Below are 54,521 nucleotides of genomic sequence, written 5' to 3'. Positions count from 1 at the left end.
TTCCTTGTACGGACCCCAGCCGCGCTCGGCGAACATCTCTTCGGTCTTGTTGATGATCGCCTGGCTGACCCGCTCGGCCTTGGCCACCGCGTCGATGCCGGCCAGCAGGCAGCTGGCGGTGCAGCGGAAGCCGTCCGGGTGGGTGGCACTGACCTTGTACTGGGTGGTCGGAGCGAGGCCGCGAGCGCCTTTGAGTTCGACGCGGTTGGTGCCAACCTGGCTGAGTTCGACGCCGGTGAAGTCGCAGACCACATCGGGCAGGTAATAGGCGCGTGGGTCGCCGATCTCGTAGAGCATCTGCTCGCCGACCGACAGGGTGGAGATCAGGCCACCAGTGCCTTCCGCCTTGCTGACCACGAAGCTGGCGTCGGCGGCGACTTCCACCACAGGGAAGCCGATATGTTCGTAGTCCGGTACGTCGCGCCAGTCGGTGAAGTTGCCGCCGGTGCACTGCGCGCCGCATTCGATGATGTGGCCGGCCAGGGCAGCCTGGGCCAGCTTGTCGTAGTCGTTCCAGGCCCAGCCGAATTCGTGCACCAGTGCGGCGCTGACCACGGCGCTGTCGACCACGCGGCCGGTGATGACGATATCGGCGCCAGATTCCAGCGCAGCGACTATGCCCGGCGCGCCGAGGTAGGCGTTGACCGATACGCACATGGGCGGCAGTGGGGCGCCGCTGAACATTTCCACGGTGCCGGCCTTGGCCAGTTCACCGAGCTTGGGTTGCAGGTTGTCGCCATGTAGTACGGCGATCTTCAGCTGCACGCCGGCCTTGTTGCAGGCAGCGGCCAGGGCCGCGGCGCAGGCGCTGGGGTTGACCCCGCCGGCGTTGCTGATGACGCGGATGTTCTTCTGCGCGATCTCGCCGAGCAGTGGCGCCATGACCTCGACGAAGTCGGTGGCGTAGCCCTCGTCCGGCTTCTTCATGCGCGCCCCGGCCATGATCGACATGGTCACTTCGGCCAGGTAGTCGAACACCAGGTAATCCAGCTCGGTGCCACGCACCAGCTGGGCGGCGGCAGTGGAGGTGTCGCCCCAGAAGGCGGAGGCGCAGCCAATGCGTACGGTTTTGCTCATTGTTGTGGTTCCGCACAGTCGCTCAGGTAGATGAACGTTACCAAGCAAGCGCTTGGTTGAAAAGTCTTTTGGCAAATTTAACCCGAGCGCTTGCTTGGTTGCCTGCAAGGCCCTAAATTCGCCAGCTTGCGTACAATGCGCGGCGCAAGCGGCATTCCATGTGGGGGAACGATGAGCCTGGACGAACAGAAAGCCAGAAAAGTGATGCAGAAGCTGGTTGCCAGTGGCGAACTGACCGATCCGGAAAGCGCCCGCGGCAAGCTGCTGCAGACCGCCGCTCACCTGTTCCGCAGCAAGGGCTACGAGCGCACCACGGTGCGCGATCTGGCCGGTGCCGTGGGCATCCAGTCCGGCAGCATCTTTCACCACTTCAAGAGCAAGGACGAAATCCTCAAGGCGGTAATGGAGGAGACCATCCTCTACAACACCGCGCTGATGCGTTCGGCCCTGGCGCAGAGCAGCAGCCCGCGCGAGCGCCTGCTGGCGCTGATCCGCTGCGAGTTGCAATCGATCGTGGGCGGCACCGGTGAGGCCATGGGCGTGCTGGTCTACGAGTGGCGCTCGCTGTCCGAGGAGAGCCAGGCGCATATCCTCAGCCTGCGCGACACCTACGAGCAACTATGGCTCGACGTGCTCAGCGAGGCGCGCGCCGCCGGCCAGTTCAAGGCCGATCCCTTCGTGCTGCGCCGTTTCCTTACCGGCGCGCTGAGCTGGACCACCACCTGGTTCCGCCCGGGCGGCAAGATGACCCTCGACGAGCTGGCCGAAGAGGCGCTGGCCCTGGTGTTCAAGGAAACCTGACCGATAAGCTAAGCTGCTTATCAGCACTGGTCCGGGACCAGGCGCGGCTACAGGGACGAGCCGGTCAACTTGGCTTGCCCTATACGAGGTAACCGCGATTTGCGCCTGCTTCGCCTGTTGCCAATCGCTCTGCTGTTCTGCACCTGTGTAGCTACTGCCGCGCAGGTCGTGCACGTTGGCGCCTACCACTACCCGCCCTACGTGATGAAGCCAGAGAGCGCCGCTCCCGAAGGCCTGGTACCTGATCTGCTGGCGGCGCTGAATGCTGCCCAGGGCGAGTATCGGTTCGAGCTGGTGCCGACTTCGGTGACGCGCCGCTACCGCGACTTCAACCAGGCGCGCTACGACCTGATCCTGTTCGAGTCGCCGGACTGGGGCTGGCAGGACATTCCCGTAGACAAGCTCGACCTGGGCATCATCGATGCCGAGGTCTATGTCGCACGCCAGCAGCGCGGCCGCGACCAGCGCTTCTTCGATCGTCTCGGCAACAAGCGCATGGCGCTGTATAGCGGCTATCACTACGCCTTTGCCGGCTTCAACGCCGACCAGGATTACCTCACCCACAACTTCAACGCGGTGCTCACCTACTCCCACGACAGCAACCTGCTGATGCTGCTGCACGACCGCGTCGACATCAGCGTGGTGACGCGCTCCTACCTGCGCATCTACCAGCGCGACAATCCGGAGGAGGCACGTCAGCTGCTGATCTCCGAACGCGCCGATCAGGTCTATCACCACCATGCGTTGCTGAGACCCGGCGGGCCGCTCGACTCCCGGCAGCTGGCCGGCCTGTTGCAGGGGTTGCAGCGCAGCGGGAGGTTGGCTGAGCTGACCCAGCGCTATCAGCTGCTGGCGGCCGGAGTAGGTGGTTTGGAGAGAGCTAGTCCGATGCCGCGCTGACTAGTGGCGTTATGCATTTACGCGATCATGGCACTGGGCTAGTCTTCGCTCAGCTCAGTTGTCCATGAGGTCAATAATGTATCGGCGTCGACAAGGATTGCTTGGCGCTCCACTGCTGATGCTGGCCATGCTGTTTGGCTCGGGGGCGCATGCGGCCGATGAGGTTCTGATCGCCGCGGTGCATTTTCCACCCTATGTGATCAAGCCGGAGGAGGATCCGCGTCGCGGCCTGCTCGGCGAACTGGTGGACGCGCTGAACAAGGTGCAGAGCGAGCACCGTTTCGGCCTGCGTGCCACTTCACTGACCCGCCGCTTCAACGATTTCCGCCAGGGCCGCGTGCATGTCGCGATCTTCGAGAACCCGGACTGGAACTGGCAGGGGGTTGCTGGCGCGCGCATCGACCTGGGCCTGGAAGACGCCGAGGTACTGGTGGCCCGTGCAGAGGCGGGGCGCGACCAGCACTACTTCGACAACCTGATGGACAAGCGCCTGGCGCTGTTCAACGGCTACCACTACGGTTTCGCCGGGTTCAACAACGACCCACAGTGGCTGGAAGAGAACTTCAAGGCGGTGCTCACCTACTCCCACGAGAGCAACCTCAAGCTGGTGCTGCGCGGGCGTGCCGATGTGGCGCCGATCACCCGTTCCTGGCTGGGCGCACGCATGCGCGAGCAACCGCAGCTACAGCAGCAACTGCTGATCTCGAACTGGGAAGACCAGCGCTACCGCCACTACGCAATCCTCAGCCCGCAGGCGCCGATCAGCGCCGAGCAGTTCCGCAAGGCCATGCAGCAGCTGCGCGACAACGGCGAGTTGCAGCGCATCTTCTCGCCCTATGGCATCGACGTCAGGCCGAACGTAGCGGGTAACTCAGTAGCAGCACATGTAGGGCATTGACCGCGCCGTGCAGCAGCAGCGCCGGCCATAGCCGGCCGCTGAGATGGAACACCAGGCCATAGCCCAGACCGGCTACGGCAGCCACCACGGCAAACAGCGGACTGAAGGGGATATGCGCGGCGCCGAACAGCAGGGCGCTCAGCACTATCCCGCCCGCGTTGCCCCATCGCTCCACCAGCGCCGCCTGCAACCAGGCGCGGAACAGCAACTCCTCGGCCAGCACGGCCACACCCAGATTCACCGCCAGCCACAGCCAGAGCTGCTGCGGCCATTTCGGCTGCCAGCCGACCAGACCCAAACCCAGCGCCAGCAGTGGTACCGCCAGCAGGGTGGCGATGCCGACGAGCACTGCAGCGCCCGGACGACGAGCCGGCAACGGCTGGCGGCCCAGCCACCAGGCCAGCAGTACCAGGCCCAGCAGCAACTTGTCCCAGGACAGGCGCAGCGCATAAGGCGGCGCGTCGATGCTGATCTGTCGCGCGGGCCACAATAGCGTCGGCTCGAAGCCGGGGAGCAGGTGAGCGGCCAGGGCGATGCCGCCGAGCAGGCCGCCACTCCACCACAGCCAGCGCGGAAGAAAGTCTTCGGCGAACAGCACCCAGGCCAGGTAGAGCGAGATCAGCGTCAGACCGAGGCCATCGACATAGCCGAAGGCCAAGCCCATGCCGAGAACCGGCATGGGCAGGAGCAAACGCAGGTGCAGCGGCGGCATGCAACATCCTTGTAGCGGTGGCCGCGCAGGGGCGCCGGCGTGGGGTTTAGCGGTCTTCGGCGTCCTTGGCATCCGCTTCGGCGTTGCGCTCGTGGATGCGTTTGAGTTGCTCCTCGGTCAGCGGCAACTTGCGCGCGCTGTCGCGCAGCAGCATCAGGCTGCCGACGATGGACCCGAGGGCCAGGGCGATGATCAGCCAGGCATACCAGGGCATGGCGTTCTCCATTGTTGTTGTTTGCCTTTAAACATAACGACCACTTCGAGTGCTGTCAGGCGAAAAGGTGCGAAATGTTGCAGTTCCTGTGGCGGCCGCTCTAGGGCGGGTGATCGCTGTCACACGCCAGCAACCTGGGGCTGTTTGAATGCCGCCATTCGCTCGTTCGGCCGCCTGCGCGAGCGGGCCAGTACCTGATTGGGTGAAGGGCATAACCGGATGGCAGTTGCATAGAAGTAATCGGACTTTGTCATGGCACCCGGGAGGCCTACGCTCGCCGGACGGTTTCACTTTCTGAAGGAGGGAAACGCATGGATATCATCGTGACTGAAAGCAGCAACAAGGGCTGGTTGGTCAAGCTGGGGGGCTGTGACATTCCCTTTCGCTCCCTGAGCGATGCCGAGCAGTTCGTCGAGCGCCTGCAGCGCCGGCTCGAAGCGCCCCATCAATTGCCAGAATCGAGTCACACGCCTGTCACACAAGAAGTAGAACATTGCCTCTAGATTCAGGTGCTGCTTTTCACACAACCTCTCCTGCCGCGATTTCGCGGCTTTTTTTTGCCTGCGTGGTGGGATGGTGTTCGTAGAGTATTTGCTCTAAATTCGCCGCAACACCTCCAGGAGAAAGCGCCATGGTCGATGCCGTGCAGTTCGCCGATGGCAAGTTTCACTGCCCCGTCACCTTCTACAGCGCCGCCCCCGGCGCTACTCATACCCTGATCGTGCTGCCGGCGCTGGGCGTCACCGCGCGTAAGTATGAGGGCCTGGCCCAGCGCCTGGTGACGGCCGGGCACAACGTGCTGGTGGCCGACTGGCCGGGCCAGGGCGAGAGCCTGCCGCGCCCCGGCTGGCGCTTCAATTACGGCTATCGGCAACTGGTGGAGGAGTTCCTGCCCAAGCTGCTGGTGCTGGCTCGCCGGCATTTCCCCCAGGCCTCTCCGGTGCTGCTCGGGCACAGCCTGGGCGGGCATATCGCCACCCTGTATGCGGCGGCCAATCCGGACAGCCCGGTGCCCGTGGTAGGTGTGGCCTGCGGCAATATCCATTACCGCAACTGGCAGGGCATGGGTCGCCTGCTCACGCCCAGCGTGGCGCTGTTGTTCGGTGTGATCGCTTCATTGCTTGGCTACCTGCCGGGGCGCCGTCTGGGCTTCGGCGGGCACGAGGCGCGCTCGTTGATGCGGGATTGGGGGCGGGTGGCCTTCAGCGGTCGCTACGGGCACCTGGGGCTGGCCCTGGCGCCGGTCGCGCGCAATCGGGTGGCCTCTCTGTTTGTGCAGATGGAAGGCGATCACTTCGCCCCGCCAGCCTCCACCCGTGGTCTGGCTGCGCTGATCCAGGCCGAGCCGCAGCTGCAGGAGCTGGCGTCGCCGCGGCCGCCGCAGGAAAATCCGCACAGCGCCTGGCTACGGGCGCCGCAGAGCGTGGTCGATTGCATCGACGGCTGGCTGCGGCGCGATAGTGGCCTCAGTGCGGAATCAGCAGGAGCAGCGTGACCGCCAGCAGCACCAGCATGGTCAGCGCGTGGCTGGCCTGGCGCAGCAGCAGGATGCGGGCGAACAGGCCAGTGCAGTAGAGCAGGCGCAGCATGATGAAGGCGAAGCCGAGGGCGGCGGTCAGCGGCCCGCCGATCTGCCCGGTGGCCTCGCCGAGATACAGCAGCACGATGAACAGTACCGACTGCTCCAGGCTGTTGCCATGGGCGCGTATGGCCTTGGTCAGGTCCGGCTTGCCGCCGTCGCCGAAGGCCACCTGGTGGCGCATGCGCAGGCGCGAGATGTTGAGCGACAGGGCGATCAGCAGCAGAGCCAGGATGGCGGCGATATAGACGCTGTAGAGCATGGTGGTTCCTCTTGTTGTCGTTGTGCCCCCAGCCTAGGGCCTGGCGCGTGCGTGGAGAAGGGGTGGAAACGACAAAGCCCGGCATGTAGCCGGGCTTTGTCGAACCGCCTGCCTCAGGCCGCGGGGCGTTGCTGGCGCTGGTAGAGGAATTCCAGCACTGCCGTGCGGTACTCGTGGTAGCGGCTGTCGTTGGCCAGGGCCAGACGGTCGCGCGGGCGCTCCAGCTCCACCCGTACGATGTCGCCGATGGTTGCCGCCGGGCCGTTGGTCATCATCACGATGCGATCCGACAGCAGCACCGCCTCGTCGACGTCGTGGGTGACCATCACCACCGTGCTGTGGGTCTGGCCGACGATGCGCAGCAGCTCGTCCTGCAGGTGCGCGCGGGTCAGCGCGTCCAGGGCGCCGAACGGCTCGTCCATCAGCAGCACCTTGGGCTCCATGGCCAGGGCGCGGGCGATGCCGACGCGCTGCTTCATGCCGCCGGAGATCTCGTTGGGGTGTTTGTGCGTGGCATGGCTCAGGCCGACCATGTTCAGAGCCGCGCTGGTACGCTCCTTGAGCTGGGCCTTGCTCTCCTTGGCGCCGAACACCCGCTCCACCGCCAGGTGGACGTTGCCGAAGCAGGTCATCCAGGGCAGCAGGCTGTGGTTCTGGAACACCACGGCGCGCTCCGGGCCGGGCCCGTCGATCTCGCGGCCGTTGCAGATCAGCCCGCCTGCGCTGGCTTCCAGCAGGCCGGCGATCAGGTTGAGCACGGTGGATTTACCGCAGCCGGAGTGGCCGATCAGCGAGACGAACTCGCCCTTGGCGATGCTCAGGTTGACTTCACTGAGCGCCTGGAAGCGGCCTTTCTTGGTATCGAAGTGCTTGCTGACGTTGGTCAGCTCGACGAACTTGTCCATGGCGGTCTCCTTAGCTCGCGTAGTCGAAGCGCTTGGCCAGCAGGAGCAGGGCCTGCTCCAGGGCCAGGCCGACCAGGCCGACGATGATAATGGCGATGAGGATGTGTTCGACGTTGAGGTTGTTCCACTCGTCCCACACCCAGAAGCCCAGGCCGGTGCCGCCGGTAAGCATCTCCGCAGCGACTATCACCAGCCAGGCCACGCCGATGGCCAGGCGGATGCCGGTCATCAGGTGCGGCAGCACGGCGGGGAACAGGATGCGGGTGAGCACCTTGAACTCCGACAGCTTGAGCACGCGCGCTACATTCAGATAATCCTGCGGCACGCTGGCCACGCCAGCGGCGGTGTTGAGGATGATCGGCCAGATCGAGCTGATGAAGATCACCCAGATCGACGCAGGGCCGGCGGCCTCGAACACCAGCAGGCCGATCGGCAGCCAGGCCAGTGGCGACACCGGGCGCAGCAGGCTGATGATCGGCGAGAGCATGCCGGCGAGGAAGGCGAAACGGCCGATGGCGAAGCCCAGCGGGATGCCGATCAGCGCCGCCAGGCCGAAGCCGACGCCGACCCGGCCGAGCGAGTGGAGGATGTTCCAGCCGATGCCCATGTCATTAGGGCCGTTGTCGTAGAACGGGTCGGCGAACAGCACGACGGCCGAGTGCCAGGTCGACAGCGGCCCCGGCAGGCCCTCGCTGCGCGCGGCGATCAGCGCCCAGACGCCGATGAACAGGGCAATACCGAGCAGCGGCGGGGTGACCGCCTTGACCAGGTTGGTGAGCGTCTGCGCCGTTATCAGGCGGTGTGACGAGGCGACGGGGGCGACTGGCAGCGGTGTTTTCAGGGGCGCGTTCATGGTGGCCTCCGACTCAGGCTTTGATCGCGAACGAGGCGGCGTAGGCGGCCGGGTTGGCACCGTCCCAGACCTTGCCGTCGATCAGCGTGCTGGCGCGCAGCGGGCTGCTCGGTACCGCGATACCCAGGGCACCGGCGGCTTCGGCGTAGAGCTTGGTCTGGTTCACCGCGGCGGCCACGGCGGCGTAGTCCGGGTCTTCCTTGAGCATGCCCCAGCGCTTGAACTGGGTGAGGAACCACATGCCGTCGGAGTGGTAGGGGAAGTTGACGCTGCCGTCCTTGCAGAAGGCCATGGCGTGCTGGTCTTCCCAACTGTTGCCGAGGCCGTCTTCGTAGTGGCCGAGGAAGCGCTGCTCGATCACGTCGACTGGGGCGTTGACGTAGGCCTTGCCGGAAATCAGCTTGGCCGTGGCCTTCTTGTTCTCGGCGCTGGCCTCGATGAAGCGGCTGGCGTCGAGGATGGCCATGACCAGGGCGCGGGCGGTGTTGGGGTTCTGCTCGACGAACTCGCGGGTGCAGCCCAGCACCTTCTCCGGGTGGTCGGCCCAGATCTGCTGGGTGGTGGTGGCGGTGAAGCCGATCTTGTCGAAGATCGCCCGTGCGCCCCAGGGCTCGCCGACGCAGAAGCCGTCCATGTTGCCGACGCGCATGTTGGCCACCATCTGTGGTGGCGGCACGGTGATGGTTTTGACGTCGGTGAAGGGGTTGATGCCGTGGTGCGCCAGCCAGTAGTACAGCCACATGGCGTGGGTGCCGGTGGGGAAGGTCTGGGCGAAGGTCAGCGGGTTGCCGCCCTTCTTGATGTGCGCGGCGAGCTGCTCGCCAGTGGTCACCCCGGCTTCCTTGAGCTGCTTGGAGAGGGTGATGGCCTGGCCGTTCTGGTTCAGGCCCATGAGCACGGCCATGTTCTTCTGCGGGCCGGCCACGCCGAGTTGCGAGCCATACATCATGCCGTACAGCACGTGGGAGGCATCCAGCTCGCCGGTGCCAAGCTTGTCGCGCACGCCGGCCCAGGAGGCTTCCTTGCTCGGGGTGATGGTCAGGCCGTACTTGCTGGCGAAGCCCTGGGTGGCGGCGACCACCACCGAGGCGCAGTCGGTCAACGGGATGAAGCCGATCTTCAGCGCGGCCTTCTCCGGGGCATCGGAGCCGGCGGCATAGGCGGCGCTGCGCAGGAAGGTGGGGGCGGACAGGCCGAGGGCGGCGATGCCGCCAACGGTGCCGGCGACGGCGATGGACTGCTTGAGGAAGTTGCGGCGGCTGCTGTCGACCGGTTTTTTCGAATCACGCTCACTCATGGAATGCACCTTTTCATGGGCAATAAAAAACGGCGTACGTCGAAGCTCCCGATGGGGGAGGGAGCTCCGACGGACGCCGTTGTCCGTGATCCGCGGCTCACCGCCGTTGGTGTGCTGCGCTGGAATCTACGGGGTTATCTGCAAGGGGCTTGCCAGTTTTCTGAGTGGATCTCGAATGGCGGCGGTAACAGGCCCTGTCGGCGGCTCTTGGCGGGACAGTATGGCTTGCAAATCAGGTGATTAGATCTGCTGCGAGATCGCCGTTGGCGATCTCTGGAGAGCGGTGGGCGGGTAGCGTCGTGCACCGTGCGGTAGCCGATCTGGCATGCCAGTGAGCGCTTTTGGTTCGGCGCAGGGCCGATCACACGCGCTGGCGTTGCGCCTCCTCGGCGTATTCCTTGAGCCAACGCAGCACCTCCACGGCCTCCCAGCGGCTGGGGTCGAACAGCGCATAGACCTGGCCCTGGTAGCCGACCACATCGACCGGACGGTGGTAGCCGGCGCGCTGCAGTAGCGCCTCGATCTCGGCGAAGCAGGTGTTGAAGTGCACGCGCTTGAACGGCGTCCGATTGCCGGTGACCAGGCCCTCCAGGCGCAGCTCCTCGACCGTGGCGCGGATATGCTCCAGTGGCATCTGGTTCACTTTGTTCTTCAGCTGCAGTACGTCCAGCATGATCGAGCTCCTCGGGTTTCTGTGGCCGCAAAAGAGTAAGCGAAAAGCACTGTACAAATAAACACTACTGGATAATAGTACAGCTCAAGCGCCGTCGAGATCACTGAGACCGAAGCCGGAACAGGAGCTGCCTATATGCACCACAAGCTGATGACAATTCTGCTGTTGGCCATGTTGGCGGGCTGTGCCCAGCCACAGGTGGAGCAACCCCGGGCGAAGGGCGCCTACCTGGTGATCGAGGGGGCCAAGGCCTGGGCCGTGCTGGTGCGCGACGGCAAGCGGGTAGAGGAAGAGGTCGGCCGTGTGCTCGATGTGGTCAAGCTGCCGGGGCAGAACTCCAGCATCTCCGCCAGCTACGTGATCGATACGCCCAACTGTGGGCGCCTGCAGTGGCTGACCGAGCGTGGCGGCGAGGGCGAGGTCACCCGCCTGGCGCACGCCGACGACGAGGCGGGTGAGCGGCCAGGCTGCACCATTGCCAGCGACCTGTCGCAGGCCTGGACGGCGCTGGATTACTCTGGTTGATAGGAACGGCTTGATAGCAACCGGCTGATACGAAAAGGCCCCGACTGGTGTCGGGGCCTTTTGCGTTTTAGGCCGATTCGGGCTTGGCCTTGCCGGTGGCTCGTTTCGGCTTGGCGGCGGGCGCCTCGATCAGGCCGTCGGCGCGGAACATCGCCTTGATGCCGCGGATGGCCTGGCGGGTACGGTCCTGGTTCTCGATCAGGGCGAAGCGCACGTGATCGTCGCCGTAATCACCGAAGCCCAGGCCTGGCGAGACGCAGACCTTGGCCTCCAGCAGCAGCTTCTTGGCGAACTCCAGCGAACCCAGGTGGGCGTAGGGCTCGGGAATCTTGGCCCAGATATACATGGAGGCCTTGGGCTTCTCTACCATCCATCCCGCCTCGTGCAGGCCCTTGACCAGCATGTTGCGGCGTTCGCGGTACTGCTCGGCGATATCGCGCACGCACTGCTGGTCGCCTTCCAGGGCGGCGATGGCCGCTACCTGCAGCGGAGTGAAGGTGCCGTAGTCGTGGTAGCTCTTGATCCGCGCCAGGGCAGCGACCAGCTCCGGGTTGCCGACCATGAAGCCGATACGCCAGCCGGCCATGTTGTAGCTCTTGGACAGGGTGAAGAACTCCACGGCGATGTCCTTGGCGCCTTCCACCTGCATGATCGACGGCGCTTTCCAGCCGTCGTAGACGATGTCGGCGTAAGCCAGGTCGTGCACCACCAGTACGTCGTACTGCTTGGCCAGGGCCACCACGCGCTCGAAGAAGTCCAGCTCCACGCACTGTGCGGTGGGGTTGGAAGGGAAGCCGAGGATCATCATCTTCGGCTTGGGAATGGCCTCGCGGATGGCCCGTTCCAGTTCGGCGAAGAAGTCCACGCCGGGCACCAGCGGTACCGAACGCACCTGGGCGCCGGCGATCACCGCACCGTAGATGTGAATCGGGTAGCTGGGGTTGGGCACCAGTACGGTGTCGCCATGGTCCAGGGTGGCCAGCATCAGGTGCGCCAGGCCTTCCTTGGAGCCGATGGTGACGATGGCTTCGCTTTCCGGGTCGATCTCCACGTCATAGCGGTCCTTGTACCAGCGCGAGATGGCGCGGCGCAGGCGGGGGATACCGCGGGAGGTGGAATAGCCGTGGGTGTCTTCGCGCTGGGCGACCTGCACCAGCTTCTCGACGATGTGCGGCGGGGTGGCGCCGTCCGGATTGCCCATGCTGAAGTCGATGATGTCCTCGCCACGGCGACGGGCAGCCATCTTCAGTTCGGCGGTGATGTTGAAAACGTAGGGGGGGAGACGATCGATGCGCGCAAAGCGGCGCTTGGCGTTGTCAGCCATGCTTTCCTCGAAGTACGTAAGCGCCCGGAACCGTCCGAGCGACGCAGGCCACATGTGTGTGGCCTGGGGCGAAGATAAGGGGCGGTGCCCGCCGCTGTCCAGAGCAGTTCGCGGGTAAATGAGCGGTGCAGTCAGCTCAGCTGGCGTTTCAGGCGCAGCAGCAGATCGGCCAGCAGACGCACCTCGGCATCGCCAGTGCGCCAGGACGACAGGCTGAGGCGGAAGGCCGGGCGACCCTGCCAGACGGTCGGGCCGAACCAGACCTCGCCGGAGGCCTGCGCCGCTTCGCGGATGGTGGTGGTCTGCGCATCCGAATCGCCGCGTACCAGTACCTGGTTGAGCACCACGCGGTTGAGCACCTGGTAGCCCCCTTCACGTAGCGTCTCGGCCAGCTCGAAGGCCTGGCGGATATGCCGATCGATCAGCTCGCGCAGGCCTTCGCGGCCGAGGCTGGCCAGCGCCGCCCAGATCGCCACGCCACGAGCCCGGCGGGAGAATTCCAGGGTCAGGTTCTTCTGTGCATCGCGGCTCGCCGTGGCATAGGCGGCGTCGCTGTTCATCGCCGCGGCGAGGGCATCGGAGTCGCGGCAGATGGCCATGGCGCTGTCATAGGGAGTGTTCAGCCACTTGTGGCCGTCGGTGGTCCAGCTATCGGCCTGTTCCACGCCCTCGGCCAGATGGGCTGAAGAAGACGCACGAGCCCATAGGCCGAAGGCGCCGTCGACATGCACCCAGGCGCCGGCCTCTCGGGCCTTGGGGATCAGCTCGGCGAAGCGGTCGAACTCGCCGGTGTTGACCTCGCCGGCCTGCAGGATCAGCAGGGTGCGTTCGTCGAGTTCCGGCAGGCGCGCCGGGTCGATGCGCCCGTGCTCGTCCACTGGCGCGTAGTGCAGGCGGTTCATGCCGAAGCCGAGCACGCGCAGGGCTTTCTTCACCGTGATGTGCGCGGTTTCGGAGAGCACCACACGGATCTCCGGGGCGCCCATCAAACCGTCGGCATCGAAGTCCCAGCCCTGGCGCGCCAGCAGCTTGCGCCGGGCGGCGGAGAGACAGGCCAGGGTGCAGGCGGTAGCGCTGGTGCCGAAGCCCACGGCGCTCTCTCTTGGCAGGCCCAGCGTCTCGCAGACCCAGCGGCCGGCGACCTTCTCCAGGCGGTCGGCGGTCGGTGAGTTGTCGAAGGATGAGGCGCACTGATCCCAGGCCAGTACCAGGCGTTCGGCGGCCGCCGCGGCCGGCAGGGTGGCGCCGATGACGAAGCCGAAGTAGCGCGGGCCGTTGCTCGCCACCGTGGCGGGCGAGCCGATTTCGTCGAGCTGCTGCAGCACCTGCTCGGCGGCCTGGGCGTGCTCTGGCAGTGGCTGATCGAACGCGGCCAGGGCGGCGATGGCCGAGGCGTCCGGGTACACCCGACGCTCGGGTGTGCCGTCGAAATAGGCGAGGGCGCGGCGGTCGGCCTCGGCCAGCAGATTGCGTTCGTTCATGACCGGTACTCGGCAGGGAAGATGCCTTCTACCCTAGCCGAGAGGTGCGAGAGGCCGGCAGATACAGGCGCCAGCCGAGTTGAGCGGAACAGCGGTGGTTCAGTGTGTGAGGTGACCGATACAGTTGTGCTGGCGGGCGGTACAGTCGCGCCGCCCGAGCTTCAGTTACCCAGCATGTCGTGCATCGCGATGATCTGCTCAGCCACCTGAATCAGCTTCTGCTGGCGGCTCATGGCCTGGCGGCGCATCAGGGTGTAGGCGTCTTCCTCGTTGCAGCTCTTCATCTTCATCAGCAGGCCCTTGGCCAGTTCGATGCGCTTGCGTTCGGCCAGTTGCTCATCGCGGGCCTGCAGTTGTGCACGCAGGGCCTGGTCGCTCTCGAAGCGGGCCATGGCCACGTCGAGGATCGGCTGCAGGCGCTCGGTCTGGATGCCCTCGACGATATAGGCGCTGACCCCGGACTGGATGGCCTGGCGCATCACCTGCGGGTCATGCTCGTCGGTGAACATGACGATCGGCCGCGGCTGGTCGCGGGTCACCAGGACCACCTGTTCCATCACGTCGCGACCGGGAGACTCGGTGTCGATCAGCACCACGTCCGGGCGCACGGCCTCGACCCGCTCGGGCAGGTCGATGGTCAGGCCGGATTCGTCGACCACCTCGAAGCCGGCCTCGACCAGCGCGCTCTTCAGGCGGCCAACCTTCTTCGGCGTATCGTTGATCAGGAGTATGCGTAGCATCGTGCTGGTGTCTCGGTCCGTTACAGGGCGATGGCGGCAGGGCCGTCGGTGCGGGCGTGGATGGCGAAGGAGCGGGCGTAGCCGGCCGGATCGCTGCCGTCCCAGGTGGTGCCATCGAGCAGGGTGGAGCTGCGCATTTCTGCCGTCGGCACATGGATGCCCAGGGCCTCGGCAGCGCTGCGGTAGATATCCAGTTGGTGGATGCGGCGAGCGATGCCGAGGTAGTCCGGATCGTCCTTGAGCAGGCCCCAGCGGCGGAACTGGGTGAGGAACCAGATGCCATCGGACAGCCAGGGCATGTTCACCTCGCCGTCGGCGAAGAAGCGCAGCGGGTGGGCGTCCAGCCAGGCGTGGCCGAGGCCGTCCTCGTAGTGGCCGAGGAAGCGCGGCTCGATGGCGGAAAGCGGGGCATCGACATACTCGCTGCTGCTGATCAGCTGGGCGGTGCCGCGGCGGTTCTCTTCACTCTCGTCGATGAAGCGGCTGGCTTCGAGCACGGCCATGGCCAGGGCGCGCGCGGTGTTGGGGTACTGCTCGACGAATTCACGGGTCACGCCGAGCACTTTTTCCGGGTGATCGGCCCAGATGTTCTGGCTGGTGGCCAGGGTGAAGCCCTGCTGCTCCTCGACTGCCAGGGCGCCCCAGGGGCCGCCGGCGCAGAAGCCGTCGATGCGGGCGGCACGCAGGTGGGCGACCATCTGCGAGGGCGGCACCACCACGGTGTTGACGTCTTCCAGCGGATGGATGCCCTGGGCGGCCAGCCAGTAGTACAGCCACATGGCATGGGTGCCGGTGGGGAAGGTCTGGGCGAAGGTCAGCTTTGCACCACTCTGGCGCGCGCGCGCGGCGAGTGCCTCGGCGCTGGTCACGCCGGCCTGCTTGAGCGGTTGCGACAGGTTGATGGCCTGGCCGTTCTGGTTGAGGCCCATGAGGATGGCCATCTCGGTGGCGGAGCTGCCGAGGCCCAGGTGCACGCCGTAGACCTGGCCATAGAGCATCTGCGCGGTATCCAGTTCGCCACACAGCAAGCGGTCACGCAGGCCGGCCCAGGAGGCCTGGCGCTGCAGGTTGAGGGTCAGGCCGTAGGGTTGGGCGAAGCCCTGGGTGGCGGCCACGATCAGCGAGGCGGAGTCGGTGAGGGCCATGAAGCCCAGATTCAGTGCGCTCTTTTCCGGGGCATCGCTGCCCGCGACCCAGGCCAGGGCGTCGCTACGGGTAATGCTGCTGTCGGTCATGTGTGGTTCCGCCGTTGAACAAAAAGGCGCCGCTCCGCGCCACCGCAGGGCGGTAGGCGGAAACGACGCCATTGTCTATGAACTGACTCCGCCGTTGGAGCGAGTTCTGCTGCACAGGCTCAAGCAAGCCATGTGCCAGTGCGGCGGGCGGAATCTGGCGGGGCCTTCAGCGTTCGATGATCTGCTTGATCTGGGTCTGCGGGATCTGCTGCTTGCGGCCTTCGCTGTCCTCGAATTCGAGCATGCCGGTGTCCTCGTCCAGCTCGGGTTCATCTTCGCTGGTGAGCAGTTGGCCGTCGGTGGTGAGGATCAGATGTTCGCTGGCGCAGCCGGAGAGGGCGGCCAGGCAGAGCAGGAGGGGAATCCAGTACTTCATGAGGCGCTCCTTGTGTGGGGTCACCTCAAGTATCCGCACGCCGCCGCGCTTGGCAAGGCGGCGTGGGATCGCAGCCGCTTCAGCGTTCGATGATCTGCTTCACCGAGCTCTGCGGGATCTGCTGCTCGTTGCCTTCGGCATCCTCGTAGGTGATCAGGCCGGTCTCATCGTCGATCTCCGGCTTGTCCTCGGCGCTGAGCATCTGCCCATCGGTGGTGGCGATGATGTAGTCGGTGGCGCAGCCGGTGAGGCCGAACACGCAGAGCAGGGCAAGAATCCAGGGTTTCATGGTGAACTCCTTATGAAAGGGCTGCCCGCGAGGGGCTTCAGAAGTTCGGACCACGGCTTGTCCGGTTTCGCTCCATAAAAAAAGCCCCGCACTGGGCGGGGCTCCTTTCAGCCTTACGGCTTAGGCCTGAACGACCGGGATCTTCGCGTTGGCCGCGGCGTCGCGGTACTCGGCGATCTGGTCGAAGGACAGGTAGCGGTAGATGTCGGCAGCCATGCTGTCGATGTCTTTCGCGTAGGCCATGTACTCCTCGACGGTCGGCAGCTTGCCGATGATCGAGGAAACGGCGGCCAGCTCGGCCGAGGCCAGGAAGACGTCAGTGGCGTCGCCCAGGCGGTTCGGGAAGTTACGGGTGGAGGTGGAGACCACGGTAGCACCGGTCTGCACGCGCGCCTGGTTACCCATGCACAGCGAGCAACCCGGCATTTCCATACGGGCGCCGGCCTTGCCGTAGATGCCGTAGTAGCCTTCCTCGGTCAGCTGGTGCTGGTCCATCTTGGTCGGCGGAGCCAGCCACAGACGGGTCGGAATACCGCCCTTGACCTTGTCCAGCAGCTTACCGGCAGCGCGGAAGTGACCGATGTTGGTCATGCAGGAACCGATGAACACTTCGTCGATCTTGCGGCCTTGCACGCTGGACAGCAGGCGGGCGTCGTCCGGATCGTTCGGAGCGCACAGAACCGGCTCTTTGACGTCGGCCAGATCGATCTCGATCACGGCGGCGTACTCGGCGTCCTTGTCGGCTTCCAGCAGTTGCGGGTTGGCCAGCCAGGCTTCCATCGCTTGGGCGCGACGCTCCATGGTGCGGGCATCGCCGTAGCCTTCGCCGATCATCCAGCGCAGCATGGTGATGTTCGACTTCAGGTACTCGGCAATGGCGCTTTCCGGCAGCTTGATGGTGCAACCAGCAGCGGAACGCTCGGCGGAGGCGTCGGACAGCTCGAAGGCTTGCTCGACGGTCAGCTCGTTCAGGCCTTCGATCTCGAGGATGCGGCCGGAGAAGATGTTCTTCTTGCCTTTCTTCTCGACGGTCAGCAGGCCGGCCTGGATGGCGTAGTAGGGGATGGCATGGACCAGGTCACGCAGGGTGATGCCCGGTTGCAGCTTGCCCTTGAAGCGCACCAGTACGGATTCCGGCATGTCCAGCGGCATTACGCCGGTGGCGGCGGCGAAGGCCACCAGGCCGGAACCGGCCGGGAAGGAGATGCCCAGCGGGAAGCGGGTGTGCGAGTCACCACCGGTACCGACGGTGTCCGGCAGCAGCATGCGGTTCAGCCAGCTGTGGATGATGCCGTCGCCCGGGCGCAGGGACACACCGCCGCGGGTCATGATGAAGTCCGGCAGGGTGTGGTGGGTGGTGACGTCGATCGGCTTCGGATAGGCAGCGGTGTGGCAGAAGGACTGCATCACCAGGTCGGCGGAGAAGCCCAGGCAAGCCAGGTCTTTCAGCTCGTCGCGGGTCATCGGGCCGGTGGTGTCCTGGGAGCCGACGGTGGTCATCTTCGGCTCGCAGTAGGTGCCCGGGCGTACGCCTTGGCCTTCCTGCAGGCCGCAGGCGCGACCGACCATCTTCTGGGCCAGGGTGAAGCCCTTGCCGCTGTCAGCCGGAGCGACCGGCTTCTTGAACAGGGTGGACGGAGCCAGACCCAGCTCGGCGCGGGCCTTCTCGGTCAGGCCACGGCCGACGATCAGCGGGATACGGCCGCCGGCGCGGACTTCGTCCAGCAGCACGTCGGTCTTCAGGCTGAAGCTGGTGACCAGATCGTCGCTGCCGTTACGGCGCACTTCGCCTTTGTACGGGTACACGTCGATGACGTCGCCCATGGCCAGGTCGGTGCAGTCGAACTCGATCGGCAGGGCGCCGGCGTCTTCCATGGTGTTGTAGAAGATCGGGGCGATCTTGGTGCCGAAGCAGAAACCACCGGCGCGCTTGTTCGGCACGTTCGGGATGTCGTCGCCGAAGAACCACAGCACCGAGTTGGTGGCGGACTTACGGGAGGAGCCGGTACCGACCACGTCACCGACGTAGGCAACCGGGAAGCCTTTGGCTTTCAGCTCTTCCATCTGCTTGATGGGGCCGACGGAGCCCGGCTGGTCCGGGTTGATGCCGTCGCGGGCCATTTTCAGCATGGCCAGGGCGTGCAGCGGGATGTCCGGGCGGGACCAGGCATCCGGCGCCGGCGACAGGTCGTCGGTGTTGGTTTCGCCGGTGACCTTGAACACGGTCAGGGAAACTTTTTCCGGTACGGCCGGGCGCTTGGTGAACCACTCGCCATCGGCCCAGGACTGCAGCACGGCCTTGGCGGCAGCGTTGCCTTTCTTGGCGCGCTCGGCGACGTCGTGGAAGGCGTCGAACATCAGCAGGGTGTGCTTGAGTTGCTCGGCGGCAACTTCGGCCAGCTCGGCGCTGTCCAGCAGTTCGACCATGGTGGCGATGTTGTAGCCGCCCTGCATGGTGCCCAGCAGCTCAACGGCACGCTTCTTGTCGATCAGCGGGGAGTTGGCTTCGCCCTTGGCAACTGCGGAGAGGAAGCCGGCCTTGACGTAGGCAGCTTCGTCCACGCCCGGCGGAATGCGATTGGTGATCAGGTCAACGAGGAAGGCTTCTTCGCCAGCCGGCGGGTTCTTCAGCAGCTCGACCAGGCCTGCGGTTTGCTCGGCGTTCAGCGGCTGGGGCACGATCCCCAGGGCGGCACGCTCTTCTACGTGTTTGCGATAGGCTTCAAGCACAGTTATTACCCTCATCAGTGGTCGCGGTGGCCCGCAACGCTCATCCATAAAACCGTCGCACGTCGCGCCGCTGCGCTTTGTGGGCGCACTGGCCGGCGGGTCGACAGCCTCATACTAGAAGCTGCTTTCAAAGTTTTACGCCGCAGGGAGCGAGAGGTGATGAGGGCTGGCGCTGGGCTCTTGAGGGCCCGGCGCCAACGACGCTCCTGGCGGATCGACTGTGCTCGTGACGCTTTGAAAACAGCTTCTGACGGACATCGGAGCCTAAAAAGGCGGTCCGATTCTACTGGATCAGGACGGCAAAGTTAAGCGCAAACCCCGATCCGGACGGGCTCCTAGGCTACTGCCCGTCGCTTGTCCGGCAAGTCGACAAAGGTCTGATTGGTCATGGTGACCCTGCTCGGGGGAGCCGCTATCATGGCTCGCCTGTTTCACAGCGCCTGTTTCTGCCCTCCTTATGTCCAATCAGCGCATCAAGACGCCCTGCGTCGGCCTCTGTTCCACCGTCTATGGCGACCAGGTGTGCCGCGGCTGCAAGCGTTTCCACCACGAGGTGGTGAACTGGAACGCCTACAGCGACGACGAGAAGCGCGCGGTGTGGAAGCGCCTGGAGGTGCTGCTGGTGCAGGTGATGCAGGGCAAGGTGGAGGTGTTTGACCCCGGGCTGCTGCGTTCGCAGCTGGAGCAGCGCCAGGTGCGCTTCGTGCCGGAACAGTCGGAGTATTGCTGGGCCTACCAGTTGATCGCGCGTGCCTCGCGCCTGATCAGTCGCCTGGAGGCTTATGGCATGGCCCTGTTGCCGGAGTTCCGTGACTGGGAGCTGCCGGCGCTGCGCGAGGCCATTGATCGCGAGTTCTTCCTGCTTTCCGAGGCGCACTACGAGCGCTACATCGCGCCGCGCTTCCTGCGCGAGGGCGTGGAAAGCCGCGTCTGACGCCGCACCATGAAAAAAGCCGCCCGAGGGCGGCTTTTTCGTTTGCGGGACGGATCAGCGCTGGGCCACCAGTTCCTCCAGGTGGGCGATGATGGCGTCCGGCTTGAGCACCAATACGTCGCTCTCCAGCGCGTCTAGCACCACTTCTGCGGTATTGCCGATCAGCGCGCCGGATAGACCGGTGCGCGCCACGGTGCCGATCACTGTGACCGCCGCCGAGAGTTTCTGCGCGGTGTAGGGGATCAGTACGTCGGCCGGGCCTTCTTCCACGTGCAGGCGCTCGTTGCTGACGTCGTACTCGGCCTGGAACGCCTTGCACTGCTCGCGATAGCGCGCCTCGATGGTTTCCTTGAGCTGGAAGGTCGGGTCGGCGGCGGAGAGCATGGGCGAGGGGTGCGCGCTGATCACGTGCAGGGTGCCATTGGCCAGACGGGCGATGTCGTAGCCGTGGCTGACGATGCCTGAGTGCAGGGTGCGGTGCTCGGAGTCGCTGTTGCCGACGTCCACGGCGGCGAGAATGATGCCGCCGGTCCAGGGTGTGCTGGTCTTCACCATCAGCACCGGGCTCGGGCAATAGCGCAGGAGCTTCCAGTCTTCGGGGGTGAGCAGGGCCTTCTTCAGCGGGTTGTCCGGCACGTGCTGCTTGATCACCAGGCCGCAGCCTTCGGCTTGCTGCACGGCGATGATGGTCTGGTAGAGGCCCTCGTTCCAGGCTTGCTGGATGGTGGCCTGGAAGCCTTCATGCAGCAGGTCTGACTGCTGGTCGGTGAGGTAGGCGCTGTGGTCGGCCTTCTTGTCGCAGACCAGCAGGTGCAGGTGCGACTGGGTGACTCCGGCAATCAGCTTGGCGCGCTTGAGCGCCAGCCCTTCGGGTTGCTGCGGGTCCATCACCACCAGAATACTGCGTATGGCTTGCATGAGCGTTTCCCTGTGCTTGAAGTGCTTTGAGTGCAGCCCACTATAGAGGCGGCCGCTGGTGGCGGTCTTGACCTGCATCACGGCATCGCTGGCCCCGTACGCCTTCATCCGTATAATGGCCCGCCCAGTTACAGCCCGCCAGCATTCGCGCCGTGAATAACGCCCAAGACATCCATGACTTTCTCGCCTGCCCGACGCCCGCTGCCTGGGTCGAGGCGGCTCTGGCCGATCAGGAAACCCTGCTGATCGATCACAAGAACAACGAGTACAAGGCGGCGTCCACGGCCATGGCGCTGATCGCCAAGTACAACCAGGCGCTGGATCTGGTCAATTTCATGTCGCGCCTGGCCCGCGAGGAGCTGGTGCACCACGAGCAGGTGCTGCGCATCATGCGCAAGCGGCGCATCGAGCTGCGCCCGGTGTCGGCCTCGCGCTATGCCTCCGGGCTGCGCAAGCAGGTGCGCAACCACGAGCCACAGAAGCTGGTCGATACCCTGGTGGTGGGTGCCTTCATCGAGGCGCGTAGCTGCGAGCGCTTCGAGGCGCTGGTGCCGCATCTGGACGAGGAGTTGGGCAAGTTCTACGGCGGCCTGCTCAAGTCCGAGTCGCGGCACTATCAGGGCTATCTCAAGCTGGCCTACCAGTACGGCGAGGCGAGCGATGTCCAGCGCACCATCGAGCGAGTGCGCGAGACCGAGCGCGAGCTGATCGAGTCGCCGGACCAGGAGTTCCGCTTCCACAGCGGCGTGCCGCAGGCCTGATCACTTTCTCGCAGGCATAAAAAAGCCGGACTCGAGGTCCGGCTTTTTCGTATTCGGAGAAATCAGGCGGCGACGAAGCTGGCGCTGCAGGCGAGGGCGGCCTGGCTGCTCTGTACTTCGCCGAGGGTATCGCGAACCACTTGTTTGGCCAGGCAGGCGCACTTGCCGCACTGGGTGCCGACGCCGAGGCTTTCGCGCACATCACGATAGCTGCAGCAGCCTTCGTAGATGGCTTCACGGATTTGACCGTCGGTAACACCCTGGCAGAGGCAAACGTACATGGGCAGGCTCGAAATGCTGTGGAGTTGCTCTTGGGCTCGGATACTAATGTTAATGAGAATGCTTGTCAAAACTTGATGGCAGTTTTTCCCGCATGTCTGGTTTTCGCATCGCAATAAAAAACCCGGCCTGGGCCGGGTTCTTGATCTGCGTGGCGCTTACTGGTCGAAATCGTCCCAGCCGCCCATTTCCTTCCAGCGGTTGACGATGCCGCAGAACAGCTCGGCGGTCTTCTCGGTGTCGTAGCGCGCGGAGTGCGCTTCCTTGCCGTCGAAGTCGATGCCGGCGGCCTGGCAGGCCTTTGCCAGCACGGTCTGGCCGTAGGCGAGGCCGGCCAGGGTGGCGGTGTCGAAGCTGGAGAAGGGGTGGAACGGGTTGCGCTTGAGGTCGCAGCGGGCCACGGCGGCGTTGAGGAAGCCGAGGTCGAAGCTGCTGTTGTGGCCGACCAGGATGGCGCGCTTGCAGCCATTGGCCTTGATCGACTTGCGCAGGCCTTTGAAGATCTCGGTCAGCGCGTGCTCCTCGCTCACCGCCTGGCGCAGCGGATGGTCGAGCTTGATGCCGGTGAACTCCAGCGCCGCCGCCTCGATGTTGGCGCCCTCGAAGGGCTCGACGCGGAAGAAGTGGGTGTGATCCGGATAGAGGAAGCCGTCCTCGTCCATGGCGATGGTGGTCGCCGCGATCTCCAGCAGGGCGTCGGTGGCAGCGTTGAAGCCACCGGTCTCGACATCCACCACTACCGGCAGGTAGCCGCGAAAGCGCGCGGCCATCGGGTGGCGCGGGCCGGAGGGCAGGCTGCCGTCGAGTTCGTCGTCGAAGTTGTCTTCGCTCACGCTTGATCCTCCAGCAGGCGCCATTGCAGTTTTTCGCCGGCGCGCAGCGGAATCACCAGGTTGTCACCCAGCGGCAGCTCGCTCGGGCCGGTCCATTCCTCGCGGACCAGGGTGATGCGATCAGTATTGCGCGGCAGACCGTAGAAGTCCGGGCCGTGCAGGCTGGCGAAGCCTTCCAGCTTGTCCAGGGCATTGCGCTGCTCGAAGGCCTCGGCATACAGCTCAATGGCCGCATGCGCGGTGTAGCAGCCGGCGCAGCCGCAGGCGGCTTCCTTGGCGTGCTTGGCGTGCGGCGCCGAGTCGGTACCGAGGAAGAACTTCGGGCTGCCACTGGTGGCCGCATCCAGCAGGGCTTCCTGGTGGGTGTTGCGCTTGAGGATCGGCAAGCAATAGAAGTGCGGGCGGATACCGCCAACCAGCATGTGGTTGCGGTTGTACAGCAGATGGTGCGCGGTGATGGTGGCGCCGACGTTGGCCGGCGCGGCCTTGACGAAGGCGGCGGCATCGCCAGTGGTGATGTGCTCGAACACCACTTTCAGGCTCGGGAAGCGCTCGACCACGCGGGTCAGGTGCTCATCGATGAAGCGCTTCTCGCGGTCGAACACGTCGACTTCGGCGCGGGTCACCTCGCCATGTACCAGCAGCGGCAGGCCGACTTCGGCCATCGCTTCGAGCACGTGGAAGATGTTGTCGATGCTGGTCACGCCGGAGTCGGAGTTGGTGGTGGCTCCGGCCGGGTACAGCTTGGCGGCATGCACGAAGCCGCTGGCCTTGGCCGCGCGCACGTCTTCCGCACTGGTCTTGTCGGTGAGGTACAGCACCATCAGCGGCTCGAAGCGGCTGCCGGCCGGGCGAGCGGCCAGGATGCGCTCGCGGTAGGCGCTGGCTTCGTCGGCGTTGCGTACCGGCGGCACCAGGTTGGGCATGATGATGGCGCGGGCGAAGGTCCGCGCGACATCGCGGACGGTGTGCTGCAGGACGGCGCCATCGCGCAGGTGGATGTGCCAGTCGTCGGGACGCAGCAGGGTGATACGGTCGGACATGGGGATTCCCAGCAGGTGAAACGTGCGCAAATGCTACCAGTTTTGCCGGTATGACGGCCTATCAAGTTTCCGCCCATACTGCCGATACGGGCATTGAAAGCCGTATCTCCTTGTGGAGCCGATCTTGCGCCAGCCCCGTTACCTTCTATTTAGCCTGCTCGCCTGCGTGCCCTGGTGCATGCCGGCTGCGGCCATCACTTTCCAGACGCGCATGGAGAAAGTGGAGTGGAAGGTCGAGGGTGACCAGTTCGAGTGTCGCCTGAGCCAGCCGATTGCCGACTTCGGCAGTGGCGAGTTCGTGCGCCGCGCCGGCGAGCAGGCGACTTTCCGCCTCAAGGTGCGTGAACGCTGGTTGGGCTCGGGCTCTGCAATCCTGCTGGCGGCCGCAGCGCCCTGGCAGCCGGGGCGGGGTGACATCAATCTGGGGGCGCTGACGGTCGGTAGCGGCCAGGTGCCGTTCAACAGCAACCAGGAGCAGGCCGGGCGCCTGCTCACTGGGCTGATGGAGGGGCGCAGCCCGCTGGTGCGCCATCGCACCCTGCAGGGCGGTGACAGCCTGGAGGTGCGCCTGCTGCCGGTGAAGTTCAACCAGGCCTACAACGACTACCTCAAGTGCACGGCGGGGCTGCTGCCGGTCAACTTCGACCAGATTCGCCAGACCCAGCTCGATTTTCCCGGCGGTACCACGCTGGAGCCGCTTGCTCAGGCCAAGATCGACATCATCCTCGACTTCATGAAGGCCGACCCCAGCATCAACCGCATCCAGCTCGACGGTCACTCTGACAACGGCGGCAATCGCCTGACCAACCGCGATCAGTCGCGCCGTCGCGCTCTGGCGGTGGAGGAGTACCTCAAGTCGCGCGGCATTCCCGCCGAGCAGATCGTGGTGCGCTTCCATGGCGAGCGCTACCCGCTGGTAAAAAACAGCAATGCGGCCAACCGGGCAAAGAATCGCCGGGTGACCATGACGCTGTCCCGCGAGCCGGTGATCGAGGCCGCTCCCGACCCCCAGGCTCCGGCCAATCCCGCGCCAGACGCGGCGCCAGCGGCCAACCCGGCGGCTCCCGCCGCCGAGGCTCCGGCAACTCCCGCGGCAAAATCCTGAAGGCCTGCGGGCCAATAAATCTGTCGCTTTGTCGCTAGAGTCTGTCGCGCCCCTGTAAATCATTCCACACGGCCGGTAGAATCCCCGGTTTTCCGTACAACCCGTGGAGTTGATTGGCATGGCGGACGTTAAGAAGGTAGTTCTGGCCTATTCCGGTGGCCTGGATACCTCGGTGATCCTCAAGTGGCTGCAAGACACCTATAACTGCGAAGTGGTGACCTTCACCGCCGACCTCGGTCAGGGCGAAGAGGTCGAGCCGGCCCGTGCCAAGGCCCAGGCCATGGGCGTCAAGGAAATCTACATCGATGACCTGCGCGAAGAGTTCGTCCGCGACTTCGTGTACCCGATGTTCCGCGCCAACACCATCTACGAAGGCGAGTACCTGCTGGGTACCTCCATCGCCCGTCCGCTGATCGCCAAGCGCCTGATCGAGATCGCCAACGAGACCGGCGCCGACGCCATCTCCCACGGTGCCACCGGTAAGGGTAACGACCAGGTCCGCTTCGAGCTGGGCGCCTATGCGCTGAAGCCGGGCGTGAAAGTAATCGCCCCCTGGCGTGAGTGGGACCTGCTGTCCCGCGAGAAGCTGATGGACTACGCCGAGAAGCACGCCATCCCGATCGAGCGCCACGGGAAGAAGAAGTCGCCGTACTCCATGGACGCCAACCTGCTGCACATCTCCTATGAGGGCGGCGTGCTGGAAGACACCTGGACCGAGCACGAAGAAGACATGTGGAAGTGGACCGTTTCCCCGGAAGCGGCGCCGAACACCCCGACCTACATCGAGCTGACCTACCGCAAGGGCGACATCGTTGCCATCGACGGCAAGGAAATGACCCCGGCCACCGTGCTGGCCGAGCTGAACCGCATCGGCGGCGAGAACGGTATCGGTCGCCTCGACATCGTCGAGAACCGCTATGTCGGCATGAAGTCCCGCGGCTGCTACGAGACCCCCGGCGGCACCATCATGCTGCGCGCCCACCGCGCCATCGAGTCGATCACCCTGGACCGCGAAGTGGCCCACCTGAAAGACGAGCTGATGCCCAAGTACGCCAGCCTGATCTACACCGGCTACTGGTGGAGCCCGGAGCGTCTGATGCTGCAGCAGATGATCGACGCCTCGCAGACCAACGTGAACGGTGTGGTACGCCTGAAGCTGTACAAGGGCAACGTCATCGTGGTTGGCCGCAAGTCCGACGACTCGCTGTTCGACGCCAACATCGCGACCTTCGAGGAAGATGGCGGCGCCTACAACCAGGCCGACGCGGCGGGCTTCATCAAGCTCAACGCCCTGCGCATGCGCATCGCCGCCGGCAAGGGCCGCAAGCTGTTCTGATAAGCTTGCGCCGAGCCAGACGAACCCCGGCCACGAGCCGGGGTTCTGTTTTTATAAGCCCGCGAAAGGGCACCGATGAGGAAACTCCGATGAGACTGCTGCATACCATGCTGCGTGTCGGCGACATGGACAAATCCATCGCCTTCTACACCGAAGTACTGGGCATGACCCTGCTGCGCCGCAAGGACTACCCGGACGGCCAGTTCACCCTTGCCTTCGTCGGCTACGGCAACGAGGCCGAGAACAGCGTGATCGAGCTGACCTACAACTGGGGCGTGGATAAGTACGAGCTGGGCACCGCCTACGGCCACATCGCCCTGGAAGTGGAAGACGTCTACAAGGCCTGCGAGGACATCCGTTCGCGCGGTGGCAAGATCACCCGCGAGCCGGGCCCGATGAAGCATGGCACCAGCATCCTGGCCTTCGTCGAAGACCCGGACGGCTACAAGATCGAGCTGCTGTCGCCCTCGCGCGCCGACTGACCGCTTCGCGCTGCAACGAAAAAGCCCCGCATCGCGGGGCTTTTTCATGGCCGACCCTCAGAGGTCGAAGTCGTAGTCGTTCAGCTGCTTCTGCAGGCGACGCTCGTCGAGCATGTTGTCGATGATGCGGCGCTTGGTCAGGTTGGTCTTGGCGACCTCCACGGTGCGCTCGCCGGCGTCTTCGCTGTCTTCGGCGACGAAATCATCTTCTACTTCGAGGTCTTCTTTGCCAGTGCTCATGGGCCTACTCCAGGGTTCGGAGGCTGATGGCGCACCTTATAGCGACAAAGTCTGGGGCTGGTAAAAAAGATTTTTTCAATCAGGTCCATGCCTGATTCATGGGCAAATCAATCGTCGGAAGTCTTGGCCTTGTACTCGCACAGATCCTCGATGCGGCAGGCGCCACAACGCGGCTTGCGCGCCTGGCAGACGTAGCGGCCGTGCAGAATCAGCCAGTGGTGCGCATCCAGCAGAAACTCCTTGGGCACGAACTTGACCAGCTTCTTCTCCACCTCAAGCACGTTCTTGCCGGGGGCGATGCCGGTGCGGTTGCTGACGCGGAAGATGTGCGTGTCCACCGCCATGGCCGGCTGGCGGAAGGCGGTGTTGAGCACCACGTTGGCGGTCTTGCGGCCGACTCCGGGCAGCGCCTCCAGGTCTTCGCGGTTGTCCGGCACCTGGCTGCCATGTTTCTCGACCAGGATGCGGCAGGTCTCGATGACGTTCTTCGCCTTGCTGTTGAACAGGCCGATGGTCTTGATGTACTCGGAGAGGCCCTCGACGCCCAGCGCATAGATGGCCTCCGGGGTGTTGGCCACCGGGTAGAGCTTGGCGGTGGCCTTGTTCACGCCCACGTCGGTGGCCTGGGCGGAGAGGATCACCGCGATAAGCAGCTCGAAGGGCGTGGTATAGGCCAGTTCGGTCTTGGGTTCGGGGTTGTCTTCGTGCAGGCGGCGGAAGATCTCAAAGCGCTTGGCGGCGTTCATCGGGCGTCGTCTTGGTCGAAATGGCGAAAGAGAGCAACTAGCAGGCCGAGCAGAATAAAGCCGCCGGCGGCTTGCGTCAGCAGCGGCAGGCCGGTCTGCCAGTGCCAGCCAGAGAAGCCGGGGCCCAGCAGCCAATCGGCGTGGGCCAGCAGGCTGCCATGGCCGAGAGCTTCGCGCAGGGCGCCGAGCAGCACGGCGAACAGGGCAAACCACAGTCCCAGCTGGAGACCATGCTTTGCTTCCATCTGCTCATTCAGGGCCAGTGCCAGGCAGGGCAGCAGCAACAGCGGTAGGTAGAGCGCGAGGGCGGCGGCCAGTTCGCTGCTGAGAGTTTGCAGAAGCAGGTCGAGGCCGCTGACCAGCACGGCGCCTGCCAGAAGCGTGGCGAGCAACCGGCCATGGACGGGCAAATGCTTGCGCAACGGCGCCTGCAGCAGGTCGCACAGCGCTATCAACAGCAGGCCGCCCAGGCCGATACCGATGCCCTTGATCAGCAGGTCGGTGCCGCCCACCAGCGGGGCGAAGGCGAGCACCTGCAGGTTGCGCTTCATGGTCGCGCCTCCAGTAGCCGTTGCCGCTCGGCGTCAAAGAAGCGCAGGGCGCGTTGCAGGGCGTCTGTCACTGCGCGCGAGGTGATGGTGGCACCGGCGATCTGGTCGACCTGGCCCTGGTCGGCACGCAGCGTCCAGCTCGCGGTGTCATCGTGCAATGTCTTGCCGGCAAAACCATGCAGCCAGGCAGCGCGGTTGGGAGCCAGCAGATCGGCCAGGCCGGGTGTCTCCTGCTGCTGCAGGACCTTGCTGGCGAGCAGCTGGCCATCCGGGGTGATTGCCACCAGCAGGCGGATCGGCCCCTCGTAGCCTTTGCCGGTCACCGGCAGCAGCACGGCGCTGGGCTGGCCATTCAGGCTGGCCAGGTAGCCCAACTCGGCGCGGGCGTTGCCCAGCAGGCCGCCGGCCGGCAGCGCGATGGGGTGTTGCAGCGGGCGGTTGTCGTAGCTGCCGGCAGGCAGCAGGTCGAGCAGGGCGCGCTCGGCTGCTGCCTGGCGTTGCTGCTCGATGCGTGGCGCTGCGAAATGCTGGAGCGTGGCGAGCAGGGCGGCGCCACACAGGGCGATCGCCAGCAGGAGTGCGGCGCTGCGCTTCATCGTGCGGCTCCCAGGCGATCCAGGCGGGTGACGCAGAGGTTCATCAGTAGCACGGCGAAGGCCAGGCCATCCGGGTAACCGCCCCAGGTGCGGATCACGTAGGTCAGCAGGCCGACGCCGATGCCGAAGTACAGGCGCCCGCGTGCACTGTCCGGGCCGCTGACCGGCTCGGTAACGATGAAGAAGGCGCCGAGCATGGTGGCGCCGCTGAACAGGTGCAGCAGCGGCGAGCCGTTGGAGTCGGAGCCCGAGCCGTTCCAGCACAGCAGGCTGGCGACGAACAGGGCGCCGAGCATGCCGACCGGCGCCTGCCAGCGGATCACCTTCTGCTGCAGCAGGAACAGGCCGCCAGCAAGGAAGGCCAGGTTGACCCATTCCGCGCCACGCCCGCCGATACCGCCGAAGGCCGGGTGGCTGGCGAACAGCTCATCGATGGTCAGGCGGTCGTTGTGGCGCAGGCTGTCCAGTACCGTGGCCTGGCTCCAGCCATCCGGCAGGCCAGGGCCGAAGCCGAATATCTGCTGCAGCGCGCCGAACAGGCCGTGTTCCGCGCCAGGCGCCGGCCAGTGCACCATCTGCGCCGGGAAGGCGATGAGGGCGAAGGCGTAGCCGAGCATGGCCGGGTTGAACGGGTTGTTGCCGAAACCGCCGAACAGCGCCTTGCCGAACAGGCTGGCGAAGGCGGCGCTGGCCACGGTCAGCCACCAGGGCGCGTAGTTGGGCAGGGCCAGGGCCAGCAGCAGGGCGCTGACCAGGCCGCTGCCTTCGGCCAGCAGTGGCTGTTCGAACAGGCTGCGTTCTTTATCGGCGAGCGTCTGGCCGCGCAGATGACGGCTCAGCAGGTCGCAGGCGCAGCAGGTGAGGGCGGCCAGTAGCAGCTGGACCAGCAGGCCCCAGCCGTTGAACCAGAGCAGGGCCAGGGCGCCGGGCAGGCAGGCGAGCAGCACCCGCTGCATGCTCGGGCGCGGGTCGAAGGCGATTTCAGGGCTGCTGGTAGTCATGCAGCTGTCGCTCGGCATTCGCCAGGCGCTGGCGGGCTTGCTGCAGGGTGTCTGCCGATGCCGCCGCGGGGTTGGCCGTCAGGCGCCGTTCCAGACGCTGCAGCTCGGCGCGGGCGTAGGCGTGCTCGGTCTTCAGCTCGCGCAGCTTGAGGTCGATCGGCTGCTTGTCGGTGCGCACCAGGTCGGGCAGCGGCTTGCCGCTGGCTTCTTCGGCGGCGTGCAGGGCCTGGGCGGCGGCCTCCAGATTGGCGCGCAGCGCTTGCAGCGTGGCGTCGTCCGCGCCCTGACGCGTGGCCTTGTCCAGCTCGGCGCGGCGCAGGGCGAACTGGATCTTGGTCTGCTTCAGTGCGGCAATACCGGCAGTGGGAGCCGCTGGCGCTGGTGGCGTGGCCTGTTCCAGGGCCTGCTGGGCACGTTCGGCGGCCTGGCGCAGTTCATCCACCTGGCGCTGCAGCTCGGGGCTGCCGTGCTGGGCCAGCTGTTTCTCGGCCTTGGCCAGCACCACCTTGGCCATGGCTGCCTCTATTTTCAGGCGCTTGTACTGATCGTCGTTGCTGGTGGCCGGTTGCACTGGAATGGCGGGCTGGGTCGCCGGTGTGCGTGCGGTGCGCTCGGCCTGGCGCTTGGCGTCGTTGCGCGCCAGGCGGGCCAGATGCGCCTCATGGCGGCTGCGGAACTGGTCGGCGCGCTGGCGCTGGGCTTCGGCCTCGGCGCCGGCCAGTGGCAGGATGTCGATGCAGTCGACCGGGCAGGGCGCAACGCACAGCTCGCAGCCGGTGCACTCGGCGGTGATCACTGTGTGCATGAGTTTGGCCGCGCCGACGATGGCGTCCACCGGGCAGGCCTGGATGCACTTGGTGCAGCCGATGCACTCGGCTTCGCGGATCAGGGCGATCTGCGGAGGTACGGCGGGCAACTCCAGCGGCAGCTCCGGCACCTTGAGCAGCTGGGCCAGGGCGTGGATGGTGGCGGTTCCGCCCGGCGGGCACTTGTTGATCGCCTCGCCATTGGCGATGCCCTCGGCGTAGGGCTTGCAGCCCGGGTGGCCGCACTTGCCGCACTGGGTCTGCGGCAGCAGGGCGTCGATGGCCTGGATGCGTCGGGCGTCGCTACGCAAGGCGTTGCTCATGCTGCCCCCATGCCGTTGAAGCCGAGGAAGGCCAGACTCATCAGGCCGGCGGTGATCAGCAAGATCGGCGTGCCGCGGAAGGCGACTGGCACATCGCACTGTTCGATGCGCTCAAGCAGGTCGCTCATCAGTTGCAACACCAGCCAGAAGCCCAGACCGCCACCGATGCCCAGGGCCAGCGCCGCGGTGAAACCATCCAGTGAACGAGCTAGAAGCATGGCACCCATGCCGTTGCCAATCAGCAGCGGCCACAAGCCGGATTGTCCGAGGGCAGGGCGCAGGCGCTGCAACAGGGCCAGGCTGAGCCAGCTCAGTGCAGCCAGCAGCGGAACGCCGATCAGCAGATAGAGATAAGTCAGGTGGACAGCCAACAGGGCCTGTTGCTGCAGCCAGGCCGCAGGCGCGGCGAGCAGAATCAACAGCGCGCCGGCCTGTCCCAGTGCCTGCACGCGGGCATGGCGCAGGGCATCGGCGGCTAGCGGCAGCCCGAGGATCAGGTTGCTGACCAGCGCGGCGCCGATCAGGGCGAAGAGGAAGTCGGTCATGCGCGTGGCGGAGCGGATTGGCTAGAAAGGGGGCGTATTATCCCGGCGCTGGCGCGGCGCTACAACCGCGCCAGCCTATCCCTCAACGCTAGCTCAGCGGGCAGTCAGTAGACCATGCACGCGGCATTGATCAGACCCACGCTCAGGGCCAGACCGCCGAGGAATACACCATGCGCCAGTTGGCCTTCGGCTATGCCCTGCTTCAGCTCCGGTAGCAGGCGCGCGGCGGCCAGGTACACCAGAGCCTGTACCAGCAGGGCGATAAAGCCCCAGATCAGCATGTCCTGCAGACTGACGCTGTGAGCAATGCAGCTGGCCAGTGGCAAGGCGAAGCCGAGTACGGCGCCGAGCAGGGCCACGGCAGCGGCCAGGTTGCCCTGGCGAATCAGCTTGAGCTCGGCGTAGGGCGTCAGGTGCAGGTAGAGGCTGATGAACAGACCGAACAGGGCCAGGGCGGTGGTGAAGTAGAACAGGAAGTTCGGCAGGTTTTGCAGCAGGGCCATGGCGGTCACTCGATGAAGTAATGGGGGAGGAAGCGACTACTGTCGCGGGTGATGGGCGTGGCGTCTTCGCGGATGCCGAGGCCGGCAGCCTGGTCACCGACCATCCAGCAGCCCAGCACGGTGTAGCTATCTGCAAAGCGCGGCAACGGCGCATAGGCCTGGTAGATGCAGGCATCGGCGGCGTGTGGGCCGTCGCTTTCGAGCGTCTGGCCGGTGCCGACTATCTGGATGTTCTGCCCCTCGCGGGCGTACAGCGGCTTGCGTACGTAAGGCTCGGGCAGGTCGGCGGCGAAGCTGGACGGCAGCAGGTTGGGGTGCCCTGGATTGCGTTGCCAGAGGATTGGCAACATGGCCTTGCTCGACAGAAGCAGCTTCCACGCCGGCTCCTGGAAGCGGATACCGCTGCTGCCGACATGGGAGCTGAATTCGTCCTGCAGCAGCCATTCCCAAGGGTAGAGCTTGAAGCAGTGTTCGATGGAGCGCTCATGCTGGTCGACGAAGATCCGACGCTGCTCGTCGTAACCGATGGCTTCGATCGGTACGTAGTGGGTCGGCAACCCGGCCTGGTGCGCCACGTCGAGCATGTAGAGGACGTTGCCGGTGTCTTCCTCGTGGCCCTCGATGGCGGCGAAATACACGCGGCCGTGACCGATCTGGTGCCAGCGCTCGATCAGCTTCTCGTGCAGCGAGTTGAACTGGTCGGCTTCGGGCAGAACGTCACGTAGCCAGTACCACTGCACCACGCTGGCTTCCAGCAGGCCGGTAGGAGTGTCGGCGTTGTACTCCAGCAGCTTGGGCTCGCCCTGGCCGTTCCAGGAAAAGTCGAAACGACCGTAGAGCGCCGGCTCCTGGCGTTGCCAGGAATCTACTATCAGTTGTTCTGCGCTTGGCGGCAGGGCGAAAGGGGCGAAGTGGCGTTGCTCGATCACCCATTGAGCTGCGTCCAGGTACAAGCGATGCAGTTCCTCGGCGGCTGCTTCCAGAGTTTCGACCTGGGCCAGGCTCAGCTCGTAGGCGGCCGACTCGTCCCAGTAGGTACCGTCGATGCTGTGGAAAGTGAAACCCAGCTCTTCGCACTGCTGGCGCCAGTGCGGGCGTGGGGTGAAGTCGACTCGGCGCATCAGCCGCCCGCCGAATAGCGGGCGCCACTGAAGCCGAAGCCGCTGCGCTTGACGGTTTCGCGGACTGCCACGCTGTGCGGTTGTATGGTGCGTGGCCGGGCGTCCGACTCGTAGCTTGGGCCGTAGTAGCGGCCCGAACCGCTATAGCCTGAGCCGCTGCTGGAGCTTTCCTCCTGGCACGCACCGGAATAGCGGCCCCAGTCTGCCTCGCATTCAGCCTTGCTGCGGTATTGGTCGCGGTAGACGTTGCCGTGGTGCAAGGCGGCCAGCAGTACGCCACCCGACAGCACGCAGGTGGTGACGAATTCGGACTTCTTCATCGAATGTCTCGTACGGAATTACGGGTGATGCGCCGCCACAGCCAGCGCAATAGCAGGGCCAGAGGGAAGAGGATGACCAGGAAGGGCAGGCCGTAGCCGACGAATTCGATTACCGCAGCTGTGCCTTCGGCCAGGTTGTCCAGCAGGCGTGCGGCGGCATTGCCGATCAGGCCCAGGCGCGAGCGCTCGCGCGGGCCGGTGAAGTTCAGGGTCAGCAGGTTGGTATCCAGACGGCGCTGCTGCTGGGCAGCCTCCTGGCTCAGGGCCTGCAATTGCACCTCGATGGCCGCCAGCTCCTTGGCCAGGGCCAGCAGGTCGGCGACCGTGAGGCCGTCACGGCTCTGGTATTGCTGCAGTGTCTGTTGCTGGCGCAGTAGTTGGTCGTGCTGCTGGCGGTTGTCCGTTATGACTTGGGCCAGATCTTCGGCGCGGGTGAGGCGACTGACCTGTTCGCCACCTTCAGCTGCCAGGGCGGTGAGCTTTTCCACGCCGCCCGGAGCGATGCGCAGGGTCAGTTCGCCGCGTGGATACTGGCCCGAGCTCTGCTCAGCCGCGATCAGACTGCAAGCACCGAAACGCTCGTCCAGGCAGGCCTGGCGAGTGGCGGCCAGGCGCTCGGTGATGCGTTCGCCTGGCAGTTCGATACCTACATGGTGCTCATAGGCCAGGTAGCTCCCGGCCTTGTTGCTTTCGCCCTGTAGGGCGGCTGCGCCCGAACTTTCGCCGCCCTTGTCCGAGCAGCCGGCCAGTGCGGCCAGCAGCAGGGCCACTGTCCATTTGTTCATATCAGCATCCTTGCTTGGTGGGGCTTACTTGACGCGTTGGCCGGGCTTGGCGCCGCTGTCCGGGCTGAGCAGGTAGATTTCCTCGCCGCCTGGGCCGGCGGCCAGGACCATGCCTTCGGAGACGCCGAACTTCATCTTGCGCGGGGCCAGGTTGGCCACGTACAGAGTCAGGCGGCCTTCCAGCTTGCTCGGGTCCGGGTAGGCGGACTTGATGCCGGAGAACACGTTGCGCTTCTCGTCGCCGATGTCCAGCGACAGGCGCAGCAGCTTGTCGGCACCTTCGACGAACTCGCACTTCTCGATCAGGGCGATACGCAGATCTACCGCTGCAAAAGCGTCGAAGTTGATCTCGGCGGCCAGCGGGTCCTTGGTCAGTTCACCGTTGCCCGCAGGCTTGCTGGCTTCGGCGGCGAGGTCTTCCTTGGAGGCTTCGGTCATGGCTTCGATCTTCGCGGGTTCGATACGGGTCAGCAGCGGGTTGAACGGGTTCAGCTGGTGGTTGGCCAGCGGGGTGGCCAGATCATTCCAGGTCAGCGGAGCGACGTTGAGGAAGGCCTCGGCGTCGGCGGCCAGCTTCGGCAGCACCGGCTTGAGCAGGATCACCAGCTGGCGGAACAGGTTGACGCCCAGGGCGCAGATGTCCTGCACCTCGGCCTGCTTGCCCTCGACCTTGTTCAGCGCCCACGGCGCCTTGTCGGCGATCCAGGCGTTGGCGCGGTCGGCCAGGGCCATGATCTCGCGCATGGCGCGGGAGAAGTCGCGGGCTTCATAGGCGTCGGCGATGCTCGGGGCGGCGGCCTGGAAGGCGGCCCACAGCTCCGGCTCGGGGTTGGCGTCGACCAGCACGCCGTTATTGCCTTTGTGGATGAAACCGGCACAGCGGCTGGCGATGTTGACCACCTTGCCAACCAGGTCGGAGTTGACCTTCTGTACGAAGTCTTCGAGGTTCAGGTCGAGATCGTCGACGCCACGGCCCAGTTTGGAGGCGTAGTAGTAGCGCAGGTATTCCGGGTTCAGGTGGTCCAGGTAGGTGCGCGCCTTGACGAAGGTGCCGCGCGACTTGGACATCTTCTGGCCGTTGACGGTCAGGTAGCCGTGCACGTTGACCGCGGTGGGCTTGCGGTAGCCGGCGCCTTCGAGCATGGCCGGCCAGAACAGGGCGTGGAAGTTGACGATGTCCTTGCCGATGAAGTGGTACAGCTCGGCAGTCGAATCCTTGTTCCAGAAAGCGTCGAAGTCCAGCTCCGGACGCTTGGCACAGAGGTTCTTGAAGCTGGCCATGTAGCCGATCGGCGCGTCCAGCCAGACGTAGAAGTACTTGCCCGGCTCGTCGGGAATCTCGAAGCCGAAGTACGGTGCATCGCGGGAGATGTCCCACTCCTGCAGGCCGCCATCCAGCCATTCGGCGATCTTGTTGGCCACCGCGTCCTGCAGGGTGCCGCTGCGGGTCCAGGTCTTCAGCATGGCCTCGAAGTCGGGCAGCTTGAAGAAGAAGTGCTTGGAGTCCTTGAGTACCGGTACGGCGCCGGAGATAGCCGAGCGCGGGTTCTTCAGCTCGGTCGGCTCGTAGGTGGCACCGCATTTCTCGCAGTTGTCGCCGTACTGGTCCTCGGCCGCGCATTTCGGGCAGGTGCCCTTGATGAAGCGGTCGGCGAGGAACATACCCTTCTCGGGGTCGAAGTACTGGGTCACCGAGCGGGTGGCGATATGGCCGGCGTCGCGCAGCTTGAGGTAGATGGCGGCGGACAGCTCGCGGTTTTCTTCGCCGTGGGTCGAGTGATAGTTGTCGAAGTCCACGCCGAAGTCGGCGAAGTCGGCCATATGCTCGGCCTGGACGTTGGCGATCAGCTGTTCCGGTGTGATGCCTTCCTTTTCGGCGCGCAGCATGATGGCCGAGCCGTGGGCGTCGTCGGCGCAGACGTAGATGGCCTGGTTGCCGCGCAGCTTCTGGAAGCGCACCCACATGTCGGTCTGGATGTACTCGAGCATGTGGCCGAGGTGGATCGAGCCGTTGGCGTAGGGCAGGGCGCTGGTAACGAGAATCTTGCGGGCTTCGGACATGGTGATCGGGCCGTGACGGTATTACGAAGGAAGTCGGCCACTATATAGGCGCAGCGGTTTTTTTTCATCCGTACGGGGCGTGGCCCTAGGGTAATATGCCCGCCTGTTTTGCTCTGCCTTTCGGAGTTGCCCCATGAGCGCCGTCACCCGCGAAGCGGTCGAAGCCCGCCTGCGTCAGTTCACCGACCCCCATCTGAATCAGGATCCGGTCAGCGCCGGCTGCCTGCGCGAAGTCGATATCCAGGGCGGCAAGGTCGCCGTACGTCTGGAGCTGGGCTACGCCGCCGGGCTGTTCAAGAACGGCTGGGCGCAGATGCTGCAGATGGCCCTGGAGGGCCTGGATGGTGTGGAATCGGCGCGGGTGCAGGTCGATGTGGCCATCGCCGCGCACAAGGCCCAGGAGCAGGTGCCGGCGCTGGCTGGGGTGAAAAACATCATCGCCGTGGCCTCCGGCAAGGGCGGCGTGGGCAAGTCCACCACCGCCGCCAACCTGGCCCTGGCCCTGGCCCGCGAAGGTGCCCGTGTCGGTATCCTCGACGCCGATATCTACGGTCCCAGCCAGGGCATCATGTTCGGCATCCCGGAAGGTACCCGGCCGCGGGTCCGCGACCAGAAGTTCTTCGTGCCGCTGGAAGCGCACGGCGTGCAGGTGATGTCCATGGCCTTCCTCACCGACGACAGCACCCCGGTGGTCTGGCGCGGCCCGATGGTCTCCGGCGCGCTGCTGCAGCTGGTGACACAGACCGCCTGGGATGACCTGGACTACCTGATCGTCGACATGCCGCCGGGTACCGGCGACATCCAGCTGACCCTGGCGCAGAAGGTGCCGGTGGCTGGTGCAGTGGTTGTCACCACCCCGCAGGACCTGGCGCTGCTGGACGCCAAGAAGGGCGTGGAGATGTTCCGCAAGGTCAATATCCCGGTGCTCGGCGTGGTGGAGAACATGGCCGTGCACATCTGCAGCAACTGCGGCCATACAGAGCATCTGTTCGGCGAGGGCGGCGGAGCCAAGCTTGCCGCCCAGTACGGCGTTGATCTGCTGGCCTCGCTGCCGCTATCCATGGCCATCCGCATGCAGGCCGACGGCGGCAAGCCGACCGTGGTGGCCGACACCGAGAGCCAGATCGCCATGATCTACCAGGAAACCGCGCGTAGCGTCGGTGCGCGCATCTCCCAGTCCGGCCTCGGCGCTCAGGCGATGCCGACCATCGAGATCAGCGACGACTGACGCCTCAGGGCGTCAGCAGCGAGCCGCCGTCTGTGGGGAACTGCCGGGAACGCAGTTCCTCGGCGGTCAGCTCGCGGCCGGTCCAGAGGTGGACCTTGTTGGCGCCCGCGCCACGACACAGCTCGTAGAGGCCGCGCCGTTCCATCTGCGTCAGTCCGCCTTCCAGATGCTCGAGCGGATGCAGCACCACTTCCGGCTTGAGGAAGGTTTTCCCAGCAATCTGGCGTACAAGTAGCTGCAGAGTCTTCTCGGCGACGGCGAAATCGGCCAGCAGCGAGCGTGGGTGATCGAAGCCGTTGAGTATCTCCACCTGTGGCTGTCCCTGCAGCTTTGCTGCGGCATGGCCCACGGCAATGGCTTCGCGCTTGCCCTTGAGGGTTTGCAGCGCCAGCACCGGTGGTTCGTCGAAGGCCTTGCCGGACGGCAGGAGCAGGCCGCTGATGCTCTGCGAGCTGAGCTTGAGGTAGAGCAGGGGGATGAACTGGTCGAACATGCAGGTATCCGTTCCTGATGGGGAGGGCGCCCAGCCTAGCGGGCGTGCGCCTCGCCGTCGACCGGCCCGGGAGGCCTTTGCCGGATGCCGTGGCGCCCGGTAAGATGCGCGATCATTTTTCAGCCAACAGCTTCAGGACGCCCGCCATGAGCATCAAATCGGACAAGTGGATTCGCCGCATGGCCCAGGAACACGGGATGATCGAGCCGTTCGTCGAGCGTCAGATCCGTGGTGCCGACGACAACAAGGTGATCTCCTACGGCGTTTCCAGCTATGGCTACGACGTGCGCTGCGCCGCCGAATTCAAGGTGTTCACCAACATCCACTCGGCCGTGGTCGACCCGAAGAACTTCGACGAGAAGAGCTTCGTCGACATCAACAGTGACGTCTGCATCATCCCGCCGAACTCTTTCGCCCTGGCCCGCACCGTCGAGTACTTCCGCATCCCGCGCGACGTGCTGACCATCTGCTTGGGCAAGAGCACCTACGCGCGTTGCGGCATCATCGTCAACGTCACCCCGCTGGAGCCGGAGTGGGAAGGCCACGTGACCCTGGAGTTCTCCAACACCACCAACCTGCCGGCGAAGATCTATGCCCACGAAGGTGTGGCGCAGATGCTGTTCCTGCAGTCCGATGAGGCCTGTGAGGTGTCGTACCGTGATCGCGGTGGCAAGTACCAGGGCCAGACCGGTGTGACCCTGCCCAAGGCCTGATGCCTTGGTCGAACGAAAAGCCGGGCATTGCCCGGCTTTTTGCATTCTATGACTGTTGTTTCCGCAGTTGCTGGGCGTAGCCCTTCATCTCATCGCTGACGGCCGCCGTCATCGTGGCGGTGGAGACACCGAACATCAGGATGCCGTTGGCGGCTTCGAGAAGGCTGAGCAGCCGCCAGTGGTCGGTAAGCACCACATCGCCATAGCCCAGGGTGGCAAAGGTCACGCCGGAAAAGTACAGGGCCTCGGCAAACCCCTCGAATTCGCCGAGGGCCATGTACAGGCCGGCCCAGATGTTCATCTGCAGGAAGTTGCCGAGCAGTAGCAATAGCATCACCAGGGCCATCATGCGGATATGGGCCGTCATCGAAGCTTCGCCCAGTTGGCGTTTGCGGCGCACATAGAAGCGCAGGCTGAGGGCCACCATCAGTGCCTGCAGCAGCAGGCACAACAGCATCACCGGCAGGCCGACCAGCAGGTTCAGGAGCATGCGGGGCTCAGGGCTCGCCCGCTGGGCCGGGCTGTGCAGGTGGCGCCGGTTGCTGGTCCACCCACTGCCAGAACAGTTTGTAGCCGACGGCCAGCAATACCGGGCCGATGAACAGGCCGATGATGCCGCCCACCACCATGCCGCCGAGGGCGCCGATCAGCACCACTGGCATCGGTACGTCCACTCCGCGGCCCAGCAGCATGGGCTTGAGCACGTTGTCCGCCATGCCGGCGACGAAGGTGTAGATGGCGAAGATGATCACCGCCACGCTGGGGCCCTCGGTGAAAAACACGTATGCGATCACCGGTAGGGTGATCAGCGTGGCTGGCAGCTGCATGATGCCGATGATCAGTACGCCCAGGGCCAGCAGGCCGGCGCCGGGCACGCCCTTGACGATGAAGCCGGCGCCGATCAGCAGCATCTGGATGAAGGCGATGCCGATTACCCCCTGGGCCACCGCGCGGATGGTGGCGGTGCACAGCGCGGTCATGCCCTGGCCGTGGCCTTCGGCGACCACCCGGTTGGCGATGCGCAGGGCGCTGGCGTGGCCACTCTGGCCGTAGGCCATGATGACGCCGGCGATGATCAGCGCGCCGATGAACACCAGCAGGCCGACGCCGGCGCCGGCCAGCTTGCTCAGCAGTCCCAGGGCTGCGCCCTTCATATGTGGAGCGGCCTGCTGCAGCGCGCTGCTGAGATCGGCAGCGGTCTGCGCCCAGAAGGCGTGCAGCGGTTGGCCGATCAGCGGCCAGTCGGCGATGGCGGCGGGTGGTGCGGGGATATGTACGCCTTCCTCCTTGACCACGGCGATCACGCTCTGCACCGACTCGGTCAGCGAGGCGCCGAGCAGATAGGCAGGCACCAGCAGGATGGCGATGGCGATGACCACCAGCAGCACCGCGGCGCGACCTTCGCCACCGCCGATGCGCGCCTTGAGCATGCCGTGCAGCGGATAGAGGGTGACGGCGAGGATGGTCGCCCAGGCCATCAGACTGAGGAAGGGGTGGAAGATCTCGTAGCAGGCCACCACCAGCGTGGCGATGAGGCCGGCGCGGATCAGCGTATCGAGCAGTGTGCGGGGGATGCGAGGGTCGATCGGCGGAAGGTTGGACATGAGCGGTTCCTTGCCTGGGCCTGGGTTTTCACGTCAGCCCGACTCACTGCACGGGCCGCGCTGTGAGCCTAGTTCGCCCTGTCCGACTTTGCTGCAAGGCGTCTGGAGTGCCTGTTTACCCGTGGGGGAGGAGATCATGTGAATTCCTGTGGCGGGGCGGACTCTACCTTTCAGAGTTCGCCACGGAGGATTTCGTCATGGATTCAGCCACGCATACCAGCACGCGCCTTGCGGCGCAGGGGGGCGGCATTCCCGGTCAGCCCGACCCGGATACCCCGGACCTGCCCCACGAGCCGAATCTGCCGCCACCGCCGGGCGAGCCGACCATTCCCGATCAGCCGCCGCCCGATCCCATCGCCAGGGGCTGAGCCGCCTCAGGGCACCAGCGGCAGTTCGCGCTTGTGGCGGGTGTTGTCGTAGGTGCGCACGATGGTGGCGTAGGCCGCGTCGCTGACCTGCTCGCCATGCAGGAAGGCGTCGATCTCGGCGTAGGTCACGCCGTGGGCCTCTTCGTCCGGTTTGCCCGGGCGCAGTTCTTCCAGGTCGGCGGTCGGCGTCTTCATCACCAGGTGCTGCGGCGCGCCCAGGTGCTTGGCGATGGCGCGCACCTGATGCTTCACCAGGCCGGACAGCGGGGCCAGGTCGCAGGCGCCGTCACCGAACTTGGTGAAGAAGCCCATTACCGCCTCCGCGGCGTGGTCGGTGCCGATCACCAAGCCGTTGTTGGCGTTGGCGATGGCGAACTGAGCGACCATGCGGATGCGCGCCTTGATATTGCCGTTGACGAAGTCGCGGCGCGCGTCGCTGAGCTTCTGCAGATGGGCGACCTGCTCGCCGAGGCCGCGCACGCTGCCGGCGATATTGACGGTGTCGTTCTCGTCGGCGCGGATGAAGGTCAGCGAATCCTGGGCGTCGTGCTCGTCGTGCTGGGTGTCATGGGGCAGGCGCACGGCGATAAAGCGATACCCCGAATCTCCAGTCTCGGCGCGCAGCTCCTCGACCGACAGCTGGGCCAGGCGCCCGGCGGTCAGCGAGTCGACGCCGCCGCTGACGCCCAGCACCAGCACCTTGAGGCCGGAGTTCTTCAGGCAGTTCTTGATGAATGTCTTGCGCTTGTCGATCTGCGCCAGCAGGGCGGCTTCGTCGGCGAAGGGCGGCACCACGTCGAGGGCGGCGGCGATTTCGGCTTGGCGGTTGCTCATGACTGGGTCCTCATACGCGGAAAACGTGTTTCAGGTAGCTGACGAAATTCTCGTCGCGGCACTGGGTCTTGCCCGGTGTGTCGGAAATCTTGGCGACGGGCTGGCCGTTGCAGGCGGTCATCTTGATCACGATGTTCATCGGTTCGACGCCGGGGATGTCGCAGGTCAGCTTGGTGCCGACGCCGAAGCTTACGTTGATACGACCGGAAAGTGCACGGTAGAGCTGCAGCGACTTCTCGAAGTCGAGGCCGTCGGAGAACACCAGGGTCTTGCTCATGGGGTCGATGCCGAGTTTCTCGTAGTGGGCGATGGCCTTCTCCGCCCACTGCAGCGGATCGCCCGAGTCGTGGCGCAGGCCGTCGAACAGCTTGGCGAAGTACAGATCGAAGTCACGCAGGAAGGCATCCATTGTGATGCAGTCGGTCAGGGCGATGCCGAGCAGGCCGCGGTACTCGCGTACCCAGCAGTCCAGCGCGGCGCTCTGGCTGTCGATCAGGCGCGGGCCGAGCTGCTGGTGGGCCATCAGCCATTCATGGGCCATGGTGCCGAGCGGTCGCAGGTCCAGCTCGCGGGCCAGGTGCACGTTGCTGGTGCCGACGAAGCGCCCGGGGAAGTCGCGCTTCATGATCCGCACCATCTGCTCCTGCACGCGGTAGGAGAAGCGTCGGCGGGTACCGAAGTCGGCCACCTGGAAGCCATCCAGCTCGCTGGCCGAGGCCTCGCGCTTGAGCCAGTCGAACTTCTCGTACAGGCGCTCGCTGGCTTGCTCCAGCAGGACCTCTCGGTAGCGGTAGCGGTTGCGCACCTCGCTGATGATCGCCAGTAGCGGGATCTCGTAGAGGATCACGTGCAGCCAGGGGCCACGCAGGCGGATGCACAGCTGGCCATCCTCGATGCCGGCCTGAACGTGGCGCGGGTTGAAGCGGAACAGGCCGAGGAAGCGGATGAAATCGGCCTTCATGAACGGGATGCGTTCGAGGAAGCCCAACTGGTCGGCGGTGACCTCCAGCTCGGCCAGGCGCTCGATCTGGTAGCGAATCTCGGCCAGGTAGGGCGTCAGGTCCTCGCTGTTGCGGCAACGGAACTCCCACTCCACCTCGGCGTTGGGATAGTTGTGCAGCACCGCCTGCATCATCGTCAGCTTGTAGAAGTCGGTGTCCAGCAGGTTCTGCACGATGCGTTCGGCAAATACGCTCTCGGCCATGATCAGTTGTCTCCATCCGTGTTCAGCGTGGCATCCAGCTCGTCCAGGCTGGCATGCAGGGCGATGCCGGCGGCGCGCATCTCGGCGCAGGCGGCGTTCGCAGTGTCTTCGGCAATGGCCCGGCAGGCCGGCAGGTAGACATCGACCGTGAAGCCGGCGCGGCGCAGTTGCAGGGCAGTGGTCTTGACGCAGTAGTCCAAAGCCAGGCCGCCAACCAGCACGCGCTCCACGCCATTCTGCCGGAGAAACTCGATGGCTCCCGTGCTGCGCTTCTCGGCCAGGTCGTGGTAGCAGGCGCCGTAGGGGTGCAGGTCTGGCTCCACGCCTTTCCATATGAAGTAGTCGTAGTCGAGCGGGGCGGGCAGCTCGTCGAGCAGCTCGAAGCCCGGCGTGCCCGGCACGCAGTGGCTGACCCAGGACAGATCGGCATTGGCCAGCGGCAATGGCTTGAGCATCTCCGCGTGACTCGGTACCACCCAGGCAGCCTGCGGGCTGTGCGCATCCTTGCTGCCCAGGCGCAGGCTGGCGCGTTCGGCCAGTTGGTTGAGAGCCGGGGCGATGGCATCGCCGCCGGGAACCGGCAGCTCGTCCGGGCATAGGGGAGTGAAACCCTTTTGCGCATCGACGTCGAAGCTGGCGATTTTCATCTTGGCATTCCTCGTTGCCGTGGAGATGGCTACATATTCCATCTGATGAAATAAGTTAGCAAGCGATTTTTCTCTCTGCGGGGTGAAACTCCAGGATTTATTCGTCAAGATGAAATAAGTCTGAAGATGACGAAGGAGAGGGCATGGCTTCCGCCGAAGTGCTGGCCGGGGTAGATATCGTGGCGCTACGCCTGGGCGAGGCGGGGCTGGAGCTGTTGCTGATCCGCCGCGCCCAGGCGCCGTTTGCTGGCGAATGGGCGCTGCCTGGCGTGTTGGTCAACGGCCGCAGCGCCGATGCCAGCCTGGACGCCGCCGCCGAGCGTGCGCTGCAGGACAAGGCGCGCATCGTGCCGGCCCACCTGGAGCAGGTGGCCACCGTGGGTAATGCGCTGCGCGACCCGCGTGGCTGGTCGCTGTCGACTTTCTATCTCGCATTGCTGGAGCCCGACGTCGAGCTGCAGGGTGATGACCTGCGTTTCGTTGCTCTGGCCGAAGTGCTGGCAGGGCGCCTGGCGTTGCCCTTCGACCACGCACAACTGGTGGCCCAGGCTGCCGAGCGCCTGGCCGGCAAGGCGGTGTACACCTCGCTGCCGCTGTATCTGCTGGCGCCGCGTTTCACCGTCACCGAGGCTCTGTCCGCGTTCCAGGCCTGCCTCGGCCAGGCGGTGCAGCACACCACTCTGCGCGGGCGCCTGGAGAAGATGAAGCAGCACGCCTGGATCGCCGACACCGGCGAGAAGAACCAGCCGAAGATGGGCCGCCCGCAGAACCTGCTGGAGCATCGTCCGCAGGAGCCGGGTGGCTTCATCTTCGACCGCAGCGTGCTGTCCTGATGGCGTGAATCGACTACGCTGCGAGAAGTCCCGCAGCACAGTCGCCCGCTCCGGCGAGTTATGGAAGTCATCGCCATGCAGCTCCGTGTTCCTGCCCTGGCAGTCGTGTTCGGCTGCATCGCCATGCCCCTCGCCGCCGCTAGCCTCACGGCCGAGCTGGTGGATGCCCAGGGCCAGCCGCTGGCCAATGCGGTGCTCAGCCTCAAAGGCGCCGCTGCGCCTGCCCAGCCTGCGCCCGGCATCATGGACCAGCGCGACAAGCAGTTCATGCCCACCGTGCTGGCTGTACGCAGTGGTACCGCGGTGAAGTTTCCCAACAGCGACAACATCCGCCACCACGTTTATTCCTTCTCGCCGCCCAAGCGCTTCGAGCTGCGCCTGTACAAGGGCACGCCCAGCGATCCGGTGCTGTTCGACAAGCCGGGTGTGGTGGTACTCGGCTGCAACATCCACGACTGGATGGTGGGCTACATCTATGTCACCGACGACCCCTGGTTCGCCGTGAGCGATGCGCAGGGCCGCCTGCTGATCGACAACCTGCCGGCGGGCAGCTATGAGGTCTCGCTCTGGCACCCGCAGCTAGCGAACATGCTGCCGCAGGCGGCCGGCAGCCTGCAGGTGCCGGCGCAGGGCCTGACCCAGCGTTTTCCCCTGGCTGTGACTGGCGCCGCTGCTGCGCCGGCGGCACCGCAGTCGAGCGGCTTCGGTGACGCCTTCAGGAAGGCCACGCGTGAAGTTCAGCCATAGCTTCCAGTCGCGCATCGCCGGTGTACTGATCCTGCTGTTGCTGGTGGTGGTCGGCGCGCTGTACTTCTCGGTCAAGGCGGCCACCAATGCGGCGGTGCAGAGCCAGCTGCGCGAGGAACTGGGCGTCGGCGGTCGGGTGCTGGAGCAGCTGATCGAGCTGCGCGGGAGCCAGTTGCGCGACGCCGTGCAGGTGCTGGCGGCGGACTTCGGCTTCAAGGATGCGGTGGCCAGCGGCGACCGCGAGACCATTGGCTCGGCCCTGAGCAACCACGGAGCGCGGATCAACGCCGACGCCGTGCTGCTGTTCGGTCTGGACGGCAGTCTGCAGGGCAGCAGCGACGACCACATCGGCGCCACTGCGGCCGAGCGCCTGGCCGGCAGCCTGGCGGGGCCGGCCGGGCAGGGCGCGCGGGTGTTGCTGCTACCACTGGATGGCGAGCTGTACCTGCTGGTGGACTCCGTGGTCAGCGCGCCGCTGCCGATTGCCCGGGTAGTGATGGGTTTCCACATCGATGAAGCCTTCGCCCAGGAGCTGCGCGAGCTGACCCATCTGGAGCTGACCCTGGTATCCATCGAGCATGGCGCCGCGACCGGCTGGGTCAGCACCCTGCCGGCGAGCCTGCACGGGCGTGTGCGCGAGGAAATCCTGCGGCTGAGTCCGGAGGGCAGTGGCCGCCTGCTGCAGGCCGATGGGCAGCGCTACCTCGGCGAATGGCGCACCCTGGCCGACACCGACGGCTATCAGGTGCTGGCACTGCTGCACAAGTCGCTGGATCAGGCGGAGCAGGCGTTCGCGCCGCTGGACCACGACATCCTGCTGATCGCCCTGGCCGCCTTCTTCGGCTCGCTGCTTGGCGCTCTGCTGCTGGCGCGCAGCCTGGCCCAGCCGGTGCAGTCGCTGGCCCGCGCGGCGCAGCGCATCGGCCAGGGCGACTACCGTACCGCGATCAGCCTGCAGCGCCGCGACGAGCTGGGCAGCCTGGCCCAGGCCTTCACCCGCATGCAGGAAGACATCGCCGAGCGCGAACGCCAGCTGGCGCACAACGCCCTGCACGATGGGTTGACCGGGCTGCCCAACCGTACCCTGGCGCTGGAGCGCCTGGGCAGCGCGATCAGCGCGGCGCGGCCTGTCGCCCTGTTGCACGTCGGGGTGGTCAACTACCGCACCATTCTCACCAGCTGTGGTGTCGAGGGTGCCGACCTCGCTCTACAGCAGCTCAGCCGGCGCCTGCAGGCGACCCTGCGCCCCGGTGACAGCCTGGCGCGGGTTGTGACCGACGAGCTGCTGCTGATGCTGGAGAGCAGCGATAGCGACAGCGCCGTCGCTGCGGCGGATCGCCTGCAGCAGTTGCTGCTCAAGCCCATGCGCGTCGGCACCCTGGATATCGCCCTGGACTGCAGCATCGGCATCGCCAGCTATCCGGCCCATGGCGACAACCCGGACGATCTGCTGCGCCGCGCGGCCATCGCCATGCAGGACGCCGCCCAGCAGTCCGGACGCCTGGAGGTCTACCAGCAGGGCCGAGACGACGCGCACCAGCGCCAGATCAGCCTGATCCGCGACCTGCGCCATGCCGCCGAGCAGGGCGAGCTGCTGCTCTACTACCAGCCCAAGCTGGATATCGCCAACCGCCGGGTCCACGAGGCCGAAGCGCTGCTGCGCTGGAGTCACCCGCACTACGGCATGGTCTCGCCCGGCGAGTTCATTCCCCTGGCCGAGCGCACCGGCAGCATCCAGATCCTCACCACTTGGGTGATCGGCGAGGCCGTGCGCCAGCTGCACGAATGGAACGAGCAGGGCCTGCGCATGCACATCTCGCTGAACATCTCGGCCGAGGACCTGATCGACCTGCAACTGGCCGAACGGGTTGGCCGGCTGCTCAAGGATCAGAACGTGGCGGCCGAGCAACTGGTGTTCGAGATCACCGAGAGCGCCATGATGCAGGACCAGCAGCGCGCCCTGGAGGTGCTGCAGCGCCTGCGTGAGCAGGGCATCCAGCTGTCGGTGGACGACTTCGGCACCGGCTACTCTTCTCTGGCCCAGCTCAAGCGCATGCCGGTGCAGGAACTGAAGATCGACCAGTCGTTCATCCGCGAGCTGGACGCGCACAGCGAGGACGCGGTGATCGTCCGCTCGACCATCGAGATGAGCCACAGCCTGGGCCTGCGAGTAGTTGCCGAGGGCATCGAGCACGCGCCGATGCTCGAGCTGCTGGCCGGCTGGGGCTGCGACACCGCCCAGGGTTACTTGATCGGCAAACCGATGGCCGCCGCCGCGTTCGAACAGTGGCTGCGGCAGTGGCAAGGTTCTCCTCTGGCAAAGGTATTCTGAGCATGCTCAAGCGCCTGACCATTCTTCTCTGCGGCCTGTTGCCCGCTCTCGCCGGCGCCGAGCAGGGGCGCATTCTGGCCACCGGTGGCGCCACCAGCATCGACGGCGCGGCCGGCGGTGGCATCGTGCCCTGGGCAGTCATCGCCGGTTATGGCGAGGAGGGCGAGTGGGGCGGCAGCAGTTTCCTGACGCGGGTCGAGACCGGCGACTATCGCCTGGATGTCGGTGGCCTGGCCGTGTCCTACGGCAACCGCATGGAGCTGAGCTACGCCCGCCAGCGCTTCGACCTGGGCACCCTGGCGCGCGACCTGAGCCTGCCGGACAAGAGCCTCAGCCAGGACATAGTCGGGCTCAAGGTGCGCCTGTTCGGCGACCTGATCTATGACCGCCTGCCGCAGGTCTCCCTGGGCCTCGAATACAAGCGGCAGAAGGACTTCCTGGTGCCGAGCCTGATCGGCGCCGAGCGCGACGAGGACACCGAGGCCTATCTTGCGGCCAGCCGCCTGTTCCTCGGTGGCGCCTTCGGCTACAACCTGCTGCTCAACGGCAATCTGCGCTACAGCCGGGCCAACGAGCAGGGCCTGCTGGGCTTCGGTGGTGACCGCCGCGACAAGCACTCGGTGCTCAAGGAAGGCTCCGTCGCCGTGCTGCTCAACCCGCGCTGGGCGATAGGGGTGGAATACCGCGAGAAGCCGGACAACCTCAGCTTCGCTGGCGAGAACGACTGGTCCGACCTGTTCGTCGGCTACTTTCCCAACAAGCACCTGGCCGTGGTGCTGGCCTACGCCCGTTTGGGCGAGATCGCCGGCCTGGACAACCAGGACGGTGTCTACCTGTCTGTACAAGGGAGTTTCTGACCATGCGCCTGCCGTCGTTGCTGCTGGCCCTGCTGCTCACCGCCTGTACCAGTGCTCCGTTGCCGCCGCCCAAGGATGACAGCCTGTACCGCGGCCTCGGCGAGCTACCCGGCATCACCCGCATCGTCGAGGGCATGCTGCTCAATGCCGCGCGCAACCCGCGCATCACCCATCACTTCGACGATATCGACATCGAGCGCCTGCGCGACAAGCTGGTGGAGCAGATCTGCGTCGAGGCGGGCGGTCCCTGTGAGTACACCGGCGACAGCATGGAAGAGAGCCACAAGGGCCTCAACATCGATCGTGGCGACTTCAACGCATTGGTCGAGGACCTGATCGATGCGATGGAAGCCGAGGGCGTCGCCGTGCCGGTGCAGAACCGCCTATTGGCGCGCCTGGCGCCGATGCGCGAGCAGATCATCGAGCGCTAGCGTCAGTCTTTACCGATGGAGGCGGGCCGCAGCCCATGGGCCAAATCGGCGATTCTGAGCTATCACTGATGACGGGGAGTCATAACGAGCCTGGGAGGCAGGGACATGAGGTTATCGATCGGGGCGAAGCTGTGGGGCAGCTTCAGCGCGATTCTGCTGGTCTTGGTCGTCATCGGCGGCATTTCCTACCGCAACACGCTGCACATGCAGGAGACCGCGCGCTGGGTCGCGCACACCCATGAAGTGGTGGCGCAGCTCAATACTCTGCTGTCGCTGGTGAAGGACGCCGAGACCGGCCAGCGCGGCTACCTGATCACCGGCTCCGATCAATATCTGGAGCCCTACGCCGCGGCCCTGCCACGGGTAGACGGAGAACTGGGCAGCCTGCGCCAGCTGACCATCGACAACCCCGAACAGCAGCGCCGTCTGGCGCAGCTGCGACCACTGGTCGAGCGGCGCCTGCAGTCGCTGGCCAGCACCATCGACCTGCGCCGCCAACAGGGCCTCGAGGCTGCCCGCCAGCAGGTGCTGACCGACCAGGGCAAGCAGCTGATGGACCAGATTCGTACCCTGGTGGGCGAGATGGTCGCCGACGAGCAGAGCCTGCAGGCCAAGCGTGATCTGGCCGCGACCGAGAGTGCGGCGGAGACGCAGCAGGCCATCCTGATCGGCCTGATCCTGTCGGCCCTGATCGTGGTGGCCGCGGCACTGTTCCTCACCCAGCACATCGCTCGCCCGCTGCGCGCGGTCAGCGAGGTGGCGGACAAGGTCAGCGCCGGCAACTTGGCCGTCGAACTAAGCGTGCATGCGCGCTCGGACGAGGTCGGCGCACTGCAGGCGGCCATCGTGCGCATGCTGCAGTCGCTGCGCCAGACCGCCGAGTCGGCGCGGCAGATCGCCGCCGGCAACCTGAGTGTCGAGGTGCAGCCGCAGTCGCAGGACGACCAGTTCGGCCAGGCCTTCGCCGCGATGATCCAGGCGCTGCGCCACACTGCCGAGTCGGCGCGGCAGATCGCCGCCGGCAACCTGGCCGTCGAGGTACAACCACAGTCGCATGACGACCAGTTCGGCCAGGCCTTCGCGCGCATGCTGCAGTCCCTGCGGCAGATGGCCGAATCGGCACGGCAGATCGCCGCCGGCAACCTGACCATCGAGGTCCGCCCGCAATCGCACAATGACCTGCTCGGCAATGCTTTCGCCCAGATGCTGGTCGACCTGCGCCAGATCAACGGTGATATCCGCGGTGGTATTGGCGTGCTCACCGATTCGGCCAGCGAGATCGCTGCCGGCGCCTACCAGATCGCCGCCGGCACGGCCGAGACCGCCACCGCCATCAGCGAGACCAGCACCACGGTGGAGGAGATCAAGCAGACCGCGATGCTTTCCAGCCAGCGCGCGCTGTCGGTGTCACAGACGGCGCAGCGTTCGATCCAGGTATCCCAGGACGGTCGCCGCGCGGTGGAGGAAGTGGTCGAGGGCATGCGCCGCATCCACCAGCAGATGGATCAGGTCGGCGAGAACATCACCCACCTGGCCGAGCAGGTGCAGACCATTGGCGAGATCATCGCTACGGTCAACGACCTGGCCGAACAGTCCAACCTGCTGGCGGTCAACGCCTCCATCGAAGCGGCCAAGGCCGGCGAGCAGGGCAAGGGCTTCTCGGTAGTGGCGCAGGAGGTGAAGAGCCTGGCCGAGCAGTCCAAACAGGCCACTGTGCAGGTGCGCGGCATCCTCGGCGAAATCCAGCGCGCCACCAGCAGCACCGTGCTGGCGGCGGAGCAGGGCAGCCGGGCGGTCAGCGAAGGGGTGAAACAGTCCGGCCTGGCCGGTGAGGCCATTCGTCTGCTGTCGCTGAATATCGACGAGGGCGCCCAGGCGGTGGCCGAAATCGCCGTCTCGGCCCAGCAGCAGCTGGCCGGTATGGATCAGCTGGTACAGGCCATGGAGAGCATCCGCGAGGCCAGCGCGCAGAACATGTCCAGCTCCAAGCAGGCCGAGTCGGCTGCCCAGGGCCTGCACAAGCTGGGGCAGAAGATGAAGGACATGCTGGCACGCTTCCAGTTCTGAGTTTCTGCCGTGCTCCGGAGTTTTTCGCAAAAACTCCGGAGATTTTCGCAAGAACCTGTCATCCCCCAGTCACTAGAGTCCTGCATCCCGTTCTGGCGATCGCCTGCGCGTTGCGTGCTTGTTTCGCCAGAACAATGGACTAAACCGAAGGTATGGGCTCGTCCCTTGTCGGAGGTCGTCATCCTGACAGGGTGCGCATTGCGTGCCCTGTTGGCGTTTCCGGGAGGGAAGCGGGTGATGCGGCGCCGGCAGCGGGCGTCCACTTTATGGTGCCCTGGTCAAACCATCAGGGCGCCCGGATGTCCGCCACGAGCGGACGCGTTTGCCAACCCTGCCGCGAACGACCCGTCGCGGCGCATAAAAACAAGCGAGAGGGTATCCCCCCATGACAGCTAGCACCCCCATGCTGATTACCTTCGTGGTGTACATCGCCGCGATGATCGCAATCGGCTTTGCTGCCTACCTGGCCACCAAGAACTTCTCCGACTACATCCTCGGCGGTCGCAGCCTCGGTAGTTTCGTTACCGCCCTGTCCGCCGGCGCCTCCGACATGAGCGGCTGGCTGCTGATGGGCCTGCCAGGCGCGATCTTCGTTGCCGGCATCTCCGAGAGCTGGATCGCCATCGGCCTGATCATCGGCGCCTGGCTCAACTGGCTGCTGGTTGCCGGTCGCCTGCGCGTGCAGACCGAGCACAACGGCAACGCCCTGACCCTGCCGGACTTCTTCACCAACCGCTTCGAAGACAACAGCAAGATCCTGCGCATCTTCTCCGCGCTGGTGATCCTGGTGTTCTTCACCATCTACTGCGCCTCGGGCGTGGTGGCCGGTGCCCGCCTGTTCGAAAGCACCTTCGGCCTGTCCTATGACACCGCCCTGTGGGTCGGCGCCGCGGCGACCATCGCCTACGTGTTCATCGGTGGCTTCCTGGCAGTGAGCTGGACCGACACCGTGCAGGCCACCATGATGATCTTCGCCCTGCTGATCACCCCGGTGTTCGTGGTGCTCGCCCTCGGCGACTTCGATGCGGCCATGGCCACCATCGAGCAGGCCAACCCGGCCAACTTCGACATGTTCCGCAATCTGTCCTTCATCGCGATCATCTCGCTGCTGGGCTGGGGCCTGGGCTACTTCGGCCAGCCGCACATCCTGGTGCGCTTCATGGCTGCCGACTCGGTCAAATCGATCCCGGCCGCCCGCCGCATCGGCATGGCCTGGATGATCCTCTGCCTCGGCGGCGCCGTGGCCGTGGGCTTCTTCGGTATCGCCTACTTCAACAACAACCCTGATCTGGCTGGCCCTGTTCACGAGAACGGCGAGCGCGTGTTCATCGAACTGACCAAGATCCTGTTCAACCCCTGGGTTGCCGGTGTAGTTCTGTCCGCCATCCTGGCCGCAGTAATGAGCACCCTGAGCTGCCAGCTGCTGGTCTGCTCCAGTGCCCTGACCGAAGACTTCTACAAGGCCTTCCTGCGTAAGAGCGCTTCGCAGAAGGAACTGGTCTGGGTCGGCCGCGCCATGGTGCTGCTGATCGCCGTGATCGCCATCCTCATCGCGCAGAACCCGGACAGCAAAGTACTGGGCCTGGTTTCCTACGCCTGGGCTGGCTTCGGTGCTGCCTTCGGTCCGGTGGTGATCCTGTCCCTGATGTGGAAAGGCATGACCCGTAACGGCGCCCTGGCCGGCATGGTCGTCGGTGCTGCCACCGTGATCATCTGGAAGAACTGGATCGGCATGGGTCTGTACGAAATCATCCCGGGCTTCATCCTGGGTACCATCGCCATCCTGGTCTTCAGCCGCATCGGCAACGCTCCGACCGCCAGCATGCTGCAGCGCTTCGACGAAGCCGAGAAGGAATACCAGGACGCTCACGTCCGCTAAGCAATACCCCCACGCGTTCGGCCGGTCGTCCGAGCGCGTGTCACTCCCAGGGCAGCCACCCTCATCGGTTGCCGGCGGAGTTCACCTACGACCCGATAGTGCTTTGTGGCCCGCGTCCGATGACAGCGGGCCTTTTTTTGCCTGCAGGAAAGCTTGCGCGCCTCAGGTGGCGCGCTGGTCGTCGTCGCTGTTGAACAGGGTTTCCAGGTCCAGACGGGCCTGGCGAGCGGTCTGTTGTACCGCGGCCTGGTTGTCGTAGACCTTGTGCTGCGCCTCCAGCACTTCTTCGTCGTGGCGCTGGAAGCGGCGCAGACGCGCCTGCGCCTGTTCCTCGCTCAGGCCCAGGCCGCGCAGCACCTGGCGACTCATCTCCAGGCTGGAGTGGAAGGTCTCGCGCACGGCCAGGGCGTTGAGGTCCCACAGCTTGTGCACGTGCTGGCGGTTGCGCGCACGGGCGATGACCTTCACATGCGGGTAGAGCTTGCGCACCAGTTCGGCGGTCTTGAGGTTGGTCTCCGGGTCGTCGGTGGCGACGATGAACCACTCGGCCTTGTCCACCTGGGCGGCGCGCAGGATCTCCGGGCGCAGCGGGTTGCCGTAGAAGATCGGCATCTGCCCTAGGCTGCGCGACATCTCCACCGCGTCCACCGAGTTGTCCAGGGCGACGAAAGGCACATGCTGGGCACGCAGCACCCGCGCCACCACCTGGCCCATGCGACCCATGCCGGCCAGCACCACGCGCGGCGTGTCGCTGTCCACCGTCTCCAGCTCTGGCGGAACCTCGCGGGCGCTGGCGGGCGGGCTCTTGAACCAGTGCGCGACCAGCATCACCAGCAGAGGGGTGAGGGCCATCGACAGGGTGATGGAGATCACCAGCAGGTCGTGGATATGCGCATCGAGCAGCTGCTCGTTGCGCGCCATGCGGAACACCACGAAGGCGAATTCACCGCCGGCCGCCAGCAGTACGGCCAGGCGTAGTGCGCTGCTGCGCGACAGGCCACCGGCAAGGCGGCCGACCACCAGCAGCACCGGCAGCTTGAGGCCAATCAGCAGCAAGGTCAGGCCCAGTACCAGCAGTGGTTCCTGCCACAGCAGCTGGAGGTTGGCGGCCATGCCTACGCTGATGAAGAACAGCCCGAGCAGCAGGCCCTTGAACGGTTCGATCTGCGACTCCAGCTCGTGGCGGTACTCCGAGTCCGCCAGCAGCATGCCGGCGAGGAAGGCGCCCAGGGCCATGGAGATGCCGGCCAGCTCCATCAGCCAGGCGGTGCCGATCACCACCAGCAGGGCGGTGGCAGTGGAGACCTCGTGGCTGCCGCTCTTGGACACGATGCGGAACACCGGGCGCAGCAGGTAGCGGCCGCCGAGCACCACCAGGGCGATGCTGCCGAAGACTTCCAGCAGGCCGCGCAGCTCGTTGCCCGGCAGCGGGTGCGGGCTGGCGTCGCCGAGCATCGGCACCAGGGCGATCAGCGGGATGGCGGCGATGTCCTGGAACAGCAGGATGGCGAAGGCCATGCGCCCGTGTGGGCTGGTCAGTTCCTTGCGTTCGGCCAGCAGCTGCAGGCCGAAGGCGGTGGAGGAGAGCGCCAGGCCCAGGCCGAGAACCATGGCCACCGGCAGCGGCTGGTGGAAGCCGAACAGCGCCACCGTACCGATCACCAGGGCAGTGAGCAGCACCTGGGCCAGGCCGACGCCGAACACCGCCTTGCGCATCACCCACAGGCGCTTGGGCGACAGCTCCAGACCGATGATGAACAGCAGCAGGACCACGCCCAGCTCGGAGAAGTGGCTGACGCTCTCGGTGTCGCCGATCAGTCCGAGCACGGATGGGCCGATCAGCACGCCGGCCAGCAGGTAGCCGAGCACGGCGCCCAGTTGCAGGCGCTTGGCCAGAGGCACCGCGAGCACTGCGGCGCAGAGGAATACGACTGCGCCCTGCAGCAGGCTGCCGTCATGTGGCATGGAAATCTCCCGTTCAAATGATTCGAGGTTAACAGCTAGCGGCTGCGCTCGCGTCGGGCGTGGCGTCGCAGCCACGGCGTTATGGCGTAGGGTCTGTTGACGTTCCGGCGCAAGCCGCGTTGCCGCGAAAAATCTCGCCAGGCTAGGCGTGGGACGCAG

General features: G+C 65.4%; 59 protein-coding genes (1 of these 59 running past the window's edge). 21 read left to right on the top strand and 38 right to left on the bottom strand.

Annotation, left to right across the window (positions count from 1 at the left end):
• A protein-coding gene (locus tag IP89_RS14005; protein ID WP_043310183.1) for an acyclic terpene utilization AtuA family protein crosses the window boundary here: on the bottom strand, positions 1-1,077 show its 5' portion. Its footprint begins 711 nt before the window's first position; only the first 1,077 of its 1,788 coding nucleotides appear in the window; the start codon lies at positions 1,075-1,077; its stop codon lies beyond the left edge, outside the window.
• A 177-nt stretch (positions 1,078-1,254) separates the two neighbouring features.
• Here IP89_RS14005 and IP89_RS14000 point away from each other — a divergent pair, with 177 nt between their 5' ends.
• The 3 genes from IP89_RS14000 (at position 1,255) to IP89_RS13990 (ending at position 3,676) form a co-directional block, all read left to right on the top strand.
• Complete coding sequence (locus tag IP89_RS14000; RefSeq protein WP_043310207.1) at positions 1,255-1,878, top strand: TetR/AcrR family transcriptional regulator; 624 nt, start codon at positions 1,255-1,257, stop codon at positions 1,876-1,878.
• 99 nt (positions 1,879-1,977) lie between these two features.
• Positions 1,978-2,778 (top strand): ABC transporter substrate-binding protein, encoded by an 801-nt coding sequence (locus IP89_RS13995; RefSeq protein WP_177326878.1) that lies wholly within the window; start codon positions 1,978-1,980, stop codon positions 2,776-2,778.
• A gap of 76 nt (positions 2,779-2,854) precedes the next feature.
• Positions 2,855-3,676 (top strand): amino acid ABC transporter substrate-binding protein, encoded by an 822-nt coding sequence (locus tag IP89_RS13990; RefSeq protein WP_156115055.1) that lies wholly within the window; start codon positions 2,855-2,857, stop codon positions 3,674-3,676.
• On the opposite strand, the gene IP89_RS13985 is transcribed toward IP89_RS13990, so the two are convergent.
• Together IP89_RS13985 and IP89_RS23040 are read right to left on the bottom strand one after the other, a co-directional pair.
• On the bottom strand, positions 3,627-4,388 hold the full coding sequence (locus IP89_RS13985) for a CPBP family intramembrane glutamic endopeptidase (protein WP_043310182.1): 762 nt from the start codon (positions 4,386-4,388) through the stop codon (positions 3,627-3,629). The genes IP89_RS13990 and IP89_RS13985 overlap by 50 nt on opposite strands.
• 46 nt (positions 4,389-4,434) lie before the next feature.
• Entirely contained in the window at positions 4,435-4,602 is a 168-nt protein-coding gene (locus IP89_RS23040; RefSeq protein ID WP_081963249.1) for a DUF2897 family protein, read from the bottom strand.
• Between the two features lie 311 nt (positions 4,603-4,913).
• Here IP89_RS23040 and IP89_RS23380 point away from each other — a divergent pair, with 311 nt between their 5' ends.
• Positions 4,914-5,105, top strand: a complete 192-nt coding sequence (locus IP89_RS23380) for a hypothetical protein (RefSeq protein ID WP_156115054.1) — start codon at positions 4,914-4,916, stop codon at positions 5,103-5,105.
• 128 nt (positions 5,106-5,233) lie between these two features.
• The gene (locus IP89_RS13975) at positions 5,234-6,097 is read left to right on the top strand and encodes an alpha/beta fold hydrolase (RefSeq protein ID WP_052081076.1); all 864 of its coding nucleotides are present in this window, start codon (positions 5,234-5,236) and stop codon (positions 6,095-6,097) included.
• Here the strand turns inward: IP89_RS13975 and IP89_RS13970 are convergent.
• From IP89_RS13970 to IP89_RS13950, 5 genes are all read right to left on the bottom strand, one after another.
• The gene (locus IP89_RS13970) at positions 6,069-6,443 is read right to left on the bottom strand and encodes an MAPEG family protein (RefSeq protein WP_043310180.1); all 375 of its coding nucleotides are present in this window, start codon (positions 6,441-6,443) and stop codon (positions 6,069-6,071) included. The two genes, IP89_RS13975 and IP89_RS13970, sit on opposite strands and share 29 nt — an antisense overlap.
• Positions 6,444-6,556: 113 nt before the next feature.
• A complete protein-coding gene (locus tag IP89_RS13965) occupies positions 6,557-7,348 on the bottom strand; it encodes an ABC transporter ATP-binding protein (protein WP_043310179.1) in 792 nt (263 codons plus the stop codon).
• Between the two features lie 10 nt (positions 7,349-7,358).
• Positions 7,359-8,201 carry a nitrate ABC transporter permease gene (ntrB, locus tag IP89_RS13960; protein WP_043310178.1) on the bottom strand — a complete coding sequence of 281 codons (843 nt, stop codon included), beginning with the start codon at positions 8,199-8,201 and terminating at the stop codon, positions 7,359-7,361.
• A gap of 13 nt (positions 8,202-8,214) precedes the next feature.
• Entirely contained in the window at positions 8,215-9,498 is a 1,284-nt protein-coding gene (locus IP89_RS13955; RefSeq protein WP_043310177.1) for a CmpA/NrtA family ABC transporter substrate-binding protein, read from the bottom strand.
• A 361-nt stretch (positions 9,499-9,859) separates the two neighbouring features.
• Entirely contained in the window at positions 9,860-10,171 is a 312-nt protein-coding gene (locus IP89_RS13950; protein WP_043310176.1) for a hypothetical protein, read from the bottom strand.
• Positions 10,172-10,306: 135 nt separating this feature from the next.
• Here IP89_RS13950 and IP89_RS13945 point away from each other — a divergent pair, with 135 nt between their 5' ends.
• Positions 10,307-10,696, top strand: coding sequence for a hypothetical protein (locus tag IP89_RS13945; RefSeq protein WP_043310175.1), 390 nt, complete (start codon positions 10,307-10,309; stop codon positions 10,694-10,696).
• Between the two features lie 67 nt (positions 10,697-10,763).
• Here the strand turns inward: IP89_RS13945 and alaC are convergent, their stop codons facing one another.
• The 7 genes from alaC to acnB all read right to left on the bottom strand — a co-directional run bounded on the left by alaC (position 10,764) and on the right by acnB (position 18,871).
• Positions 10,764-12,020, bottom strand: coding sequence for an alanine transaminase (gene alaC, locus IP89_RS13940; RefSeq protein WP_043310174.1), 1,257 nt, complete (start codon positions 12,018-12,020; stop codon positions 10,764-10,766).
• 131 nt (positions 12,021-12,151) lie between these two features.
• Complete coding sequence (locus IP89_RS13935; protein WP_043310173.1) at positions 12,152-13,501, bottom strand: aminotransferase class V-fold PLP-dependent enzyme; 1,350 nt, start codon at positions 13,499-13,501, stop codon at positions 12,152-12,154.
• Positions 13,502-13,662: 161 nt separating this feature from the next.
• Positions 13,663-14,241, bottom strand: coding sequence for an ANTAR domain-containing response regulator (locus tag IP89_RS13930; RefSeq protein ID WP_043310172.1), 579 nt, complete (start codon positions 14,239-14,241; stop codon positions 13,663-13,665).
• Positions 14,242-14,261: 20 nt separating this feature from the next.
• Positions 14,262-15,476, bottom strand: a complete 1,215-nt coding sequence (locus IP89_RS13925) for a CmpA/NrtA family ABC transporter substrate-binding protein (RefSeq protein WP_043310171.1) — start codon at positions 15,474-15,476, stop codon at positions 14,262-14,264.
• Between the two features lie 166 nt (positions 15,477-15,642).
• On the bottom strand, positions 15,643-15,852 hold the full coding sequence (locus tag IP89_RS13920; protein WP_043310170.1) for a YgdI/YgdR family lipoprotein: 210 nt from the start codon (positions 15,850-15,852) through the stop codon (positions 15,643-15,645).
• A 79-nt stretch (positions 15,853-15,931) separates the two neighbouring features.
• Positions 15,932-16,141: a YgdI/YgdR family lipoprotein gene (locus IP89_RS13915; protein ID WP_043310169.1), complete on the bottom strand. Its 210-nt coding sequence runs from the start codon at positions 16,139-16,141 to the stop codon at positions 15,932-15,934.
• A 120-nt stretch (positions 16,142-16,261) separates the two neighbouring features.
• Positions 16,262-18,871 carry a bifunctional aconitate hydratase 2/2-methylisocitrate dehydratase gene (acnB, locus tag IP89_RS13910; protein ID WP_043310168.1) on the bottom strand — a complete coding sequence of 870 codons (2,610 nt, stop codon included), beginning with the start codon at positions 18,869-18,871 and terminating at the stop codon, positions 16,262-16,264.
• Positions 18,872-19,328: 457 nt separating this feature from the next.
• On the opposite strand from acnB, the gene IP89_RS13905 reads away from it, so the two are divergent.
• Positions 19,329-19,805 carry a DUF1289 domain-containing protein gene (locus IP89_RS13905; RefSeq protein WP_043310167.1) on the top strand — a complete coding sequence of 159 codons (477 nt, stop codon included), beginning with the start codon at positions 19,329-19,331 and terminating at the stop codon, positions 19,803-19,805.
• Positions 19,806-19,859: 54 nt separating this feature from the next.
• Here IP89_RS13905 and IP89_RS13900 read toward each other — a convergent pair whose 3' ends face one another.
• Complete coding sequence (locus IP89_RS13900; RefSeq protein ID WP_043310203.1) at positions 19,860-20,723, bottom strand: universal stress protein; 864 nt, start codon at positions 20,721-20,723, stop codon at positions 19,860-19,862.
• Between the two features lie 152 nt (positions 20,724-20,875).
• On the opposite strand from IP89_RS13900, the gene IP89_RS13895 reads away from it, so the two are divergent.
• Positions 20,876-21,484 carry a tRNA-(ms[2]io[6]A)-hydroxylase gene (locus tag IP89_RS13895; protein ID WP_043310166.1) on the top strand — a complete coding sequence of 203 codons (609 nt, stop codon included), beginning with the start codon at positions 20,876-20,878 and terminating at the stop codon, positions 21,482-21,484.
• 62 nt (positions 21,485-21,546) lie between these two features.
• Here the strand turns inward: IP89_RS13895 and IP89_RS13890 are convergent, their stop codons facing one another.
• From IP89_RS13890 to pyrC, 3 genes are all read right to left on the bottom strand, one after another.
• A complete protein-coding gene (locus tag IP89_RS13890; protein ID WP_043310165.1) occupies positions 21,547-21,765 on the bottom strand; it encodes a bacterioferritin-associated ferredoxin in 219 nt (72 codons plus the stop codon).
• Positions 21,766-21,921: 156 nt separating this feature from the next.
• Entirely contained in the window at positions 21,922-22,596 is a 675-nt protein-coding gene (rnt, locus tag IP89_RS13885) for a ribonuclease T (RefSeq protein ID WP_043310164.1), read from the bottom strand.
• Complete coding sequence (gene pyrC / locus IP89_RS13880; protein WP_043310163.1) at positions 22,593-23,639, bottom strand: dihydroorotase; 1,047 nt, start codon at positions 23,637-23,639, stop codon at positions 22,593-22,595. Before pyrC ends, rnt begins: the two co-directional genes overlap by 4 nt.
• Before the next feature lie 124 nt (positions 23,640-23,763).
• Here pyrC and IP89_RS13875 point away from each other — a divergent pair, with 124 nt between their 5' ends.
• From IP89_RS13875 to gloA, 3 genes are all read left to right on the top strand, one after another.
• Positions 23,764-24,744 carry an OmpA family protein gene (locus IP89_RS13875; RefSeq protein WP_043310162.1) on the top strand — a complete coding sequence of 327 codons (981 nt, stop codon included), beginning with the start codon at positions 23,764-23,766 and terminating at the stop codon, positions 24,742-24,744.
• A 118-nt stretch (positions 24,745-24,862) separates the two neighbouring features.
• A complete protein-coding gene (locus IP89_RS13870) occupies positions 24,863-26,080 on the top strand; it encodes an argininosuccinate synthase (RefSeq protein ID WP_043310161.1) in 1,218 nt (405 codons plus the stop codon).
• A gap of 89 nt (positions 26,081-26,169) precedes the next feature.
• Positions 26,170-26,562, top strand: coding sequence for a lactoylglutathione lyase (gene gloA, locus IP89_RS13865; protein ID WP_043310160.1), 393 nt, complete (start codon positions 26,170-26,172; stop codon positions 26,560-26,562).
• A gap of 57 nt (positions 26,563-26,619) precedes the next feature.
• Here the strand turns inward: gloA and IP89_RS13860 are convergent, their stop codons facing one another.
• From IP89_RS13860 to metG, 12 genes are all read right to left on the bottom strand, one after another.
• On the bottom strand, positions 26,620-26,802 hold the full coding sequence (locus tag IP89_RS13860) for a PA3496 family putative envelope integrity protein (protein ID WP_043310159.1): 183 nt from the start codon (positions 26,800-26,802) through the stop codon (positions 26,620-26,622).
• Between the two features lie 107 nt (positions 26,803-26,909).
• Positions 26,910-27,548, bottom strand: coding sequence for an endonuclease III (nth, locus tag IP89_RS13855; protein ID WP_043310158.1), 639 nt, complete (start codon positions 27,546-27,548; stop codon positions 26,910-26,912).
• Positions 27,545-28,099 (bottom strand): Rnf-Nqr domain containing protein, encoded by a 555-nt coding sequence (locus tag IP89_RS13850; RefSeq protein ID WP_043310157.1) that lies wholly within the window; start codon positions 28,097-28,099, stop codon positions 27,545-27,547. The genes nth and IP89_RS13850 overlap by 4 nt, the downstream gene beginning before the upstream one ends.
• Positions 28,096-28,695: an RnfABCDGE type electron transport complex subunit G gene (locus tag IP89_RS13845; protein WP_043310155.1), complete on the bottom strand. Its 600-nt coding sequence runs from the start codon at positions 28,693-28,695 to the stop codon at positions 28,096-28,098. The genes IP89_RS13850 and IP89_RS13845 overlap by 4 nt, the downstream gene beginning before the upstream one ends.
• A complete protein-coding gene (locus IP89_RS13840) occupies positions 28,692-29,696 on the bottom strand; it encodes an RnfABCDGE type electron transport complex subunit D (protein WP_043310202.1) in 1,005 nt (334 codons plus the stop codon). Before IP89_RS13840 ends, IP89_RS13845 begins: the two co-directional genes overlap by 4 nt.
• The gene (gene rsxB, locus IP89_RS13835) at positions 29,677-30,825 is read right to left on the bottom strand and encodes an electron transport complex subunit RsxB (protein WP_043310154.1); all 1,149 of its coding nucleotides are present in this window, start codon (positions 30,823-30,825) and stop codon (positions 29,677-29,679) included. The genes IP89_RS13840 and rsxB overlap by 20 nt, the downstream gene beginning before the upstream one ends.
• Positions 30,822-31,370, bottom strand: a complete 549-nt coding sequence (locus tag IP89_RS13830; protein WP_043310151.1) for an Rnf-Nqr domain containing protein — start codon at positions 31,368-31,370, stop codon at positions 30,822-30,824. Before IP89_RS13830 ends, rsxB begins: the two co-directional genes overlap by 4 nt.
• Positions 31,371-31,474: 104 nt before the next feature.
• Entirely contained in the window at positions 31,475-31,873 is a 399-nt protein-coding gene (locus IP89_RS13825; RefSeq protein ID WP_043310149.1) for a DUF350 domain-containing protein, read from the bottom strand.
• A gap of 5 nt (positions 31,874-31,878) precedes the next feature.
• Positions 31,879-32,994 carry a glutathionylspermidine synthase family protein gene (locus IP89_RS13820; protein WP_043310148.1) on the bottom strand — a complete coding sequence of 372 codons (1,116 nt, stop codon included), beginning with the start codon at positions 32,992-32,994 and terminating at the stop codon, positions 31,879-31,881.
• Complete coding sequence (locus tag IP89_RS13815) at positions 32,994-33,314, bottom strand: hypothetical protein (protein ID WP_043310147.1); 321 nt, start codon at positions 33,312-33,314, stop codon at positions 32,994-32,996. The genes IP89_RS13820 and IP89_RS13815 overlap by 1 nt, the downstream gene beginning before the upstream one ends.
• Positions 33,311-34,099, bottom strand: coding sequence for a DUF4349 domain-containing protein (locus IP89_RS13810; RefSeq protein ID WP_043310146.1), 789 nt, complete (start codon positions 34,097-34,099; stop codon positions 33,311-33,313). The genes IP89_RS13815 and IP89_RS13810 overlap by 4 nt, the downstream gene beginning before the upstream one ends.
• Positions 34,100-34,123: 24 nt before the next feature.
• The gene (metG, locus tag IP89_RS13805; protein ID WP_043310145.1) at positions 34,124-36,160 is read right to left on the bottom strand and encodes a methionine--tRNA ligase; all 2,037 of its coding nucleotides are present in this window, start codon (positions 36,158-36,160) and stop codon (positions 34,124-34,126) included.
• A gap of 133 nt (positions 36,161-36,293) precedes the next feature.
• Between metG and apbC the strand changes: the two genes are divergently transcribed.
• Complete coding sequence (gene apbC / locus IP89_RS13800) at positions 36,294-37,388, top strand: iron-sulfur cluster carrier protein ApbC (protein WP_043310144.1); 1,095 nt, start codon at positions 36,294-36,296, stop codon at positions 37,386-37,388.
• A gap of 4 nt (positions 37,389-37,392) precedes the next feature.
• Here apbC and IP89_RS13795 read toward each other — a convergent pair whose 3' ends face one another.
• Complete coding sequence (locus IP89_RS13795) at positions 37,393-37,881, bottom strand: rod shape-determining protein (protein WP_043310143.1); 489 nt, start codon at positions 37,879-37,881, stop codon at positions 37,393-37,395.
• Positions 37,882-38,027: 146 nt separating this feature from the next.
• On the opposite strand from IP89_RS13795, the gene dcd reads away from it, so the two are divergent.
• Positions 38,028-38,594, top strand: coding sequence for a dCTP deaminase (dcd, locus tag IP89_RS13790; RefSeq protein WP_043310142.1), 567 nt, complete (start codon positions 38,028-38,030; stop codon positions 38,592-38,594).
• A 46-nt stretch (positions 38,595-38,640) separates the two neighbouring features.
• Here the strand turns inward: dcd and IP89_RS13785 are convergent, their stop codons facing one another.
• Together IP89_RS13785 and IP89_RS13780 are read right to left on the bottom strand one after the other, a co-directional pair.
• The gene (locus IP89_RS13785; protein ID WP_043310141.1) at positions 38,641-39,084 is read right to left on the bottom strand and encodes a potassium channel family protein; all 444 of its coding nucleotides are present in this window, start codon (positions 39,082-39,084) and stop codon (positions 38,641-38,643) included.
• A 7-nt stretch (positions 39,085-39,091) separates the two neighbouring features.
• Positions 39,092-40,198: an AI-2E family transporter gene (locus tag IP89_RS13780; RefSeq protein WP_043310140.1), complete on the bottom strand. Its 1,107-nt coding sequence runs from the start codon at positions 40,196-40,198 to the stop codon at positions 39,092-39,094.
• Positions 40,199-40,395: 197 nt separating this feature from the next.
• Here IP89_RS13780 and IP89_RS23375 point away from each other — a divergent pair, with 197 nt between their 5' ends.
• Positions 40,396-40,566: a hypothetical protein gene (locus IP89_RS23375; RefSeq protein WP_156115053.1), complete on the top strand. Its 171-nt coding sequence runs from the start codon at positions 40,396-40,398 to the stop codon at positions 40,564-40,566.
• A gap of 6 nt (positions 40,567-40,572) precedes the next feature.
• Here the strand turns inward: IP89_RS23375 and nadE are convergent, their stop codons facing one another.
• From nadE to IP89_RS13765, 3 genes are read right to left on the bottom strand one after another with little or no spacing between them, the layout of a single operon-like run.
• The gene (gene nadE / locus IP89_RS13775) at positions 40,573-41,400 is read right to left on the bottom strand and encodes an ammonia-dependent NAD(+) synthetase (RefSeq protein WP_043310139.1); all 828 of its coding nucleotides are present in this window, start codon (positions 41,398-41,400) and stop codon (positions 40,573-40,575) included.
• A gap of 10 nt (positions 41,401-41,410) precedes the next feature.
• A complete protein-coding gene (pncB, locus tag IP89_RS13770) occupies positions 41,411-42,604 on the bottom strand; it encodes a nicotinate phosphoribosyltransferase (protein ID WP_043310138.1) in 1,194 nt (397 codons plus the stop codon).
• 2 nt (positions 42,605-42,606) lie between these two features.
• On the bottom strand, positions 42,607-43,293 hold the full coding sequence (locus tag IP89_RS13765; RefSeq protein ID WP_371261950.1) for a nicotinamidase: 687 nt from the start codon (positions 43,291-43,293) through the stop codon (positions 42,607-42,609).
• A 101-nt stretch (positions 43,294-43,394) separates the two neighbouring features.
• Here IP89_RS13765 and IP89_RS13760 point away from each other — a divergent pair, with 101 nt between their 5' ends.
• From IP89_RS13760 to putP, 7 genes are all read left to right on the top strand, one after another.
• A complete protein-coding gene (locus IP89_RS13760) occupies positions 43,395-44,084 on the top strand; it encodes an NUDIX domain-containing protein (protein ID WP_043310136.1) in 690 nt (229 codons plus the stop codon).
• Positions 44,085-44,159: 75 nt separating this feature from the next.
• Complete coding sequence (locus IP89_RS13755; RefSeq protein WP_043310201.1) at positions 44,160-44,831, top strand: methylamine utilization protein; 672 nt, start codon at positions 44,160-44,162, stop codon at positions 44,829-44,831.
• Positions 44,815-47,163: a bifunctional diguanylate cyclase/phosphodiesterase gene (locus IP89_RS13750; protein ID WP_043310135.1), complete on the top strand. Its 2,349-nt coding sequence runs from the start codon at positions 44,815-44,817 to the stop codon at positions 47,161-47,163. Before IP89_RS13755 ends, IP89_RS13750 begins: the two co-directional genes overlap by 17 nt.
• Before the next feature lie 2 nt (positions 47,164-47,165).
• Positions 47,166-48,020, top strand: a complete 855-nt coding sequence (locus IP89_RS13745; protein WP_043310134.1) for a DUF3034 family protein — start codon at positions 47,166-47,168, stop codon at positions 48,018-48,020.
• A gap of 8 nt (positions 48,021-48,028) precedes the next feature.
• A complete protein-coding gene (locus IP89_RS13740; protein WP_371261952.1) occupies positions 48,029-48,451 on the top strand; it encodes a group 1 truncated hemoglobin in 423 nt (140 codons plus the stop codon).
• A 105-nt stretch (positions 48,452-48,556) separates the two neighbouring features.
• A complete protein-coding gene (locus IP89_RS13735; RefSeq protein WP_043310132.1) occupies positions 48,557-50,518 on the top strand; it encodes a CHASE3 domain-containing protein in 1,962 nt (653 codons plus the stop codon).
• Between the two features lie 385 nt (positions 50,519-50,903).
• Positions 50,904-52,397, top strand: a complete 1,494-nt coding sequence (putP, locus tag IP89_RS13730) for a sodium/proline symporter PutP (protein ID WP_043310130.1) — start codon at positions 50,904-50,906, stop codon at positions 52,395-52,397.
• Between the two features lie 162 nt (positions 52,398-52,559).
• Here the strand turns inward: putP and IP89_RS13725 are convergent, their stop codons facing one another.
• Positions 52,560-54,362, bottom strand: coding sequence for a monovalent cation:proton antiporter-2 (CPA2) family protein (locus IP89_RS13725; protein ID WP_043310129.1), 1,803 nt, complete (start codon positions 54,360-54,362; stop codon positions 52,560-52,562).
• Positions 54,363-54,521: the final 159 nt, after the last annotated feature.

Origin of the sequence: Pseudomonas sp. ML96 (genome assembly GCF_000761545.1) — a bacterium.
GTDB lineage: Bacteria > Pseudomonadota > Gammaproteobacteria > Pseudomonadales > Pseudomonadaceae > Aquipseudomonas.
Note: the sequence above shows the minus strand (reverse complement) of the source record. Positions and strands in the feature narration are given on the sequence as shown.

Coding starts and splice junctions, on each gene's coding strand:
- IP89_RS13990 (WP_156115055.1), top strand. CDS start 2,855: ATGTATCGGCGTCGACAAGGATTGCTTGGCGCTCCACTGCTGATGCTG.
- IP89_RS13985 (WP_043310182.1), bottom strand. CDS start 4,388: ATGCCGCCGCTGCACCTGCGTTTGCTCCTGCCCATGCCGGTTCTCGGC.
- IP89_RS23040 (WP_081963249.1), bottom strand. CDS start 4,602: ATGCCCTGGTATGCCTGGCTGATCATCGCCCTGGCCCTCGGGTCCATC.
- IP89_RS23380 (WP_156115054.1), top strand. CDS start 4,914: ATGGATATCATCGTGACTGAAAGCAGCAACAAGGGCTGGTTGGTCAAG.
- IP89_RS13975 (WP_052081076.1), top strand. CDS start 5,234: ATGGTCGATGCCGTGCAGTTCGCCGATGGCAAGTTTCACTGCCCCGTC.
- IP89_RS13970 (WP_043310180.1), bottom strand. CDS start 6,443: ATGCTCTACAGCGTCTATATCGCCGCCATCCTGGCTCTGCTGCTGATC.
- IP89_RS13965 (WP_043310179.1), bottom strand. CDS start 7,348: ATGGACAAGTTCGTCGAGCTGACCAACGTCAGCAAGCACTTCGATACC.
- ntrB (WP_043310178.1), bottom strand. CDS start 8,201: ATGAACGCGCCCCTGAAAACACCGCTGCCAGTCGCCCCCGTCGCCTCG.
- IP89_RS13955 (WP_043310177.1), bottom strand. CDS start 9,498: ATGAGTGAGCGTGATTCGAAAAAACCGGTCGACAGCAGCCGCCGCAAC.
- IP89_RS13950 (WP_043310176.1), bottom strand. CDS start 10,171: ATGCTGGACGTACTGCAGCTGAAGAACAAAGTGAACCAGATGCCACTG.
- IP89_RS13945 (WP_043310175.1), top strand. CDS start 10,307: ATGCACCACAAGCTGATGACAATTCTGCTGTTGGCCATGTTGGCGGGC.
- alaC (WP_043310174.1), bottom strand. CDS start 12,020: ATGGCTGACAACGCCAAGCGCCGCTTTGCGCGCATCGATCGTCTCCCC.
- IP89_RS13935 (WP_043310173.1), bottom strand. CDS start 13,501: ATGAACGAACGCAATCTGCTGGCCGAGGCCGACCGCCGCGCCCTCGCC.
- IP89_RS13930 (WP_043310172.1), bottom strand. CDS start 14,241: ATGCTACGCATACTCCTGATCAACGATACGCCGAAGAAGGTTGGCCGC.
- IP89_RS13925 (WP_043310171.1), bottom strand. CDS start 15,476: ATGACCGACAGCAGCATTACCCGTAGCGACGCCCTGGCCTGGGTCGCG.
- IP89_RS13920 (WP_043310170.1), bottom strand. CDS start 15,852: ATGAAGTACTGGATTCCCCTCCTGCTCTGCCTGGCCGCCCTCTCCGGC.
- IP89_RS13915 (WP_043310169.1), bottom strand. CDS start 16,141: ATGAAACCCTGGATTCTTGCCCTGCTCTGCGTGTTCGGCCTCACCGGC.
- IP89_RS13905 (WP_043310167.1), top strand. CDS start 19,329: ATGTCCAATCAGCGCATCAAGACGCCCTGCGTCGGCCTCTGTTCCACC.
- IP89_RS13900 (WP_043310203.1), bottom strand. CDS start 20,723: ATGCAAGCCATACGCAGTATTCTGGTGGTGATGGACCCGCAGCAACCC.
- IP89_RS13890 (WP_043310165.1), bottom strand. CDS start 21,765: ATGTACGTTTGCCTCTGCCAGGGTGTTACCGACGGTCAAATCCGTGAA.
- pyrC (WP_043310163.1), bottom strand. CDS start 23,639: ATGTCCGACCGTATCACCCTGCTGCGTCCCGACGACTGGCACATCCAC.
- IP89_RS13870 (WP_043310161.1), top strand. CDS start 24,863: ATGGCGGACGTTAAGAAGGTAGTTCTGGCCTATTCCGGTGGCCTGGAT.
- gloA (WP_043310160.1), top strand. CDS start 26,170: ATGAGACTGCTGCATACCATGCTGCGTGTCGGCGACATGGACAAATCC.
- IP89_RS13860 (WP_043310159.1), bottom strand. CDS start 26,802: ATGAGCACTGGCAAAGAAGACCTCGAAGTAGAAGATGATTTCGTCGCC.
- nth (WP_043310158.1), bottom strand. CDS start 27,548: ATGAACGCCGCCAAGCGCTTTGAGATCTTCCGCCGCCTGCACGAAGAC.
- IP89_RS13850 (WP_043310157.1), bottom strand. CDS start 28,099: ATGAAGCGCAACCTGCAGGTGCTCGCCTTCGCCCCGCTGGTGGGCGGC.
- IP89_RS13845 (WP_043310155.1), bottom strand. CDS start 28,695: ATGAAGCGCAGCGCCGCACTCCTGCTGGCGATCGCCCTGTGTGGCGCC.
- IP89_RS13840 (WP_043310202.1), bottom strand. CDS start 29,696: ATGACTACCAGCAGCCCTGAAATCGCCTTCGACCCGCGCCCGAGCATG.
- rsxB (WP_043310154.1), bottom strand. CDS start 30,825: ATGAGCAACGCCTTGCGTAGCGACGCCCGACGCATCCAGGCCATCGAC.
- IP89_RS13830 (WP_043310151.1), bottom strand. CDS start 31,370: ATGACCGACTTCCTCTTCGCCCTGATCGGCGCCGCGCTGGTCAGCAAC.
- IP89_RS13825 (WP_043310149.1), bottom strand. CDS start 31,873: ATGGCCCTGCTGCAAAACCTGCCGAACTTCCTGTTCTACTTCACCACC.
- IP89_RS13820 (WP_043310148.1), bottom strand. CDS start 32,994: ATGCGCCGAGTCGACTTCACCCCACGCCCGCACTGGCGCCAGCAGTGC.
- IP89_RS13815 (WP_043310147.1), bottom strand. CDS start 33,314: ATGAAGAAGTCCGAATTCGTCACCACCTGCGTGCTGTCGGGTGGCGTA.
- IP89_RS13810 (WP_043310146.1), bottom strand. CDS start 34,099: ATGAACAAATGGACAGTGGCCCTGCTGCTGGCCGCACTGGCCGGCTGC.
- metG (WP_043310145.1), bottom strand. CDS start 36,160: ATGTCCGAAGCCCGCAAGATTCTCGTTACCAGCGCCCTGCCCTACGCC.
- apbC (WP_043310144.1), top strand. CDS start 36,294: ATGAGCGCCGTCACCCGCGAAGCGGTCGAAGCCCGCCTGCGTCAGTTC.
- IP89_RS13795 (WP_043310143.1), bottom strand. CDS start 37,881: ATGTTCGACCAGTTCATCCCCCTGCTCTACCTCAAGCTCAGCTCGCAG.
- dcd (WP_043310142.1), top strand. CDS start 38,028: ATGAGCATCAAATCGGACAAGTGGATTCGCCGCATGGCCCAGGAACAC.
- IP89_RS13785 (WP_043310141.1), bottom strand. CDS start 39,084: ATGCTCCTGAACCTGCTGGTCGGCCTGCCGGTGATGCTGTTGTGCCTG.
- IP89_RS13780 (WP_043310140.1), bottom strand. CDS start 40,198: ATGTCCAACCTTCCGCCGATCGACCCTCGCATCCCCCGCACACTGCTC.
- IP89_RS23375 (WP_156115053.1), top strand. CDS start 40,396: ATGGATTCAGCCACGCATACCAGCACGCGCCTTGCGGCGCAGGGGGGC.
- nadE (WP_043310139.1), bottom strand. CDS start 41,400: ATGAGCAACCGCCAAGCCGAAATCGCCGCCGCCCTCGACGTGGTGCCG.
- pncB (WP_043310138.1), bottom strand. CDS start 42,604: ATGGCCGAGAGCGTATTTGCCGAACGCATCGTGCAGAACCTGCTGGAC.
- IP89_RS13765 (WP_371261950.1), bottom strand. CDS start 43,293: ATGGAATATGTAGCCATCTCCACGGCAACGAGGAATGCCAAGATGAAA.
- IP89_RS13760 (WP_043310136.1), top strand. CDS start 43,395: ATGGCTTCCGCCGAAGTGCTGGCCGGGGTAGATATCGTGGCGCTACGC.
- IP89_RS13755 (WP_043310201.1), top strand. CDS start 44,160: ATGCAGCTCCGTGTTCCTGCCCTGGCAGTCGTGTTCGGCTGCATCGCC.
- IP89_RS13745 (WP_043310134.1), top strand. CDS start 47,166: ATGCTCAAGCGCCTGACCATTCTTCTCTGCGGCCTGTTGCCCGCTCTC.
- IP89_RS13735 (WP_043310132.1), top strand. CDS start 48,557: ATGAGGTTATCGATCGGGGCGAAGCTGTGGGGCAGCTTCAGCGCGATT.
- putP (WP_043310130.1), top strand. CDS start 50,904: ATGACAGCTAGCACCCCCATGCTGATTACCTTCGTGGTGTACATCGCC.
- IP89_RS13725 (WP_043310129.1), bottom strand. CDS start 54,362: ATGCCACATGACGGCAGCCTGCTGCAGGGCGCAGTCGTATTCCTCTGC.